We start from the raw sequence: 56,859 nt of genomic DNA on the forward strand, positions 1-56,859 counted from the left end.
GGCCGGGGCCGTCCCCGTGGACGGGGCCGTGGCCCCCGACCCGGTGGCGCCCGCCTCCGGCGGGGGCGCGGCGTCCTCCGGCGGGGGCGCGGCGTCCTCCGGCGGGGTCACCGGGTCGACCCCGATGAGCGGGGTCGAGCGCCGCCGCGCCCGCTCGCCCCCGGCGCGCTCGACACCGGCCGCGAGGGCGTCCCGGCGGGCCATCAGTGCCCACCCCCGACCGTAAGCGCCCGCCGGACGGCCCGCCCGGCCCCACCGGTGGCACCGCCGACGAGGTCGGCGAGCGCGCCCGCTCCCGGGAGTGCGGGACCGACCGAGGCGACGAACGCCTCGAGCGCCTCGCGGGTCGTGTACGCCGGCTCGAAGCGAAGGTCACGGCGCATCCGGGTGGTGTCCATGCCCCGGCCGAAGGCGAGGAAGGACATCAGGTCCGGTGAGACGTCGGCGAGCCGCAGCCGGCGGGTGAGGCCGCCGACGGCTCCCGCGCTGCCGAGCGGCAGGGGCAGCACGGGGCGCCCGAGCAGGGCGGCCGCCTGCAGGACCGTGACCACGCCGTCACCCGCGACGTTGACGACGCCGGTCACCGAGCCCGTGCTCGCCAGGACGAGGGCGTCGATGGCGTCCTCCTCGTGGACCAGCTGCATGCGGGCGTCGTAGCCGAAGGGGACCGGGATGACCGGCAGCGAGAGGTGGTCGGTGAGCGAGGTGCGGATGCGCGGGCCGACGACGTTGGCGAAGCGCAGCAGGAGGATCTCGGTGTCCGGCCGGCGACGGGCGAACCCGCGCACGTAGCCCTCGACCTCGAGGGAGTCCTTCCCGAAGCCGCCGCGTGGGTGGGCGCGGGGCCCCATGTCCTCGGTGAACATCGCCGGGTCACCGGACGAGGACCCGTAGACGGCTCCGGAGGACTTCACGACGAGCCGGCGCACGGTGCTCGAGCGCTGGCAGGCGGCGAGCAGCTGCATCGTCCCGATGACGTTGATCTCCTTCTGCGGGGTGCGCCCCCCGACGAAGGTCGGCGTCGCGATGACGTTCATGTGCACGACGGTCTCGACGCCCGCCGACTCGATGACCCGCCCGATCATCGGGTTGCGGATGTCGGCGCGCACGAACTCGACGCCGCCGATGTCGTGCGGCGGGGGGATGACGTCGACGCCCACGACCCGCTCGACCCCCGGCTCGGCCGCGATCCGCCGCGCCAGCAGCCCCCCGAGGTAGCGGGAGACCCCGGTCACGAGCACGACCCTCGCCATGAGCGGGTCCTCCCTCCGGTCGGTGTCCTCTGCGGCCGACACTACCGAGGGTGCGCGCCCGCCGGGGGGGCGCCGCCCCCGGGCACGACAAAGGCCCCCGGCGACGGCCGGGGACCTTCGGCGGCTCAGTGACCCGTGGTCACTTCTTGTTGCGACGCTGGTGACGCGTCTTGCGCAGCAGCTTGCGGTGCTTCTTCTTGGCCATCCGCTTGCGCCGCTTCTTGATGACAGAACCCATGGGATGTTCCTCGCAGTGGTACGGGGGGTGCAGCGGCCCACCCTACCGGCGGGCCCGGGCGGGCCCCAAACCGCCCGCGGTGGGGGTCAGGCGGTGTCGACGAACGAGCTGCGCAGGTAGGTGTGCACCTCGTCCTCGGGGACCCGGAACGAGCGACCGACGCGGATCGCCGGGAGCTCCCCGGCGTGGACCATGCGGTAGACCGTCATCTTCGACACGCGCATGATCGTGGCGACCTCGGCGACGGTGAGGAACCGCACCTCGCCGAGCTGGCGCTCCGTGGACATCGTGACCTCGATCTTCTGCTCCCCGCAGTGCCGGAACACCCGGCGTGGCACCCTGCGGCGTGCTGTCGCAACCATAGGGGCAGTTGTGGCCACTGTGAAGGGGATTGGACGGAATTGGTCCGTCTGTCCAGCCGACACGCCGCCGGGGCGCCACCTCGTGCGGGTGGGGCTCGTCAGCCGCGGGTCAGTCGAACCACGGGTCGAGCCCGTGGAAGGGGAAGACGGCCTGCCGGGTGGCGAAGACGGCCCGGTCCAGGGGGCTCTCGGGGTTGTGCCCCATGCTCCACGGCTGCACCCAGATCGGCAGCCGGTCCGGCGGCAGGTCGCCCATCCGCCGCGGCGCCTGCCGCCCGAGAAGGCGCTCGACGTGCTCGCGCCACTCCTGCGGCACCTCGGTGGCCACCTCGAGCGGGTGGTGCGCCGCGATCGCCGTCAGGTGCGTCCACGAGCGCGGGACCACGTCGACGAGCTCGTAGCCGCCACCGCCGAGGGCCACCCAGCGTCCCCCGGTCACCTCGTGCGCCAGGGTGTGCAGCTCGTCGTGGGCACGGCGCTGGGCGTCGACGGTGATCGCGAGGTGGGCGAGCGGGTCCTCCAGATGGGTGTCGCAGCCGTGCTGCGTCACGAGCACCTCGGGCGCGAAGGCCCGCACGAGGTGGGGGACGACGGCGTCGATGGCGCGCAGCCAGGCCGCGTCGCTCGTCCCCGGCGGCAGGGCGACGTTGGCGACGCTCCCTCGGGCGTCCGGCCCGCCGACGTCGCCGGGCCACCCGGTGCCCGGGAAGAGGTGCCGGCCGTTCTCGTGGACCGAGACCGTGAGGACGCGCGGGTCGTTCCAGAAGGCCCGCTCCACGCCGTCGCCGTGGTGGACGTCGATGTCGACGTAGGCGACCCGCGAGACCCCGTGGTCGAGCAGCCACTGGATCCCGACGGCGATGTCGTTGTAGATGCAGAAGCCGCTGGCGTGCGTGCGCATCGCGTGGTGCAGCCCGCCGCAGTAGTTCACCCCGTGCTCGGCCTCGCCCTCCCAGACCCGGCGGCACAGGTCGACGGTGCCCTGGACGATCCGGGCCGAGGCCTCGTGCATGCCGTGGAAGGCGGGGTCGTCCTCGGTGCCGAGGCCGCGGTGGGTGTCGGCCCGGGAGGGGTCGGCCGAGGCCGCCTTGACCGCCTCGACGTACTCCGCGTCGTGCGCGGTCTCCAGCAGGGCGTCGTCGGCGATGCCTGGCGCGAGGACGTCGACGTGGTCGAGGACACCGAGGGAGCGGGCCAGCCGGGTCGTGAGGTCCAGCCGCACGGGCGCCATCGGATGCTCGGGCCCGAAGTCGTAGGCGGTGAAGCCGTCATCCCAGATGACGCTCGTCCGTGGGGCCATGCCGCCACGCTACTCGCCGGCCGGTCCGTGGCAGGCTGGACCCGCACCGCCGCCGACCGGGAGGAGACCCAGGGCGATGACGCGGACCACGCACGACGACGAGGTGCTCGTCATCGGCCTCGGACGGTTCGGGGCCGCGGCCGCCCTCGAGCTGCGGCGGCTCGGGCACCGGGTGACCGCGATCGAGCGCGACGGCTTCCTCGCGGAGAAGTTCCTCGGGCGGATCTCCCAGGTCGTCCACGGCGACGCCAGCGACGTCACGGTCATCCGCGACGCCAAGGCGCAGCGCTTCCGGATCGCCGTCGTGGCGATCGGCTCCTCGGTCGAGGCGTCGGTGCTCGCGGCGGCCAACCTCGTCGACGCGGGCGTCCCGGCGATCTGGGCCAAGGCGCTCTCGCCCGAGCACGCGCGCATCCTCGACCGGATCGGCGTGCACCACATCGTGCGTCCCGAGGCCGACACCGGGCGCCGGGTGGCCCACCTCGTCGGCGGCCGGATGCAGGACTACATCGAGTTCGACGACGGGTTCGCCATCGTCAAGATGCGCCCCCCGACCGAGACCATCGGCTTCACCCTCGAGCAGAGCCAGGTGCGCAGCAAGTACGGCGTGACCGTCGTCGGGGTGAAGTCCCCCGGGGAGGACTTCACCTACGCGGTCCCCTCGACGAAGGTCTCGGCGCACGACACCCTCATCGTCAGCGGCCCGACGACGCTCATCGAGCGGCTCGCGGCCCGGCCGTAGCCCGGGCCGGCGGCCGGCGCTCAGAAGTCGGGCATGCCCCCGCGGTCGCCGGAGAGCGGAAGGGTCATCGCGATCTCCTCCTCGCCGTCGTCCTCGGAGACCACCCGCATCGGGCGGCGGGTCCCGGTGGGGCGGAACCCGAAGCTGCTCGCGAAGGCCACCGCGCGGCCGTTGTCGGTGCCCACCCAGTAGTAGAGCTGGGTGCGGCCCTGTTCGGTGGCCACCCGGGCGCCGGCCCGCACGAGGGCGGCTGCCACGCCCGTCCCGCGGGCCTCGGGCCGCACGAAGAGGCCGAAGAGCTGGGCGTGACCCTCGTGGTCCTCGCCGACCTCGCCGACGCTCGCGATGCCGAGGGCCTCGCCGTCGCGCTCGGCGAGCAGGCGGGTGGAGCGCTCCATCCGGGCCCGCCAGAACGCCTCCGGCTCGCTCTCCTCGTCCGCGAGCTTGGCGACGAACGCCTCGGGCGACTCGCGCAGCGCCGTGAGCCGCATCGAGCGGTACTGCTCCCAGTCCTCGGCGCCGAGGGCGCGCACGGAGATGTCGCTCATGGCACGTCACTCTCCCACGAGACCCCGCCGCGCAGGCAAGGGGGGCCGCCCTGCTCGTGGCCCTCCTCGCCGGCGGCTCGGCGTCATCCCAGGTCGAGGGCCATCCGCAGCTCGACGCACGAGGGGTCCCAGGGCATCGCGCCCGTCTGACCGGTGGGCACGAAGCCGGCCCGGGCGTAGAAGCGGCGGGCGCGGAGGTTCTCGCGCGCGACATCCAGGGTCAGCCGACGGACTCCCTCGCCCCGGGCGTGTTCGACGAGCGCGGCCACGAGCGCCTCGGCCACCCCGCTGCCCCGCTCGCCACCGCTCACCCACATCCCGATGAGGTGGGCCTCGCCCGCGGGCTGGTCGTCGGCGCGCCACAGCCCGACGGTGCCGACGGGGCGCTCGCCGTCGCGGGCGAGCCACAGCGCCGGGCCGCCGGCGACCATGGCCCGCCACTCCTCGTCGCTGCGCCGGGCACTCTGCGCGTACGTGGTCCAGAAGGCGCGGGGGGTGTCGATGAGGGCGGCCTGCCGGACCGCGCGGTAGTCCGCCCAGGTCGCGTCGGTGACGCGCTCGACCCGCAGCGGGGGCGCCAGGCCGGGCCGGGGCTCGTCGGGGGTGCCCGCGAGCGGCCTGTGGGTCGGGCTCGTGGAGGTGTCCTCGGGTCGGTGTTCGGGCGGGCCCTCGGCCGCGTCAGCCACCGGCGAGCTCGCGGCTGCGGGTGGCCGCGGCCTCCATCGCGCTGATGAACGCCGCCCGCACCTTGTGGTCGTCCAGCTCGCGCAGGGCGGCCGCGGTGGTCCCCCCGGGCGAGGTGACCTGCTCGCGCAGGACCGTCGGATGCTGGCCGGTCTCCCGGATCATCGTCGCCGCGCCGACGAGCGTCTGGACGACGAGCTCGCTCGCGGTCGCCCGGGGCATCCCGAGGACGACACCGGCCTCGATCATCGCCTCGACGACGTAGAAGATGTACGCCGGGCCGCTGCCGGAGATCGCCGTGACGGCGTCCTGCAGCCCCTCGGGCACCTCGAGGACCTTGCCGACCGCGGCGAGCAGGCCCTGGGCCTCGGCGACGTGCTCGGGCGGGCAGTGGGTGCCGGCGCTGACCGCGGCCATCCCCTGGTCGACGAGGGCCGGCGTGTTCGGCATGACGCGCACGACCGAGCGCCCCTCGGGCAGACGGGACTCCACGAAGGCGGTCGTGATGCCTGCGGCGAGGGTGACGACGAGGTCGTCCGGCTCGACGTAGGGGGCGATCTCCGTCAGGAGGGCGCCCATGTCCTGGGGCTTGACGACGAGGACGAGCGTCTGGGCGGCGGTCGCGGCGGCGACGTTGTCGGTGACCCGTACGCCGTAGCGCTCGGTGAGCTCGGCGGCGCGTTCGGGCCTGCGCTCGGTGATGAGCAGCGAGTCCGTCGGGCGGCCGGCACGCAGCAGCCCCGACAGGAGGGTCTCGCCCATGACACCGGCACCGAAGATCGCGACCGTACCCATGGGCCCGACCCTAGCCGTCAGCCGCTGCCGGCGAGCGAGCGCAGGAAGAAGCGGACGTTGGCCGGGCGCTCGGCCAGGCGGCGGACGAGGTAGCCGTACCAATCCGCGCCGAACGGGACGTAGACGCGCATCTGGTGGCCCCGGTCGGCGATCCGCTTCTGCTCGCCGGCGCGGACCCCGAGGAGCATCTGGAACTCGTAGGAGTCCGGTGAGCGCTGGTGGTGGGACGCGAGCGCCTGGGCGATCTCGACGAGGCGTGGGTCGTGCGTCGCGACCATGGGGTAGCCCTCGCCGGCCATGAGGACCTTGAGGCAGCGCACGTAGGACAGGTCGACGTCGCCGCCCTGGAAGGCGACGCTCGAGGGCTCGTTGTAGGCGCCCTTGCACAGCCGCACCCGGCTGCCCGCGCCCGCGAGGTCGCGGCAGTCGGCCTCGGTCCGGTGCAGGTAGGCCTGCAGGACCGCCCCGACCCACGGGAAGTCGGCGCGCAGCTCGCGGACCGCCTCGAGGGTGCGGTCGGTGCGGGTGTGGTCCTCCATGTCGATGGTGACCGTCGTGCCCGCCCGGTCGGCCGCCTCGCAGATGGCACGGACGTTCTCGAGGGCGATCGCGTCGCCGTCGCCCGGGATCGACTGCCCGACGGCGCTCAGCTTGACGCTCACCTCGGCGGCGCCGAAGCGGGCGAGGTCGGCCTCGGTGAGCGCGTCGACGAGGGCGAGGTAGGTGTCGCGGGCCGCTTCGGCCTGGGCGCGGTCGGTGACGTCCTCCCCGAGGTGGTCGATGGTCGCGAGCCGGTTGGTCGCGCGCAGCTCACCGGTGACGCCGACGGCGTCCGGGACGGCCTCGCCGGCGACGTAGCGGTCGACGACCGCCCGGCTCACCGGGGCCCGGACGACGGCGGAGCGCACGGTCTCGGACTCGGACAGCTGGAGCAGGGCTCCACGGAGCAGGTCGGAGGCGTCCACGCCGATCAGGCTAACGGCACCTCCCCCCGTGCCCGGAGCGACCAATAGGTCACCGTGCCTGAAGTGACCAATAGGTCAGATCGACGACAGCGTCAGGCACGGACGAGCCCGGCCACCGTGCCTGAAGTGACCAATAGGTCAGATCGACGACAGCGTCAGGCACGGACGAGCCCGGCCACCGTGCCTCAAGTGACCAATAGGTCAGATCGACGACAGCGTCAGGCACGAACGAACCCGGCCACCGTGCCTGAAGTGACCTATTGGTCAGATCGACGACGAGGCGGGGTTCGGGGGTCGGGGCGGGGTGCGGGGACGGGCGGGGTTCGGGTTCGGGGGCCGGGGTTCGGGGGTCAGGGGTCGGGGGTCAGGGGGTGCGGCGACGGAGGGTGAGGCTGCCGAGCACGAGGGCGAGCGCCACCCAGACGAGCATGACCCCGAGGCTCGGCAGCACGTCACCGAGCGGGTCGGCCTGGGTCGCGACGTCGGTCATCGCGTCGACGGCGTAGGACAGCGGCAGCACGTCCGAGACCGCCTCGAGCACGCCGGGCATCCGGTCGCGCGGGAGAAGCAGGCCGCACAGGAGGAACTGGGGGAGGACGAACGCCGGCATGAACTGCACCGCCTGGAACTCGGTGCGCGCGAACCCGCTCGCGAGCAGCCCGAGCGCGGTCCCGAGGACGGCGTCGACGACGGCGATGACGACGAGCAGCCACACCGGCCCCTCGATGTCCAGCCCGCACACCCAGACGGCGAAGGCGCTCGCGACGAGCGCCTGCAGGACGGCCATCACCCCGAACGCCAGCGCGTAGCCGAGCATGAGGTCGCCCTTGCCGAGGGGGGTCGTGAGGAGCCGCTCGAGGGTCCCGGTCGTGCGCTCGCGCAGCGTGGCGATGCTCGTGACGATGAACATCACGACCAGCGGGAAGACCCCGAGGAGGGCGGGGCCGACCTCGTCGAAGACCTCACCCGGTGCCTGCGAGTAGACCCACGCGAGCAGGCCGAGCAGGACGCACGGCACGACGAGCATGAGCGCGACGGTGCGGTGGTCGCCGCGCAGCTGGCGCAGGATGCGGCCCGCGGTCGCGAGCGTGGTCCGGGGCCTCACGCCTCGGCCCCCGCGCCCCGCCGGCCGCGGCCGGAGCCCCCGTCGTCCTCGGCGGCGTCGATGAGGGCGAGGAAAGCCGGCTCGGCGTCCTCGGTGCCCGTGCGCGCGAGCAGCTCGGCGAGGGTCGAGTCGCTGAGCAGGGCCCCGGCACGCAGCAGGAGCAGCCGGTCGCAGCGCACCGCCTCGTCCATGACGTGGCTGGAGACGACGAGGGTGCGCCCCTCGGCCGCCAGCCCGCGGAAGATCTCCCACAGCTCGCGGCGCAGCACCGGGTCCAGCCCCACGGTCGGTTCGTCGAGGACGAGGACCTCCGGGTCGCCGACGAGGGTGCACGCCAGGCTCGTCCGGGACAGCTGCCCGCCGGAGAGGTTCGCGACCCGGGCACCGGCGTGGTCGCTCAGGTGGACCGCCTCGATCGCCCGCTCCACCGCCGTCGCGTCCGCGCCGAGGACGGCGGCGAAGTAGCGGACGTTGTCGCGCACGGTGAGGTCGGCGTAGACGCTCGGCGCCTGGGTGAGGTAGCCGACCCGTCGCCGCAGGGACGCCGAGCCCGCCGGCGCCCCGAGGACGCTCACCGTGCCGCCGGCGACGACCTGGACGCCGACGAGGGCGCGCATCAGCGTGGACTTCCCGCCGCCGCTCGGGCCGAGCAGCCCGACGACCTGGCCCCGCGGCACGGTCATCGACAGCCCCGGCAGGACCTCGCGGCCACCGCGCAGCACGCGCAGGTCCTCGACGACGATGGCCGCGTCCGTCATGGGCACCACTGTCCCACCGACACGCCCCCCACGTCCGCCGCCAGGGGGAGAGGCCAGCCCACGCGGCGTGCCGCGGCACCCGGGCGCCCGGCTCAGGCGGGGCGCGGGGCGAGGTTGAGGCGGGCGAAGGCCAGCGCCTCGGCGAGGTCGAGCTCGCGGCGCTGCTCGTCGACCCGCCGGGTCCCGACCTCGACGACGACCTGGCCGGTGTACCCGGCCGTCGCGAGCTCCTCGAGGACGTCGGCGCACGGCTGCGTCCCCCTGCCCGGGACGAGGTGCTCGTCCCGGGGGGCCCCGGTGCCGTCGGCGAGGTGCAGGTGGGCCAGCCGTGGCCCGAGCCGACGCACCATCTCCAGGGCGTCCGACCCGGCGGTGGCGGTGTGCGAGAGGTCGAGCGTCACGTGGTCGTACGGCTGCGGTACGGGGTCCCAGTGCGGCAGGTAGGCCTCCACCTCGCGGGAGCGGGCGGCGGCCCGCCAGGGGTACATGTTCTCGACCGCGAGCCGGATGCCGGAGTCGTGCTCGCGCAGGGCCACGCCGTCGGCGAAGCCCCGGGCGTACTCCCGCTGCCACCGGAAGGGCGGGTGGAGCACGACGGTGTCGGCGCCCACCGCCTGGGCGAGCTCGACGGCCCGGTCGACCTTCCCCCACGGCTCGGTCCCCCACACCCGCTGGGTCACGAGCAGCGTCGGGGCGTGCACCGAGCGGACCGGCACGCCGTGGTGCTCGGCGAGCCGGCGCAGGGCACCGGCCTCCCGGGTCAGGGGGTCGGTCCACACCATGACCTCGACGCCGTCGTACCCCAGCCGGGCGGCCGTGGAGAAGGCCGCCGCGCAGCCCTCGGGGTACACCGAGGCGGTCGAGAGGGTGACCTGCGCCGGCACGATCAGCCCATCCGGTCCAGGTGACGCAGCAGGATGCCCTCGCGCAGAGCCCACGGGCAGATCTGGAGGCGGTCGAGCCCGAGCAGGTCCATCGTGGCGTCGGCGACGACCGCACCGGCGAGCAGCTGCCGGGAGCGCGAGGCGGAGACGCCCGGCAGGTCGGCACGCTCGGCGGCGGTCATCGTGGCCAGCTCGGGCAGCCGCTCCCCGAGGCGCTCACGCGGCAGGTACCGCTCGGCGTACATCCCCTCCGAGCTCGGCGCGGCCCCGCAGACCCGGGCGAGCGAGCGCATCGTCTTCGACGTCCCGACGGCCAGGTCGGGGGCGCCCGCGCGGGTGAGCGGCCGCAGCTGTGCCGCGATCGTCGCCCGCACCCGGCGGCGGGCCTCCCGGACGTCCGCTGGGGACGGCGGGTCGCCGGGGAGCAGGTCGCGGGTGACCCGACCGGCCCCGAGAGGCACCGAGATGGCGACGTCGGGGTCCTCGTCCATCCCGAGGGCCAGCTCGAGCGACCCGCCGCCGATGTCGGCGACGAGCAGCGTGCCCGCGGACCAGCCGAACCAGCGACGCACGGCGAGGAAGGTGAGCCGGGCCTCCTCCTCGCCGGTGAGCACGTCGAGGCGGACGCCCGTGCGTTCGGCGACGTGGTCGAGGACCTCTGCGCCGTTGGGCGCCTCCCGGATCGCGCTCGTGACGAAGCCCCGCAGGTCCTGGACCCCCTGGTCCTCGGCGACCGTCACGCACTGCGCGACGAAGTCGGTGAGGCGTGCGCGCCCCTCGTCGGCGATCCGACCGTCGTCGGTCACGTGCTCGGACAGCCGCAGCTCGATCTTGTGCTTGCTCGCCGGGATGGGCTGGGCCCCGGGATGGGCGTCGACGACGAGCAGATGGACGGTGTTCGACCCTACGTCGACGACCCCGAGGCGCATGGGCCCAAACTAGCCGGTGCGGCGTGGGCCGGGACCGCTGCGCCCTGGCCCGTGCATAGGGTGGGGCGGTGCCCGAAGCGCCGCTCGACATCCCCCGGACCTGGGCCGAGTTCGCCGACCCGGCGGACCCGGGCCAGCGCTTCCGGGTCGACCTGACCTGGCTCACCTCCAGCTGGACGTGCATCTTCGGTGCCGGCTGCCACGGCATCTACGCCGACCGACCGGACGACGGGTGCTGCACCCTCGGCGCGCACTTCACCGACGAGGACGACCTCGAGCGGGTCCAGGCGGTCGTCGCCGAGCTCGGCGAGGACGAGTGGCAGCACCACCCCGGCACGGGCCGCTCCGGCGGGAAGGACCCCGCCCGCCGGTCGGCCTGGACCGAGCTCGAGGACGGCGAGCGCAAGACCCGCGTCGTCGACGGTGCGTGCATCTTCCTCAACCGCCCCGGCTTCCCCGCCGGCGCCGGGTGCGCCCTCCACCAGCACGCCGTCCTCACCGGACGGCCGCCGCACGAGGCCAAGCCGGACGTCTGCTGGCAGCTGCCCCTGCGCCGCGCCTACCGCACCGTCGAGGAGCCCGACGGCAGCTCCTACCTCGAGGTGACGATCGGCGAGTACACCCGGCGCGGGTGGGGCCCGGGGGGCCACGACCTCGACTGGTACTGCTCCTCGGACCCGGAGGCGCACGTGGGACGCGAGCCGGTGTACCGCGGCAGCCGCGCCGAGCTCGTCGCCCTCATGGGCGAGCCCGCCTACGAGGAGCTCGTCGTGCGCTGCGAGGCCCACCTGGCGATGGTGCGCCACGCCCGCTCGGCCGGCGCCCGTCAGCTGATCCCGCTGCTCGTGCACCCCGCCACCGTCGAGGCCGGCAGCATCGGGGGACGGCGGGCGAAGGTCAAGCGCCGCCGGGGCACCACGGCCCTGCCCGACGAGGGCGCCGGCCCCGGGCGCCCCACCTGAGGGCGGCCGGTCCACCCGTGATCCGCAGCCCGAACATCTGGGACACCCCGGAGGTCTACGAGCTCGAGAACCTCGCCTCCGACCGGGAGGGCGTCATCGACGACACCCTCGAGCGGCTCGCCCCGCTGCGCGGGGCCGTCCTGCTCGACGTCGGCTGCGGCAGTGGCTTCCACCTGCCGCGCTTCGCCGCCCGCGGGGCCGGGGTGCTCGGGGTCGAGCCCCACCTGCCGCTCGTGCACCGGGCCGCCGCGCGGCTGCGCGCGGGGTCCTCCCCGGCCCGGGTCGTCGCCGGCGAGGCCGAGTCCCTGCCGGTCGCGACCGGCTCGGTCGACGTGGTGCACGCCCGCTGGGCCTACTTCTTCGGGCCGGGGTGCGAGCCCGGGCTGGCCGAGGTGGCCCGGGTGCTGCGCCCGGGTGGCGTGGCCTGCCTCGTCGACAACGACGCGACGCGCTCGACGTTCGGGACGTGGTTCTCCCGGGCCTACCCGGCCTACGACCCCGTTGCGGTGCAGCGGTTCTGGGACCGGCAGGGGTTCACCACCGAAGCCCTGACGATCCGCTGGGGCTTCGAGCGCCGGGCCGACCTCGAGGCCGTCGTGCGGATCGAGCTCCCGCCGGCGGCGGCGGATGCCGTGCTGGCCGAGCACGCGGGGCTCGAGGTCGACTACGCGGTCTCCCTCCGCTGGCGCCGCTACTGACGTCGGCTCACGCACGGTCAGAACGGGGGCGCGGCCGGTCCAGGTGGTTGGGCCGACGCCTCGGTGAGGTCGAGGGTGGTCCACCGGTGGGGTCGGTGGATGTGGACGCGGCACTTCTTCGGCAACCGGTCGCGGCCGCCGAGGGTGTGCTCCATCGCGAACTCGAGGACGGAGTGGGGTGCGTCGGGGTAGACGAGGCACGGGTTGGCGGGCGGGTCGGTGGTGTCGGTTCCGGTGTCGGGCAGGGTGAGTGGTCGGTGGTCGACGGGGTGGGTGGTGCGCTGCCGTCCGGTGGGGTCGGTCCAGGTCATCGTCCCGTCCGGGTCCAGTCGGGCGGTCCAGCCGGGTCGCTGTTTGGTGCGGTGGTGCCGGCGGCAGAGGCAGGCGAGGTTGGTGGCGGTGGTGGAGCCGCTGGGCCAGGGGGTGACGTGGTCGAGATCGCAGAAGCGGGCGGCGACGTGGCAGCCGGGGAAGCGGCAGTGCCCGTCCCGGGCCTTGACGAGGCGGGTGAGGCGGGCGCCGGGCCGGTAGCCGTCGGTGGTGTCCTCGTCGCGGATCTCGCCGGTGAGGGCGCCGGTGGCCGGGTCGAGGACGACGCGCCCGTACCGGTCGGTGCGGGTGGTCGTGTCCGCGATGGCCTGCTGGAGCCAGCCCCGGGAGACGAGGACCGGCTCGCCGGGCACGGCGCCGTGAACGGAGACGAGGTCACCACCTGCCGGCGCGGTCTGCGGACGGGACGGTGCGTGCGCCAGACGCCCCGGATCCGGAGCGCTCGCCGTGCCGACCATGTGCACCTGGAGGTCGATGGTCGCGTTGCTCGTCACGAGGTCGGTCAGGGCCTTGGCGCGGGCGCGGTCGATGCGTTCGCAGGTGCCGTCGGTGACGTACTGCTGGGCGAGGGCGTCGACGGCCGCCCAGGCGGCGCAGGCCTCTTCGCTGGGGAAGGTGCCGTGCCAGGTGTCGACGCCGGGTTCGTCGACCCACCGCTGCAGCGACGACCGTGACCGTGCGCGGACGGCGCGCCGGCGGAGCAGGTCGGGGCTGATGGAGGCCAGCACCCCCCGGACGCGCTTGCGCAGCCGCGTGGCGTCCTCGCGGTCGAACCACTGGTCGAGGGCGTCGACGACGGTGGCGGCGACCTCGGCCGGGACCTCCTCGAGCTCGTACGCGACGACCCCGGCGCGGTACCCATCGAGCCGGCCGTCGCTCGTCGCGGCGTGGAGCCCACCGAGGCCGGTGCTGGTGTCGGTGCCCTCGGGCCCGTCGGCCGCCCTCCGGACTGCTTCCCGCACGCGTCGTTCGGCGTGCACGGCGGTGACGGTGAGGACGCCGGACACGATCGGCGGTGCGTCGAGCGACACGTGCCCGAGGGCGCGATGGGCCTCCACCAGCTCCCCGGTCTCGAGGACCTCGGGCTCGATCGCCGCGAGCCGCACGATGGCCTCGTCCTGCGCCGCCGCGACGAGGTTCGCCAGCACCTGCAGCTCACCGAGGGCGGCCGACCACTCCTCGACCGAGCCCACGCATTCCGCCGGCGAGAGGACCTGCTCGACCACCCGGCGAGCCGCTCGCGCGGCGTCGGCGACGTCCGTCGGACCGGTCGTGGTGGTCATCGGCTCCCCCTCCCCTCGTTGAGACGATCCTACTCCGGACCACCGACTCGAACAAGGGTTTGAAAAGACCAATTCCTCTGGATCACAACGCTTTTGCTGGCCCAGCAGGGACGTCAGAGGCGGGTGTGGCTCACGGGGTCAGCCTGCTCGGGCCCTCGTGCGAGACCGCCGTCCGCACCCGCTCGAGGTGGTCGGCATCCATCTCCGGCAGGCCGTCCAGCGGGAACCAGGCGACGTCCGACGACTCGTCGTCGGCCACGTGCGCCTCCCCGCCGACGTACCGGCAGCGGAAGGTGTGGTCGACGTACTGCGAGCGGTCGCCGTTCGGGTACTCGACGACGCCGGTGACGTCCACCCAGGCGAGCAGCTCCACGGCGCACCGGACCCCGGTCTCCTCGAGGCACTCGCGCATGGCCGTCCTCGCCGGGTGCTCACCCGGGTCGCAGATGCCGGTGACCGGCGTCCACCGCCCGTCGTCGGACCGGCGCACGAGGAGGACGCGCTCCCCGTCGAGGACCACCGCGGTCACGCCCGGCAGCCAGAGCAGCTCGTGCCCGACGGACGCGCGCAGCCGGAGGATGAACTCGGGGGTCGCCACCCGGCCACCCTAGGGGCGCACCCGACCGGGGCCGCGCCCCGGGTGGGCCGGCGTCAGCCCTCGTACCGTGGCCGCTGGATCGTGCGGATCTCCCCGAGGCGGCCCCACTCGTCGGCGCCGAGACGTGCGAGGGGGTCCAGGGCCCTGATGTCCAGGTGAGGGCGGCGGAGCATGTCCTGCGCCGCGACGACCCGCTCGGACACCGCGACGTGCAGGACGAGGGCGACGACGACGAAGCAGTTGCCGGTCGGGCGGACCTCGTGCAGCCGGCACTCGAAGGCGACCGGCGACCCCGCGACCCGGAAGGGGGTCACGGTGCGGGACGGCTCGCGCTCGACGCCCTCGGCGTCGAACTCGCCGAGCTGCGGGGGGTAGTCCGTGCTCGTCGCGTTGACGACCTCGAACAGCGGCTCCGGCGCGAGGTTGACGACGAGCTCGCCGGTGGCCTCGATGTTGCGCAGCGTGTCCTTGCGGCCGACGGAGGTGAACGCCAGCATCGCGGGGTCGGTGCTCGCGACGGTGAAGAAGGAGTGCGGTGCGAGGTTGTCGACCCCGGTGGTCGAGCGCGTGCTCACCCAGGCGATCGGCCGGGGCACGACCGCCGCCGTCATGAGCCGGTACGCGGCGCCGGGGGCCATCCGGGCCTCCTCGGGTCCGTGGCCGACGGGCAGCTCGTGCCTCATGCCGGCTCCACGTCCAGGGCGATGTCGACGATCGGCGAGGAGTGCGTCAGCGCGCCGACCGAGAGGAAGTCCACACCCGTCTGCGCGTACTCGCGGGCCACCTCGAGGGTCAGCCCGCCGGTGGCCTCGAGCTCGACCCGCTCCCCGGTGCCCCGGACCGCGTCGACGGTCTCCCGCAGCAGCGCCGGAGACATGTTGTCGCACAGCAGGAACCGCGCCCCGACGCCGACGGCCTCGAGCGCCTCGGCGACGGTCGTGACCTCCACCTGGATCTCGACGTCGGGGTAGGCGCGGCGCACGGCGGCCCACGCCCCGGTGAGCCCGCCGGCGGCGAGCTTGTGGTTGTCCTTGACCATCGCCACGTCGTAGAGGCCCATCCGCTTGTTCGTCCCGCCCCCACAGCGCACCGCGTACTTCTCCAGGGCCCGCAGCCCGGGGGTCGTCTTGCGGGTGTCGAGGACGAGGGCACCGGTGCCGGCGAGCGCGTCGGCCCAGCGGCGGGTGTGCGTCGCCACCCCCGAGGTGCGGCAGAGGACGTTGAGGACGGTGCGCTCGGCCACGAGCATCGTCCGGGTCGGACCACGAAGGGTCGCCAGGTGCGCCCCGCGCTCGACCACCGCTCCCTCGGGCCGGTGCGGCTCGACGTCCACCCACCCGGTGCCCAGCCGGCGCGCGACGGCGTCGAGGACGAGGGCGACCACCCGCATCCCGGCGAGGACGCCCGGCCCGCGGGCGACGAGGTGGGCGACGGACTCCTGGCCCGGCGCGATGGTGGCCAGGGTCGTGACGTCCCGGCCGCCGGAGCCGGCGCTGCCGAGGTCCTCGTCGAGGGCCCGTTCGACGACGAGGAGGGCCTCCTCCTCGGGGAACCCGTGGTCGCTCATGCCGCGCCACCGACCGCTGTGTCGCCGTGCGTGCTCACCGGACGCTCGGTGACGACGAGCACACCGTCCTCGCCCCGGGTGACGCGCTGGTGGGTCAGCCACCGGTCGTCGTCGCGCTGCGGATGGTCGGCGCGCAGGTGCCCGCCCCGGGTCTCCTCGCGGCGGTGCGCGAGCAGGGCCAGCGCCTGGCCGAGGTGCAGCAGGTTCGTCGTCTCCCAGGTCCGCGGCCCGGGCTCGGCCGCGCCCGTCGGCAGCGCGGCCAGCTCCGCCAGCTCAGCGGCGGCCTCGCGGGTGCTCTCGGCGGTGCGCACCGGCCCGCACCCGCGGGTCATCGCGCGCTGGAGCCGGACCCGGTGGGAGGAGTCGAGCAGGTCGGCCGGCCGGCCGCCGGGCTCGACCGGCACGCGGCCGGCGGGCAGCTCGCCGGCCGCCAGGCGTGCCCCGAGGTCGTCGGCGATCCGGTGGGCGAAGACGAGCCCCTCGAGGAGGGAGTTCGAGGCCAGCCGGTTGGCCCCGTGGACGCCGGTGCAGGAGACCTCGCCGCACGCGGACAGCCCCGTGAGCGAGGTGCGCCCGAGCAGGTCGGTCTCGACACCGCCGGAGGCGTAGTGCTGGGCCGGTGCGACCGGGAGCAGCTCGGTCGCCGGGTCCACGCCGAGCTCCCGGCACCGTGCGACGATCGACGGGAAGCGCCGCTCGAGGAACGGCGCGCCGAGGTGCCGGGCGTCGAGCCAGACGTGCTCGAGGCCGCGCTCGGCCATCACCTGGAGGATGCCGCGGGCCACGACGTCGCGCGGCGCGAGGTCGGCGAGCTCGTGGCGGCCGGCCATGACCCGCTCGCCGCGGTCGTCGACGAGCACCGCACCCTCGCCGCGCAGGGCCTCCGAGACGAGCGGCTGCTGCCCGGTGGACCCCTCGCCGAGGTAGAGCACCGTCGGGTGGAACTGGACGAACTCGAGGTCGGCCAGCCGGGCGCCGGCCCGCAGCGCGGCGGCCATCCCGTCGCCGGTCGCGACCGGAGGGTTGGTCGTCGAGGTGTAGATCTGGCCGAGACCCCCGGTCGCGAGGACGACCGCCCGGGCCCGCACGGCACCGACACCGTCGACCTGCCCCTCGCCGATGACGTGCAGCGTCACCCCGCACACCGAGCCGTCGGCCGCGCCGAGCAGGTCGACGACGAGCGCGTGCTCGACGACCTCGATGCCGGGGTCGTCGAGCACCGTGCGCAGGGCCGCGATGAGCGCCCGGGAGATCTCGGCCCCGGTCGCGTCACCGCCGGCGTGGGCGATCCGGTCGCGGTGGTGGCCCCCCTCGCGGGTGAGCCGCAGGTCCCCCCCGGCGTCGACGTCGAAGTTCGCACCGAGCCCGACGAGCTCGCGCACCCGGTCGGGCCCCTCGGTGACGAGCGCGCGCACGGCGTCGACGTCGCAGAGCCCGACGCCGGCGACCAGGGTGTCCTCGAGATGCTCCTGCGGGGTGTCCTCGGGGTCCATGGCCGCGGCGATGCCGCCCTGGGCCCACTCGGTCGAGCCGGCCGAGAGGACCGTCTTGGTCACGAGCAGCACGCGCTCGACCCGCTCGCGCAGCCGGAGCGCGCACGTGAGCCCGGCGATGCCGGAGCCGACGACGACGACGTCGGCCTCCGCGGTCCACCCCGGTGCCGGGGCCGCGAGCCGACGGGGGACCCGCGGCGGCACGGTCACCGCGCGCCTCCGCCCGGGGCGTGGGGGACGTCGGAGAACACCTCGAGGGCCCCTCCCCCGGGGCCGACGACGAGCGGGGTGTTGTCGATCAGCCGGGTCGTGCCGATCCGCGCGGCCACCGCGAGCAGGGCCTGGCCGCGGTACCACTCCGGGACGTCGGCGAGGGTGTCCGGATGGACGAGGACGAGGTAGTCGACGAGGGCGAGCGGCTCCTCGACGAGCACCTCGCGGGCCGCCCGGCGCACCGCCGAGGGGCCGAAGACGGCGGCCTCGGCACCGGCACGCAGGGCCCGGCTCAGACAGAGGGCGACCTCGCGGTCGGTCTCCGTGAGGTAGGTGTTGCGGCTGCTCATCGCCAGGCCGTCCTCCTCGCGCACCGTGGGCACCGAGACGACCTCGACGGGGAAGTCGAGGTCGCGGACCATCCGGCGGATGAGGAGGAGCTGCTGGGCGTCCTTCTGCCCGAAGTAGGCGCTGCGCGCCGCGGTGAGGTGGAGCAGCTTGCCGACGACCGTGAGCACGCCGTCGAAGTGGCCCGGCCGGGAGGCCCCCTCGAGGACCTCGCCCAGAGGCCCCGCCGAGACCCGCACCCCGGGGTCGCCGTCGGGGTAGACGACGTCCGGGGTCGGCGCGAAGACCACGTCGACCCCGGCGGCCGTGCAGATCGCCATGTCGTCCTCGAACGTGCGCGGGTAGCGCGAGAGGTCCTCCTTGGGCCCGAACTGCAGGGGGTTGAGGAAGATCGTCACGACCACGTGCGCGTGCCGCTGCCGGGCGGCCCGGATGAGCCGGGCATGCCCCTCGTGGAGGGCGCCCATCGTCATGACGACGGCGACGTCACGGCTGGCGAGCCCCTCCCGGGCGGCCTCGAGCTCGGCGCGGGTGTGGGCGACGACGGGCGCCGCGGTGGTGGTGGTCACTCAACGCTCCTGGTCGGCGAGGATGTCCAGCAGCGCCGCCGCGTCGTCCGGGCGCAGCCGGCCGTCGTCGAGCGCGCGCAGCGCGGTCGCCCGGGCGAGCGCCACGTAGGTCCTCCGGATCTCGGGGGCGAGCCGGTCCAGCTCGCGCAGGTGGTCCCTCACGGTACCGGCGTCGCCGCGCGCGACCGGGCCGGTGAGGGCGGCGTCACCCATCCGCAGGGCGTTGTCGAGGGCGGCGTGCATGAGCGGGCCGAGCAGCGCACGTGGCTCGGCGACTCCGGCGCGCGCGAGCACCTGCAGCGCCTCGGCGGTCAGCGTGACGAGGTGGTTGGCGCCGTGGGCGAGGCCGCAGTGGTAGGCGACCCGGTCGACCTCGGCCACCCAGACCGGGCTGCCCCCCATCTCGAGGACGAGCGCCTCGGCGACGGGGCGCAACGGCTCGTCGGCGGTGACCCCGAAGGCGCACTCGGCCAGCCGGTCCAGGTCCATCGGCGTCCCGGTGAAGGTCATCGCCGGGTGCAGGGCGAGCGGGAGGGCGTGGTGGGCCCGCACCGGGTCCAGGACCGCGGTGCCGTGCCGGCCGCTCGTGTGCAGGACGATCTGCCCCGCCTGCCAGGCGCCGGTGGAGGACAGCCCGGCGACGAGGCCGGGGAGGGCGTCGTCGGGGACGGCGAGGAGGACGAGCTCGGCGCCCGCGACGACGGTGGGGACGTCCGCGACGGGGACGCCGGGCAGCAGTGCCGCCGCGCGCTCCCGGCTGGCCTCGGAGACGGCAGAGGCGCCGGTGACCCGGTGCCCGGCGCGACCGAGGGCGGCGCCGAGCACGGCGCCGACCCGGCCGGCACCGACGACTCCGACGGTGAGGCGCGCGGGGTGCTCGAGGCCGTCCACGACGCTGCACGCTACCCGGCCCTCCGTCCGCGGCGCGCCGGCGGCCACGCCGGCCGGCGGCCGCGGACGTCCGCCGATGGCAAGCAGCCTTGACATATGTCAAGCGTGCTTGCCATGGTGACGTCATGGACACGCCACGGCAGCTCACCTGGTTCAACCGGATCCTCCTCGCCGTCGTCGTCGCCGGCGGCCTGTGGTGCACCGCCACCGGCGTGTGGTGGTTCGCGGCCGGGCTTCTCGGCACGGCCGCCGCCCTCGGGGTCGTCCTGTGGCGGGCGGTACGCGGCCGCGGCTCGGACACCAGGCGCCTCGATGCCGCCCAGCCCTTCGACGAGCGCGAGCACGCCGCCTCGACGTGGTCCTTCGCCGTCGTCGGCCGCACGGCGATCGTCGCGCTCGTGGCCGCCGTCGTCGTCCAGGCGGCCACCCGCGACGGCCGGGTGGATGCCACGCTCGCCAGCGCCCTCGTGCTCGTCTGTCTCGTGTGGGCCACGGCGATCCGGCTGGCGCTGCGTCGGGCCTGACCCCGTGGACAACGACATCCGCCGGCTGCGTACGGAGCGGGGCCTCTCCCAGGCCGCCCTCGGGCAGGCCCTCGGCGTCTCGCGGCAGACGGTCAACTCCCTCGAGGCCGGGCGCTACGACCCCTCCCTCCCCCTCGCGATCCTCCTGGCGCGCTACTTCGACACCACGGTCGAGTCCCTCTTCCACCTCCCCGGGGGCCGGACGGGCCGTCATGGCTGAACCCGTCCCGTGGCCGGTGGCCTGGCAGGAGGCGCTCTACGGCCCGCGCGGCGCCTACCGCACGCCCACCGGCCCCGCGGCCCACTTCACGACGGCCACCCACGGGCCGACCGGGCCGCTGCTCGCGCGGGCACTCGCGCGGCTCGCCGACCGCGAGGGCCGCTCGCACGTCGTCGACGTGGGCGCCGGTCGCGGCGAGCTGCTCGCCGCGGTGCACGCCGTCCGGCCCGGGCTCGCCCTCACCGGGGTCGACGTCGTCGCCCGCCCGGCCGGCCTGCCCGCGGCGGCCCACTGGCTCACCTCCCCCGGCGGCGCCGACCTGCCCCCGGGCCTCGACGGCCTCCAGGACGCCCTCGTCGTCGCCCACGAGTGGCTCGACGTCGTGCCGTGCACGGTCGCCGAGGTGGACGCGCACGGCCGGCTGCGCGGCGTCCTCGTCGACCCCGCGACGGGCCGGGAGTCCCTCGGCGACCCGCTCGGCCCCGACGAGCTCGCGTGGTGTGCCGAGCACTGGCCCGCCACCGCCCCCGGCGCGCGGGTCGAGGTCGGGTTGGCGCGCGACCGGGCCTGGGCCGGGCTGCTCGGGCGGGTCACCCGCGGCACCGTGCTCGCGGTCGACTACGGGCACACCCGCGCGACCCGCCCGGCCGAGGGGAGCCTCGCCGGCTACCGCCGCGGCGAGCAGGTACCACCCGTGCCGGACGGCACCTGCGACGTCACCGCCCACGTGGCCGTCGACTCCCTCGAGCAGGACGAGCGGCACGGCCAGCGCACGGTCCTGCTCGACCTGCTCGGCGACGTCCGCGCCCCCTCCGTGGAGCGCGCCCACACCGACCCCGCGGGCTACCTCGCGGGCCTCGCCCGCTCCTCCGCGCTGCACGCGCTGGTGGCACCCGGCGGGTTCGGGGACTTCTCCTGGGTCATCGCCCGGCGCCCGGCGCGGCGTGGCGGCGGCCCGCCGGCACCCGGTGGGGGTGCGGCAGACTGACCGGGTGACCCCCGACGACGGCGCTGCACCGCGCCCCCTCGACGTCGCCGTCGGGGCGGGCGGCCTCGCCACGGCCGACATGGTGCTCAACATCGGCCCGCAGCACCCGGCGACCCACGGCGTGCTGCGGCTGCGCGTCGTGCTCGACGGCGAACGGGTCCGCACCGCCGAGCCGGTCGTCGGCTACATGCACCGAGGGGCCGAGAAGCTCTTCGAGGTCCGTGACTACCGCCAGGTCACGGTCCTGGCCAACCGGCACGACTGGCTCTCGGCCTTCTCCAGCGAGCTCGGCGTCGTCCTCGGGGTCGAGGCGATGCTCGGGATGGAGGTGCCCGAGCGCGCGGTCTGGCTGCGGACGCTGCTCGCCGAGCTCAACCGGGTGCTCTCGCACCTGATGTTCCTCGGCTCCTACCCCCTCGAGCTCGGGGCGATCACCCCGGTCTTCTACGCCTTCCGCGAGCGCGAGGAGCTCCAGGCCGTCATGGAGGAGGCCTCCGGCGGCCGGATGCACTACATGTTCAACCGGGTGGGCGGTCTCAAGGAGGACGTCCCGGCGGGCTGGCTCGGACGGGTCGCGGACGCGTCCGCCGCCGTCCGGCGACGGCTGCCGGACCTGGAGTCGCTCCTCGTCGGCAACGAGATCCTCCTCGCCCGTACCCGAGGCGTCGGGGTGCTCGACGCCTCGAGCGTGCTCGCCTACGGGGTCTCCGGGCCGATCGCCCGGGCCAGCGGGGTCGACCTCGACCTGCGCCGCGACGACCCCTACCTCGCCTACGGCGAGCTCTTCGCCCCCGGCGGGCCCGGCCGGGTGGTCACCCGCACGCAGGGCGACTGCCTGGCCCGCCTCGAGGTCCTCCTCGAGCAGGTGCACGTCAGCCTCGACCTCGTCGACGCGTGCCTGGACCGGCTGCGCTCGCTGCCCCCGGGGCCGGTCAACCAGCGCCTGCCCAAGGTGCTCAAGGTCCCCGAGGGCGAGCGCTACACCGCGACCGAGAACCCGCTCGGGCTCAACGGGTACTACCTCGTCTCCCGGGGCGAGAAGACGCCGTGGCGGCTCAAGCTGCGCTCGGCGTCGTTCGGCAACGTCCAGGTGCTCTCGCAGGTGCTGCCCGGCTGCCTCGTCGCCGACCTCGTCGCGGTCCTCGGCTCGATGTTCTTCGTCGTCGGGGACGTCGACAAGTAGCCGGCGCGGCCGGCACCCCGCTCAACGCAGGGCGGGGTCCTCCCCCGGCGGGGGGTCCTCGTCGTCGTGGTCGATCCGGCACCAGGCCTGGGCGACCATGCCGCACACCGCGAGCAGGACCGAGGCGAGCAGGAGCAGCCCGAAGGGGACCAGCCGCTGCTGGTTGGCCACGAGGGAGAGGTCGCGCACCAGCGAGAGGAGCTGCCCGAGGTACCACCCGGCGGCGGCCGCGCCGGTGAGCGCGGCGGCCTGGGCCAGGACGACGGTGCGCGCGGCCCGGAGGGCGTCCACCGACGTGCGCAGCCCGCTGCGCAGGTGCCGGCGCACCGGGCGGGCGAGCCACAGGACGAGACCGCCCATGACGACGAGGAGGACCCCGGCGGCCCACGGCGGGCGCTGCAGCAGCGAGCCGTCGCGGGTGACGAGCACCGCCGCGAGGAAGCCCACGACCGTCGTGACCGCCGAGACCACGACCAGCGTCTGGATGCGAACGCCGTTGCGGCTCAACTCTGCTCCTCCTCCACTGGTGGGGTGGTGATGTCCGTGGTGTCGACCGCGCGGACGAGCTCCGCGACGGGCACGACCCGCTCCCCGACGCGCAGCACGGCACCCGGGTCGGCGTCGAGCCACGGCACGAGCACGAAGCCGCGCTCGTGGGCGCGCGGGTGCGGCAGGGCCAGGTGCTCGCGGTCGGAGACCACGTCGCTGCCCGTGGCCGGGTCGCCGTACTGGACGAGGTCGAGGTCGAGGGTGCGCGCCCCCCACCGCACCTCGCGGGTGCGGTCGAAGGCGGCCTCGAGCGCGTGCAGCTCGCGCAGCAGGGAGGCCGGCGAGAGCGCCGTGCGGGCGAGCACGACGGCGTTGACGTAGCGCGGCTGCTCCGGCCCGCCCACCGGGTCGGTCTCGACCAGCGCCGAGGGGCGCACGTCGTGCAGGGCCGGGTGGTGGGCGAGGGCCTCGAGGGCCGAGCGCACCGTGTCGCGGGGCGGGCTCTGCCCCCAGGGGAGGTTCGCGCCGACGGCGAGCACGACCGGCAGCGGCGCCCGCCGCCGCACGACGCGCACGGCGACGTCGTCGAACGGCACGCCGACGGGGGCCTGCGGCTTGTGCACCGTCACCGTCACCTCGTCGACCGCGCTGTGGGCGAGGACGTCCTGCGCGATCACCTCGGCGAGCCGCTCGACGAGGTCGAACGGCTCGCCCTCGATCCGCGCGAGGACGGCGGCACCGAGCCGGCCGTAGTCGACGCTGTCGACGAGCGCGTCGGTGCGGCCCGCGGCCGCGAGGTCGAGCGCGGCCTCGACGTCGACGACGAACTCCTGGCCTTCGCGCCGCTCGTGCTCGAACACGCCGTGGTGGCCGCGCCCCCGGACACCGCGGAGCACGACGCGGTCACGAGCGGTTCCGGCCGGGCTCATCGGGGCCCACCGGCGAGCGTCTCGGCGACGTCGAGGGCGTCGAGCGTCGCGACGACGTCGTGGACCCGGACCCCCCACGCCCCGTGCGTGGCGGCGTGGACGGTGGTGACGGCGGTCGCCACGTCCCGCTCGAGGGGGGCGCGCTCGGCCCCCGCGGCCCGCCCGACCGCGCCGAGGAAGCCCTTGCGCGAGGTCCCGACGAGGACGGGGTGGCCGAGCGCGGTCAGCTCCTCGAGGCGCCGCAGCAGCTCCCAGCTGTGCTCGGGGGTCTTGGCGAACCCGAAGCCCGGGTCGAGGACGAGGTGCTCGGGTCGCACCCCGGCGCCGAGGAGCTGCTCGACCCGCTCGCCGAGCTCGCGCAGGACGTCGGCGACGACGTCGTCGTAGCGGGCCCGCGACTGCATCCGCGCGCTGTGCCCGCGCCAGTGCATCGCGACGTACGCCACCCCTCGCTCGGCGACGAGCGGGACCATCTCGGGGTCGGCCAGCCCCCCGGAGACGTCGTTGACGAGGCTGGCGCCGGCGTCCAGGGCAGCGGCGGCGACCGCCGCGCGCATCGTGTCGACCGAGACGGGGGCCACCGCGCAGAGCGCCTCGACCACCGGCAGCACGCGGCGCAGCTCCTCCTCCTGCGTGGGCCGCTGCGCGCCGGGCCGGGTCGACTCGCCGCCGACGTCGAGCACGTCGGCGCCCTGCTGGCGCAGCACGCGGCCGTGGGCCACGGCGTCCTCGGGCTGGAACCACTGGCCGCCGTCGCTGAAGGAGTCCGGGGTGACGTTGACGACCCCCATGACGACCGGGCGGCCCGCGCGACCCGTGGGCAGAGGCACCGGCGGGCTCACCGCCGACCACCGAGCAGGAGGGACATCGCCTCCGCCCGGGTGGCCGCGTCGCGCAGCTGGCCGCGCACCGCGGAGGTGATCGTGCGGGACCCGGGCTTCTGCACACCCCGCATCGACATGCACAGGTGCTCGGCCTCGATGACGACGATGACGCCCTGCACCCGCAGGTGGGTGACCAGGGCGTCGGCGATCTGCGTCGTGATCTGCTCCTGGACCTGCGGCCGGCGGGCGTAGACCTCGACGAGCCGGCCGAGCTTGGACAGCCCGGTCACCCGGCCGTCCTCGGCGGGGATGTACCCGATGTGGGCGACCCCGTGGAAGGGCAGCAGGTGGTGCTCGCACGTCGAGTACATCGGGATGTCCCGGACGACGACGAGCTCCTCGTGCTCGATGGGGAAGGTGGCCGAGAGCACCTCGGCGGGGTCCTGGTACAGCCCGGCGTAGAGCTCGTGGGCCGCCTTGGCGACCCGCGCCGGGGTGTCGCGCAGGCCCTCGCGGTCGGGGTCCTCGCCGATGGCGAGGAGGAACTCGCGCACGGCCGCCTCGGCCCGGGGGAGGTCGACGTCGGGTCGGGCCTCAGGGCTCGACACGACCACCCTCCGGCACCTCGACCGTCTCGCTCGGTGGGTGCTCCTCGGCCGCCTCGGGACGGGCGCCCTCGGCGGCCCGGGCGTCGATCCGCGCCTCGGTGCGCGGGTCGCCCGGCGTGACGACGGCGCCGTCGGGGGCCCCGGCGCCGTTGCGTCCGGCGAGGGCGGCCTCCTCGGCCGGGGTGAGCACCGGCGGGATGTCCGAGAGCGTGCGGTGCTCGCTCGAGAGCCACGTCGGGCGCTCGGGGCGCTTGACGATGTCCTCGAAGATCTGCGCGAGCTCCGCGGCGCCGAGGGTCTCCTTGTCGAGCAGCTCCAGGACGAGGCCGTCGAGGATCGTGCGGTTGTCGTTGACGACGTGCCAGGCCTCGTCGTGGGCCGCGTCGATCAGCTTGCGGACCTCCTCGTCGACGACCGCGGCGACCTGCTCGGAGTAGTCGCGCTGGTGACCCATGTCGCGGCCGAGGAACGGCTCGCCCTGGCTCTGGCCGAGCTTGATCGCCCCGACGCGCTCGCTCATGCCGTACTCGGTGACCATCTTGCGGGCCATCGCGGTCGCCTTCTCGATGTCGTTGGCCGCACCCGTCGTCGGGTCGTGGAAGATGATCTCCTCCGCGACCCGCCCGCCGAGGGCGTAGGCGAGCTGGTCGAGGATCTCGTTGCGGGTCGTCGAGTACTTGTCGTCGACGGGCATGACCATCGTGTAGCCGAGGGCCCGGCCGCGCGGCAGGATCGTCACCTTGGTCACCGGGTCGAGATGGTTCATCCCGGCGGCGACGAGGGCGTGCCCGCCCTCGTGGTAGGCGGTGATCTTGCGCTCCTTGGCCGACATGATCCGGGTGCGCTTCTGCGGGCCGGCGATGACCCGGTCGATCGCCTCGTCGAGCACGTCGTCGTCGATGAGCTTCTTGCTGCTGCGCGCGGTGAGCAGCGCGGCCTCGTTGAGGACGTTGGCCAGGTCGGCGCCGGTCATCCCGGGCGTGCGCCGCGCGACGGCGAGCAGGTCGACCCCGGCGGCCATCGGCTTGCCCTGGGCGTGCACCTGGAGGATCTTGTGCCGGCCGATCATGTCGGGGTTCTCGACGGCGATCTGCCGGTCGAAGCGGCCCGGCCGCAGCAGGGCGGGGTCGAGGATGTCGGGCCGGTTGGTCGCGGCGATGAGGATGACGTTGGTCTTGACGTCGAAGCCGTCCATCTCGACGAGCAGCTGGTTGAGCGTCTGCTCGCGCTCGTCGTGCCCACCGCCGAGCCCGGCGCCGCGGTGGCGGCCGACGGCGTCGATCTCGTCGACGAAGACGATCGCCGGCGCGTTGGCCTTGGCCTGCTCGAAGAGGTCGCGCACACGGCTGGCGCCGACACCGACGAACATCTCGACGAAGTCCGAGCCGGAGATCGAGTAGAACGGCACGCCGGCCTCACCCGCGACGGCGCGGGCGAGGAGGGTCTTGCCGGTACCGGGCTGGCCGTAGAGGAGGACGCCCTTGGGGATCTTCGCCCCGACGGCGAGGAACTTCGCCGGCTCGCGGAGGAACTCGACGATCTCGTGGAGCTCCTCGACGGCCTCGTCGGCCCCGGCGACGTCGGCGAACGTCACCTTCGGGGTGTCCTTGGACGCGAGCTTGGCGCGCGACTTGCCGAACTGCATGACCCGCGAGCCACCGCCCTGGGCCTGGGTCATGAGGAACCAGAAGAGCCCGACGAGCAGCAGGACGGGGAAGAAGCTGATGAAGATCGTCCAGAACGGGCTGTCGCCCTTGACCTGGTCGTCGTAGCCGTCGGGCAGGTTGGTCCGCAGCTCGTCGACGAGCTGCTCGGCCCGGGCGTCGACGTACTCCGCGCGCACCTTGGTGGCCCCGGAGATGTTCTTGTCCGCGTCCGAGAAGGTCTGCCCGTCCTTGAGGTCGAGGGTGATGACGTTGTCGGTCGTCATGACCGCCGAGGCGACCTTCTTCTCGGTGATGAGGTTCTCGGCCTGGGCGGTCGTGACCGTCGTGTAGCCGCCGTCGCCCCCGAGCGAGAAGACGAGCAGCAGCATCGCCAGGGCGGCGAGCACCCAGAACACCGGGGCGCGGAGAATGCGTTTGAAGTCCATCTGGTCGCGGGGCGCGTGGCCCCACCCTCCTGGGTCGTCGTCGCTCGCCCGGCCGACCTACCGCGGCCCGGGACTGGTACACGCTAGCAACGAGCCCGTCAACGCTCGTGTTCCGGCGGGCCCGCCGGACCCTGGCGGCGGCCGCGCCGAGGTCAGCTGTAGACGTGGGGCGCGAGGGTCCCGACGACGCGCAGCCCGCGGTATGCCTCGGCGTAGTCGAGGCCGTAGCCGACGACGAACTCGTTGGGGATGTCGAAGCCGACCCACTGGACGTCGACCTCGACCTTGGCGGCGTCCGGCTTGCGCAGCAGGGTGCAGATCTCGACCGAGGCCGGGCTGCGGGACTCCAGGTTGGCCCGGATCCACGACAGCGTCAGCCCCGAGTCGATGATGTCCTCGACGATGAGGACGTGCCGCCCGGTGATGTCGGTGTCGAGGTCCTTGAGGATGCGGACCACGCCGCTGCTCTTGGTGCCCGAGCCGTAGGAGGAGACCGCCATCCAGTCCACCGGGACGCTCATCGGCAGGGCGCGCATGAGGTCGGCCATGACCATGACCGCCCCCTTGAGCACCCCGACGAGGAGCAGGTCCTGGCCCGCGTAGCGCTCGGCGATGAAGCCGGCGAGCTCCTCGAGCTTGGCGTGGATCTCCTCCTCGGTGATGAGGACTCGTTCGAGGTCTGCTCCCATGTGGGCGGCGTCCACTGCGGCTCCTGGGTGGGGCGGTCGGGTGGTCGGTGCTATTCAACCGGAGGGGTGGGGGTGATGGACACCCGGTCGGCGGACCGAGTGACCCGCAGCCCGCCCGGCGCGTGCACCGGGCCCTGCCCGTGCCAGTGCGTGAGGAGCCGTTCGCACGCCTCGACGTGGCGGGCGGAGACCTGGCCCGCGGGGGCACCGCGCCCGGTGAGCAGCCGGCGCCAGACGCGGGTGCGGACCGCGCGCGGCAGGTCCGCGAGCGCCCGGGCCGGCCACGGACCCTCGCCGAGCCCGGCGCTCGCCGCGGCGGCCAGCGTGTCGAGGTGGTCGGCGTCCTCCCGCAGCAGGTCGGCGCTGCGGGCCAGCGCCGCCGACAGGCCGGGGCCGAGGCCGGCCTCGAGCTCGGCGAGCGCGCGCCGTGCCCGCACCCGAGCGTGGGCGGGGTCGGCGTTCATCGGGTCCTCCCACCAGGTGAGCCCCTCCGCCCGGCACGCCGCCCGGGTCTGCTCCCGGGAGAGCCCGAGCAACGGCCGCCGGTAGCGGCCGCGGGCGGGCGGCATCCCGGCGAGGCTGCGCGCCCCGCTCCCCCGGGCGAGCCCGAGGAGCACCTGCTCGGCCTGGTCGTCGAGGGTGTGCCCGAGGAGGACCAGGCGCGCGCCCAACCGGCCGGCGACCTGCTCGAGGGCGGCGTACCGCGCGCTCCGGGCAGCGTCCTCGACGCCGGTCCCCGTCGCGTCCACTGCGACGGCGACCACCTCGACGGGGTCCAGCCCCAGCCCGGTCATCCGCTCGGCGACGGCGCGCGCGACGCCGTCCGAGCCCGGCTGCAGCCCGTGGTCGACGACGACCGCCCCGGTGCGCACCCCGGCCGGCTCGCGTTCGACCCGCGCGGCGTCCGCGAGCGCCGTCGAGTCCGCTCCCCCGCTGCACGCGACGAGGACGAGGTCGCCGGGGTCGCACTCGGCGAGGGTGGCGCGGACCGCTGCGCGAGCGGCGGCGACCGCCGGGTGGGGGCGTCCCCACGGCCGGTCCATCGCTCAGCCGTGCACGCGGCGGACCCAGGCCCGGGGGTCCTCGATCTCCTGCGGCAGCGGCAGGGTCTCCGGGGAGGTCCACACCGCGTTGAAGCCGTCGACGCCGACCTCGTCCTGGACCGCCCGGACGAACACGGCGCCGTCGCGGTACTGCGCCATCTTCGCCTCGAGCCCGAGCAGCCGGCGCAGCAGCCGGTCCGGGGCTCCCGCGCCGCGCCGGCGCGCGGTGAACTTGCGCCGGATCTCGGCGACGCTCGGGATCCGGGCCGGGCCGACGTCGTCCATGACGACGTCCGCGTGGCCCTCGAGGAGCGACATCACGGCGGTGACCCGGGCCATCTGCTCACGCTGCTCGGGTGTCGCGAAGAGCTCGGCGATGCCGGTACCGCCCTCGGAGAACAGCTCCGGCAGGCGCTCGGTGACCCGCGAGGCGATCTCCTGGATGCGCTGCTGGTCGGGTGCGAGGTCGACCGCCAGGCGCCGGGCCTGGTCGACGAGGTGCTCGCGCAGCCAGGGGGTGGCGGTGAACTGCACGCGGTGGGTCTCCTCGTGCATGCAGACCCAGGAGCGGAAGTCCGCGGGGTCGACGGCCAGGTCGCGGGCGACCGCCATGATGTTGGGCGCGACGAGGAGCAGGGCGGGGGTGCCCTGGGGGGCGATGTCGTACTGGCCGAGGACCTTGCTCGCCATGAAGGCGAGCAGGGCGCCGGCCTCGGCGCCGGTCACCTTGCCGCCGATGGCCTGGCCGGTCGGGCTCGGGGACGCCCCGCGACGGTCGAGGATGGCCTCGACCGCGGGGTCGAGCAGCGCGGCCATCGAGTCGACGTTGACGCCGATCCACGTCGCCCGGTCGACGACGACGGCCTCCGGCGCACCGGGCGGCGTCTCGAGCCGGGCGGTCTCGGCCACCGGGGCCCGGGCGGCCCGGGCCGCCTCGCGGATGGCCTCCACCTCCGCCCGCGCCTGCGCCGGCGACACCACCGGCCCGGCCGGCACCAGGGTGCGGCCGGTCGACTTCGCGAACTCCCAGTCGACGAATCCCACGGGCTCAGCCTCTCATCACGCTGCGGACCTGGCGGCCCCGCAGCCGCACCGGGTGAGCGCGGCCACGATCCGGTCCAACGCCTCACGGGCCCGGATGATCCCCGGGCCGTCCTGCGGGTAGCCGTCGGCGAGCACGACGAAGGTGAGCAGCCGCCCGTCGGCGTCCACGGTGGTGCCGGCGAGCCCGGAGCCGGTGCGCAGCGTGCCCGTCTTGGCCCGCGGCACGCCGGCGACGTCGCCGGTGGCCTCGTCGGTGAACCGGTCGGCGAGCGTGCCGTCCAGCCCGGAGACGGGCAGCGCGGCGACCAGCCGCCGCAGTGGCGCCACCTCGTCGGTCACGGCCAGCGCGAGCACGGCCGCGAGCGTGCGCGGCGCGGCCCGCTGGCCGGGGCTGAGGCCGCAGGCGTCGGTGAGGACGAGGCCGGCGGTGGGCACGGCGTGTGCCTCGAGGCGGTCGCGGATGAACGCGGCGTTGGCGCGCTCCGGGGCGGTCGGTTCGCCGGCGGTGGCCGCGGCCTGGCGCACGAGGTTCTCGATGAGGGTGTTGTCGCTGACGTCGAGGGTGTGGTCGAGCACCTCGGCGTACGTCGCCGACTCCACGGCGCCCAGGGTCCGCGCCCGCGTCGGCGCCGGCTCGGACCACGTGGACTCCGGCTGCAGCCGCACCCGGACGCCGCGCTCCTCGAGGCGGGCGGCGAACGCCGAGGCGACCTCCTGCTCGGGATGGGCGGGCACGGCCGTGCGGCCCTCGTCGCCGAGCTGGGTGCCGAGCCCGGTCATGAGGACCGGGCGCGCGTAGAACTGTCCGACGTCGGCCGCGTTCCACGTGCTGGGGTAGCGGGGGCCGGGCGCCCACGACAGGTCCAGGCGGAGGGTCACCGAGGTCCGCCCGCTCGCGCGCAGCCGGTCCGCGACCTGCTCGGCGAGGTCGCCCAGCCCGGCGTGGCCGATGACGGCGTCGGGGTCGCCGCCCCTCGGGGAGAGCAGGGTGTCGCCGCGCGCGAGGAGGACCAGGTCCCGCGAGCCACGGCGGGCGACGACGCTGGTCGCCATCCGGTCATCGAGGTCGAGGGTGTCGGCGACCGCCAGCGCCGAGAGCAGCTTGACCGTCGAGGCCGGGACGCGGGGGGTGTCGCCACCGCGGGCCCAGATCTCCGTGCCGGTCTCCCCGTCGCCGACGACGACGCCGATGTCGGCGGCCTCGGGGTCGCTCGTCGCCGCCGCCACGGCGGCCGCGACGGCCCGGGCCCGGGGGCGGGACGCCTCGGCCGCGCCGGGCCCGAGCAGGTCGCCGGTGCTCTCCGGCGTGGGCAGCAGGTCGGGCAGCTCGGCCCCGCCGTCCTCGGCCCCCGAGGCGGCGCCGGCGGCCGCTCCCGGCTCGGGCTCCAGGGTGAGGACGCCGGGCGCGAGGTCGAGCACGTCGGCCGTCGCGTACCCGCCGACCCCGAGCAGTGCCAGCGCGGTGGCGCCGGCGACCATGACACGTCTCACCCCGTCTCCCTTCGCCACCGCGGCCCGGATGCGTCAGACTGTCGCTCGAGCCTAGTCACGCAGCAAAGGGAGCCGTTACACCGTGGAGTTCGACGTCACCATCGAGATCCCCAAGGGTCATCGCAACAAGTACGAGGTCGACCACGAGACCGGTCGGATCCGCCTCGACCGGATGCTCTTCACCTCGATGGCCTACCCGTCCGACTACGGGTACATCGAGGACTCCCTCGGCGAGGACGGCGACCCGCTCGACGCCCTCGTCCTGCTCGACGAGCCGACCTTCCCCGGCTGCCTCGTGCGCGCCCGCCCGATCGGGATGTTCCACATGCGCGACGAGGCCGGCGGCGACGACAAGATCCTCTGCATCCCCGCGGGCGACCCGCGCAAGGCGCACATCACCGAGCTGTCCGACGTCACCGAGTTCGACCGCCTCGAGATCCAGCACTTCTTCGAGACCTACAAGGACCTCGAGCCGGGCAAGTCGGTCGAGGGCGCGCACTGGGCCAGCCGCGAGGAGGCCGAGAAGTGCATCGGCGAGGCCCTCGACCGGGCCACCGCGGCCGGGCTATCCACCGCGCGCTGGGGGATGCCGCCCCACCCCGACGCCCCGGCCCAGGACCTGCTCGATGCGGTGACCTCGGCGCACACGCCCGAGGAGATCGAGGCCGCCGCCCAGAAGGCGCGCGCCGAGCTCGCGACGAAGGACCAGCCGCTCAGCGACGACTGACCCCGCCCTCCCACGGGCCCGCTCGGGCCCTGTCGGACTGCGATGGCAGAGTCCTCGCACGTGTCCTCCCCGACGCACCTGCCCCGGTCCCCCGCCGTCGCGGTGGCCGTGGGCGCGGGTCTGGTCGTGCTCAGCACCGCAGCGGTCCAGGGGGCGGCCGCGCTGGCCAGCACCCTGTTCGAGCGGGCCGAGCCGGTGGCCGTGGCCGGTCTGCGCCAGGCCTTCGGCGCCGCGGCGCTGCTCGCGCTCGTCCGGCCGCGCTTGCGTCACCGCACCCGGCGCGAGTGGCTCGCCGTCGGGCTGCTGGCCGCGTCGATCGCGCTGATGAACGCCGTCTACTACCAGGCGGTCTCGATGCTGCCGCTCGGCGTCGCCGCCACCCTGCTCTACCTCGGGCCGTTCGCCCTGGCCGCCCGCCGCACCCCCCGCGGGCCGCAGCTGCTGCTCCCGCTCCTCACCCTCCTCGGGGTGGCGCTCGTGACCGGGACCTTCTCCGCCTCGGCGACCCAGGGCGTCGGCGCGGCGGGGGTCGCCGTCGGGCTCGCCGCGGCCGCAGCCCTCGCGGCGTACACCCTGTGCTCGCACCATCTCGGGCGCGGGTCCGGGATGGACGCGCTGGCCCTCTCGGTCGCCGGCTCCGCCGTGCTGTTGGCACCGGCGTCGCTGCCGGCGGCCTCGTCCCTGCATGGCTCCGACGTCGTCGTGCTGCTGCTCGCCGGATCGGTCGCGGTGGCCGTGACCTTCGGCGGGGACTTCCTCGCGCTGCGGCTCGCCGGCGTCCGGGTCGTGTCCGTCCTGTTCGCCCTCGACCCCGTCATGGGGGCCTCCTCGGTGCCGTGCTGCTCGGGCAGACGCTCTCGGCTCCCGCGGCGGTCGGCATCGCCCTCGTCGTCACCTCGGGGGCGGCGGTCACCTGGGCCACGCTCGGCGAGCGCCGGGCGGCCGACGCACCCGCTGCCGACCCTCCCGCGCGCCCGCGCTGACGGTCTCGGGACCCGCCGGGCTCAGTTCGGCCGGAGCGCCTGGACGACCCTGGAGGGCGAGGGGCGCCCGAGGAGCGTCGTCACCGCCAGCCCGGCCCGCATCGCCGCGTCGAGATCGACCCCCGTCTCGACGCCGAGCCCGGTGAGCATCCACAGGAGGTCCTCGGTGGCGAGGTTGCCCGTCGCGGAGCCGGCGTAGGGGCAGCCGCCGATGCCACCGACGGAGGCGTCGAAGGTCTCCACCCCCGCGAGCAGCCCGGCGTACACGTTCGCCAGCGCCTGCCCGTAGGTGTCGTGCAGGTGCAGGGCCAGGCGTTCGCGGGGGACGCCCGCGGCGACGACGGCGTCGACGACGGCGCCGACGTGCCCGGGAGTGCCGACCCCGATCGTGTCGCCGAGGCTGACCTCGTAGCACCCCGCGTCGAGGAGCGCCCGGGCGACCTCGGCCACCTGCCCCGGCGCGACCGGGCCCTCCCACGGGTCGCCGAAGACCATCGAGACGTACCCACGGACCGGCCGCCCCTCGAGCGCCCCCCGCTCGGTCACCTTCTGCGCCGCCTCGACCGCCTCCCAGCGCTCCATGTTGAGGTTGCGCCGGGCGAAGGTCTCGGTCGCGCTGACGAAGACCGCCAACGCGCCCGCACCGGCCTCGAGCGCCCGGTCCAGGCCACGGTCGTTCGGCACGAGCACGGGGTGCCGGGCGAGGTCCAGGCCGGCCTCGGCGAGCCCGGCCACCACCTCCGGCGCGTCGGCCAGCTGCGGGATCCAGCGTGGCGAGACGAAGCTGGTCGCCTCGACCATGGGCAGCCCGGCGGCGAGCAGCTCGCGGATCATCCGGACCTTGGCCGCGGTCGGCACCGGCACGGCCTCGGCCTGGAGCCCGTCGCGGGCGCCGACCTCGTAGACCGTCACCCGCTCCGGCAGGCCGGGGACCCGGTGACGGCTCGGCAGGCCGACCTCGGGCGGCAAGGGTGGGGTCACGACCGTCCCCGCAGCTGCGCGAGGACCTCCTCGGCGGTCTCGGCGCGCACCGACCTCGCCTCGACCATCCGGGCCACGACGGCGTCGACCTCGGCACCGACCGCGCCGGCCGTCACGGCCACGTTGCGCGCGTGCAGGGACATGTGGCCGCGCTGGATGCCCTCGGTCGCGAGGGCTCGGACCGCCGCGGCGTTCTGTGCGAGCCCGACGGCCATGATGATCTGCGCGAGCTCGCTCGCGGTGTGCACTCCGAGCAGCTCGACGTTGGCCTGCGCCACGGGGTGGACCTTGGTCGCCCCGCCGACGAGCCCGACGGGCATCGGCAGCTCGAGGGTGCCGACGAGGTTGCCGTCGGTGTCCTTCTCGAAGCGCGACATCGACGTGTACCGGCCCTCGGGGCCGACCGCGTGGGAGTGGGCGCCGGCCTCGACCGCGCGGGTGTCGTTGCCCGTCGCGAGGACCACCGCGGTGATGCCGTTCATGATGCCCTTGTTGTGCGTCGCGGCCCGGTAGGGGTCGGCCACGGCCAGCTCCGCCGCGTCGACCATGTTCTCGACCACGTCCGGCCCGCCGAGCATCGCCGCGTCGAAGGTCGCGGCCACGCGGGTCAGCCGCAGGTCGGCCTTGTTGGTGAGGATGCGCAGGAGCGTGCGGCCCCGGGCGATCTCGGCGACGCGGGGCGCGATCGCCTCGGCCATGGTGTTGACGGCGTTGGCGCCCATGGCGTCCCGGACGTCGACGACGAGGTGCAGGACGACGTAGGTCTGCCGGCTGCTCGGCACCAGGCGCACCGCGATGTCCCGGACCCCGCCGCCGAAGCGCACCAGCGCGGGGTCCTGCTCGTTGGCGAGCGCGACCAGCTCCTCGGCGGCCGAGAGCAGCCGCACCCGGGCGCCCGCCGGGTCGGCGACGTCGAGGACCTGGACCTGTGCCTGCATCAGCGGGGCGGTCGCGGAGGCCACGAAGCCGCCGTGGTCACGCGTCATCCGGGCCAGGTTGGACGCCGCGGCGACGACCGACGGCTCCTCGGTGGCCATCGGGACGAGGACCTCGCGGCCGTTGACGACGAAGTTCGTCGCGATGCCGACGGGCAGCCCGAGGACCCCGACGACGTTCTCGACCATGTGGTCGGCCTGCTCGAGGGTGAGGCCGTGCTCCGGGGAGAGCGCCTCGAACACCCCCGCCCGGACGCCCATCGCGTCCGCGACCCGCGCGCGGCGCTCGTCGATGGACAGATCCTTCAACCCTGACAGGCGACTGGTCACGTCTTCCTTCTTCCGGGAGCTCGGGACGAGGGGGCGGGGCCGCACGGCGGGGTGCCCGGGCCGGGCTCGACGCTACTGGCGGCGACCGGAGCGCCCAATGTGCTCGGGGCACGCCGCCCCGCGTCCTCGGTGTGCTGTCCGCACTGGTCCCGGCGGGCCGCGCGAGCGCCAGTCACTGCGACGCGCTCTCCGCCGGCACAGTGGCCGCCGGACGCGTGGCGCCGAGCACCCGGCGCGCGTCCCGCCCCGGGTCGACGAGCACGACCGCGGCCAGACCGCCGACGACGAGCAGCGCCCCGGCCACCGCGAAGCTGCGCACGTAGCCGTCCAGCGGCGTGGCGGACGCGTCGACGAGCCGGCCCGTGACGTACGGCGCGATGACCCCGGCGGTGGCGTACAGCGCACCGTAGAGGCCGAGTACGCCACCCCGCCGCGAGGGCGGGGCCAGCTCGGCGCACGTCGCCTGCGCGACGGCGAAGACGACCGCACCGAGGCCGAACCCGAGCGACATCATGGCGATCTTCACCGGCCCGTGCCCGACGTGGAGGAACAGGAACATCGCGAGCCCACCGACCGCGACGGCCCCACCTCCGAGGACGCCGCGGACCACCCGGCCCGACACGCCCCGCGAGCCCAGTGTCCGGGCGAGCGGGCCGTAGGCGAGCAGCGCCAGGCCGTTGACCATCCACGGGAGGGTGACCAGGCCGGACATCTCGGTGGCGCTGTACCCGCTGGTCTCGAGGTACGGGGGCACCCACGCGACGAGCAGGGCGACGGCGTAGTAGGCCGCGAACCCGGACAGCACGCTCCCGATCCAGGTGCCCGTCAGCAGGATCCGCCAGTACGGCGGGTCCTGCGCGGCTCCCGCCCCGTGGGCCAGGTCGGCCGGCGCCGCCTCGGCGTCGGCACCGGGGCGCACCTGCTCGGCCTCGTCCACCGTCCCCTCCCGGCCGAGCACCAGCCACACCGCTGCCCAGACGAGCCCGGCCACCGCGAGGGTGACGAACGCGGTCCGCCAGCCGTAGGTCTCGATGACCCGGGTCTCCACCGGCGCCGCGATGATCACGCCGAGCGGGACCCCGAGCGATACGAGCGAGCTGGCGATGCTGCGCTCGTGCTGCGGGAACCACTTGTGTGCCGCGTGGTTGGCCACCGGGAAGGCCGGGCCCTCGGCGCCGCCGAGGACGATGCGGCTGACGAGCAGGCCGGCGTAGCCGACCCCGAGGGCCACCGGCAGCATCGTGGCCGACCAGACCACCGCCATGACGAGCAGCACCCATCGGGTGGGAAAGCGGTCGATGATGAAGCCGACGACGAGCGCCGAGGCGCTGAAGAGGAAGAAGAAGGCGCTGCTGATCTCTCCGTACTGGGAGGCGCTGAGCCCCAGGTCGCTCATGAGCGGCTTGGCGCTCAGCCCGAGGACGGCCTTGTCGCCGAAGTTGATCACCATGAACAGCAGCAGGAGCAGGACGGTGAGCCACGCCCGTGCCCCGGGGCGCCTGGCGGGCTGGTGAGCGATGTCGACAGTGGCCATCGGTGGTCCTCTCCGGGTTGTCGGCCGGCTCAGCGGTGAGCCGGGTGGGGCGTGACGACGCTGAAGTCGCCCGCGAAGACGTCGAGCTGGTCGAACGCCGAGCGCACCCCCGAGGGGTCACCCTCGATGTGCGCGAGACCCTGCTCCACGGCCTCCTCGAGGGTCGACATCCCGAGCACGAGGCGGACGAGCGCCGGGTGGTCGAGCACGAGCGTGGAGTCCTCGGGCCGGGTGCTCCGCCGGTGGTGGAGCACCCCCCGGTCGACCTCGACGACGTAGGACTCCTCACGGTCGCGCAGCCGCAGGCCCCAGCGCGACGGCGCGGCCGCGGCACGGGGGCCGTCGAGCCGGATGGCGAGGAAGTCCAGCAGCATCGACGCGGTCATGCCCGGCGCCATCTCCGCGTTGGAGCGCACGAACGTCGAGACCGGCTGCACCTCGCCACGCAGCTCGGCCGCCGCGAGCAGGTAGAAGTTGCGCCACGGGCCGCTCTCGGCCCGGTAGCCCAGCTGCTCGAAGACGTCGGCCTGCAGGGCCCGCAGCTGCCCGTGGTCGGGCTCGGCGGCCAGGCCGTGCGCCAGCAGCTCGGCGGCCCACCGCAGCTCGTCGGCCTCGACGGCCGCACGGGCGTGCCCGAGCACCGCCTCGGTACCTCCGAGGAGGGCGACGTACCGGCTGCCGGACTCCGCCGGCGGCAGGGGGTCCAGGTGGGCCGGGTTGGCGTCGAACCAGCCGATGTAGCGCTGGTAGACCGCCTTGGCGTTGTGCCGCAGGGAGCCGTAGTTGCCGCGGTTGGCCCAGTAGCGGTCCAGCTGCGGCGGCAGCTCGATGAGCTCGGCGATCTCGGCCGGGGTGTGCCCGTGGTTGGCCAGCCTCAGGGTCTGGTCGTGCAGGTAGCGGTAGAGGTCGCGGTGCATCCCGATGTGCTCCACGACCCGCTCACGGCCCCACACCGGCCAGTGGTGGCTGATGAACATCACGTCGGTGCGGTCGGCGAACAGCTCGATGGCCTCGTCGAGGTAGGTGCTCCACGCGAGGGCGTCGCGGACCTCGGCGCCACGCAGTGTGTAGAGGTTGTGCATGTGGTGCGAGACGGTCTCGGCCATGCACAGCGCACGCAGGTCGGGCAGGTGGACGTTGACCTCGGCGGGGGCCTCCGCACCCGGGGTGAACTGGAAGACCAGCCGCACGCCGTCGACGACGACCTCGGTGCCCGTCTCGCCGACGAGCCGGGTCGGCTCGACGAGCGAGATGCTCCCGGCGGGCAGGGTGAAGCCCAGCCCGGCGGTCACCTGCCCGCGGGGGCCCACGGACAGCGGCTTGCCGAACATCAGCTGCGAGCGACGGCTCACCGCCACCCCGGCGTGGATGTGCTCGCTCACCGCGTGCTCGGTGAACCCCACCGGCGCGATGACCGGCATCCCCTCCGGCGCCCGACCGTCCGGGAGGACACCGGCCGCACCGCCGAAGTGGTCGATGTGACCGTGGGTGTAGACCAGGCCGGTCACCGGGCGGTCGCCGAGCTCGCGGCGCACGAGGTCCATCGCCGCCGCCGCGGTCTCCACGCAGGTCAGCGGGTCGATGACGACGTAGCCGGTCTCGCCCTCGATGACCGACATGTTCGAGATGTCGAAGCCGCGCACCTGGTAGAGCCCGTCGGTGACCCGGAAGAGCCCGTGCCGGCGGCTCAGCCGGGCCATCCGCCACAGGCTGGGGTGGACGGTGTCCGGTGCCGGGCCGTCGACGAACTCGTACGGCTCGAGGTCCCACACGACCGACCCACGCTCGTCGCGGATCGTCAGCGGCTCGAGGGAGGCGACGAAGCCGCGCTCGGCGTCGGCGAGGTCGCGCTCGTCCTCCCAGGGCAGGGCGTCGGTCGCGGCGGCGTGCGCCGCGCGGGTCGAGGGGGATGCGGCTCGGTGGCCCGGGGCGTTCCTCACAGTCACGAGGGCGACGCTAGGGTGGCCTGGCCCCGCTGCCCAATGTGCCCTGGCGACACAGAGGGCGGCATTGTGTAGAGCACCGCCACACCGACTCAGCGAGGAGACCGCGTGGTTGCGACCGCCGGACCGCAGGCCCGCGACACCGACGAGGACGGCCCGGAGCAGACCGGAGCCCGGGCGGTCTCCATCGTGCTGGAGGCCGCCCTCGGGGAGCGCGCGGTCGACCCGCGCGGGCTCGACGACGCCCTGGCGACCCTCGGGCTCACCGGCGACCCGGCCGTCCGCACGACCGAGCAGCTCTACCGGCTGCGCCGCGACCAGCGGCGGCTGCGCCGGCGCGAGCGGGAGCTGACGGCCCTGTTCTCCAGCGCCCGCGAGCTGGCCGAGGAACGTGACGCCGACGCGGTGCTGGCCCGCCTCGTCGAGCGCGCCCACGACATGATGGACTCCGACGTCACCTACCTCTCCCAGTTCGACGCCGCCGACCGGACGCTGCACGTGCGCAAGACCGTGGGCTCGGTCAGCCCGCAGTTCCAGCACCTCGTGGTCCCTCCCGGGCGCGGCCTGGCCGGTTTGGTCGTCGAGACCCGGGCGGCGCAGTGGGTCACCCGGTACGAGGACGACGGCCTCGAGTGGCACGAGGACACGCTCTCCGAGGCGGTCGCCGCCGAGGGGCTCGTCTCGCTCCTCGGCGTCCCGCTGCTCTCCGAGCAGGACGTGCTCGGTGTGCTGTTCGTCGGGATCCGCGACGAGCACGCCTTCGCCCCCGAGGAGATCGCGCTGCTGTCGGCGCTGGCCAACCACGCCTCCGTCGTCCTGCAGACCGCCCAGCGGCTGGCGCACCTGCAGCGCTCCCAACAGGAGGCGGGAGCGGCGCTGGACCAGCTGCGCCAGCACCTCACCGAGCGGGACCGGGCGGCGGCGGTCCACCAGCAGCTGCTGCGCTCGGTGCTCGAGGACAGCGACTTCTCCCCCATCGCCGAGAAGCTCGCCGAGGCGCTGCACCGCGGGGTCGCGGTCGTCGACGAGGCGGGGGAGGTCCTCGTGACCGCCGGCCCGCCCATCCCCCACGCGGCCCTGGCACCGGCCTCGGCCGCGGCCGAGGCCGTCCGGACCAGCCACGCCTCCGGGCGGTGCGTGCTCCTCGAGGACGGCGGGGGCATCGAGGCGGTCGCCGCCCTGACGGCCGGCTCGCACCACTTCGGTGCGGTGCTGCTCGGCGCCGGTGGCTTCCCCCTCAGCTCGGTCGACGTCCGCACGATCGAGCGCGGCGCCCAGGTCGGGGCGCTGCTCGCGATGCAGCGCCAGGCCGTCACCGACGCCGAGCATCGACGGGCGGGCGAGTGCCTCGCAGACCTGCTCGACGGCTCACCGGAGCGCCGGCGCGAGGGGGTGCGGCGGGCCAAGCAGCTGCGGGTCACGGTCCGTGAGCTCGACACCCTCCTGCTCGTCGCCGTGCCCGCGCAGCTGCGGGCGCAGGCCACCCGCCTGCTGCGCACCCTGCTCGAGGGTCGGGCGCTCGTCGGCGAGTACGGCGGGTACGCCGCGGCGGCCGTGGCTCCCCGGGCGGGCGGGGCGTCGATGGAGCAGCTGCACGACCGCCTCCGCGACGCCCTCGGCGGCCCCGTCCTGTCGGTCGGCGCCGCGGCCGACGACGACCTTCCCGGCGCCGCCGTGAGTGCGCTGCGCACCGCCCGGCTGCTCCAGGCGCTCGGGGTCGAGGACCTCGCCGCGCGGGCCGAGGACTACCACCCCTACGCCGCCGTCTTCGAGCCGGACCCGCTCGCCCTGCGCACGTTCCTCACCACGATGGTCGGTCCGGTCCGCCGGTACGACGAGGCGCACGGCACCGACCTGCTGGCGACCCTGCGGGCGTTCGTGCGCAACCAGGCGAGCCCGACCCGCACCGCCCGGGAGCTGAGCTTCCACACGAACACGATCCTGCAGCGGCTCGAGCGGCTCACCCGCGTCCTCGGAGAGGACTGGCGCAGCGACGAGCCGTTCTTCCGGCTGTCGCTGGCCGTCCGCCTCGACGAGCTCCTCGACCGGCTCGGCGGGCGCTCCGCCGACCGGACGCCCTAGCCGGCCGGCTGGGTGCTCAGCCGTGCCCGGGCCAGCGTGCGGTGCGCCTCGTCGAGGGCACGCAGCTCGGCCCCGTCCCCCTCGACGCGCCCGGCGAGCGTGACCGGCCGGTCGACGAACGCCGGGGCCAGCGAGCGCACCGAGAACCGCGTCACGGGCCGCCCGGCGAGGGCGCGGGCACCCAGGTCGAGCAGCAGCATGCGCAGCAGCGGCCCGTGGACGAGCAGGTCGGACAGCCCCTCGACGTTCTGCGCCCATGGCCGGTCGTAGTGGACCCGGTGGGTGTTGAAGGTCAGCGCCGAGTACCGGAACAGCGCCCGGCTGTCGAGCACCACCTGCTCCGACCAGGTCCACGTCTCCGGCTCGCCCGGCGGCGCCGGCTCGCGCGCCTGCGACGGGTCCTCGGCAGGCAGGAACACGTCGTGCCAGGTGCTCCTCACAGCCACCTCGCCGCCGACCAGGTACTCCCGCTCGACGTCGGCGAAGACCAGCTCCCCGGCCCGGCCCTGCTTGCGCGTCACGGCGCCGAGGGCGGTGCGCTGCTCGACCTCGTCGCCGTAGCGCAGGGGGCGCAGGAAGCGCGTGTCCTCCCCGGCGTACATGCGCCGCGGCAGCCCGACGTCGGGCACGACGTCCTCACCCCCGGGCGAGCCGTCGGGGCGCAGGTCGGCGTACGCGGCGTCGAAGGGGAAGTAGACGCCCTCCCAGCCCGGGGGCAGCGGCTCCCCGAGCACCGGCGGCGGGCCGGAGGGAGCGAACGTCGAGCGGTAGGCGGCGGCCGGCTCGAGCCGCAGCCGCTCGCGCCGGACCCGCTCCCCGCCCATTCTCAGAGCACCTTCGCCGCACGCAGCGCCGCGATCCGCGCCGCGTCGTAGCCCGCGAAGCGGCGCAGGACCTCCTCGGTGTGCTCCCCCACCCGGTTGGCCGGACGGTCGGGAACCGCGGGGGTGGCCCCGAGCTTGATCGGCGAGCCGAACATCCGCAGCGCACCCAGTGGGCCGTAGTCGGCCTCGACGACCATCTCCCGCTCGGCGGTGCCCGGGTCCTCGACGACCTCCCCGATGGTGCGCACCGCGGTCAGCGGGATGACGTCGCCGGCGAGGTCCTCGAGCTCCTGGCGGGTGCGCCCGGCGAACCAGCCGGTGACGAGCGGCTTGACCCGCCGGTCGTAGGTCTCCTTCTCGAAGCGCTTGCGCATGGTGTCGATCTCGGGGTCGGTGGCGGCCTCGGGGGTGCCGAAGAGCTCACAGCTGGCAGCCCACAGCTTGTCGGTGTACGCACCGAAGAACACCTGGCCGTCGGCGCACGGGAAGAGCTCGTACGGACGCACCCACGCGTGCTCGTTGCCGGCGGGGGTGGCGACCTTCCCGTCGACCGTGTAGTCGACGACGGCGCTCTCGGTCATCGCGACGATGCTGTCGACCTGCGCGACGTCGACCAGCTGGCCGGTGCCCGTGCGCTCGGCGTGCCGCAGCGCCGCCAGCGTGCCGATGACGGCGAACATCGTCGCGGACAGGTCACCGATGGTCACGCCCACCCGCACCGGCGGGGCGTCCGGGTAGCCGTTCATCGACCACAGCCCCCCGGCCGCCTGGGCGGTGCTGTCGAACGCGGGCCGGCGACGCCGGCTGCCGGTCTGGCCGTAGCCGGAGACGGCGGTGTAGACCAGGCGGGGGTTGACCTCGGCCAGCACCTCGTACCCGAGGCCGAGCTTGTCCATGGTGCCGGGCCGGAAGTTCTCGATGAGCACGTCGGCGTGGGCCACGAGGTCCTTGAGGGCCTGCTTGCCCTCCTCGCGCGAGAGGTCGAGGCAGACCCCGAGCTTGCCGCGGTTGTACTGGCCGTAGTAGCCGCTGAACTCCTCCTCGTCCGAGCGCAGGTACGGCGGGAAGCCGCGCGAGACGTCGGGGCTGGCCGGGTTCTCGACCTTGACCACCGTCGCGCCGAGGTCGGCGAGGGTCTGCGCGGCGTACGGGCCCGCGAGGACGTGCGACAGGTCGACGACGACGACGCCCTCCAGTGCTCCCTGGCCACCCTCGTGGGTCTCGGACTGCTCCCGCTGCATGCCTCACCTCGTCGTTCTCGCCGGGTCCGCGGCCGGCACGCCGTCCGGCCGGCCGGCCCCGCGTGCGCCACCGTGGCACCGTATCCGGGCGCCCGCCGCCGGTCGATGGGCCCGCGCCCCAGCGCGCACCCGCGGTCGTGGGCTCTCACCCCTGCGCCGGCCCCGGCCCGGCCAGCGACCGCAGGACGTCGGCGAGCTGCTCGACGCCCCAGGACAGCTCGTCGGGCTCGATGACCAGCGGCGGCGAGAGGCGCACGGTCGAGCCGTGGGTGTCCTTGGCGAGGACACCCCGCCGGGCGAGGGCCTCGCAGACCTCACGCCCGGTCGCGAGGGAGGGGTCGACGTCCACCCCCGCCCACAGCCCGATGACCCGGACCTCCTCGAGCCCGTGCCCGAGCAGCGGTGCCAGCTCCTCACGCAGCTGGGCCCCGAGCCGGCGTGCCCGCTCCTGGTACTCGCCCGTGCGCAGGAGCCCGACGACGGCCGTCCCGACCCGGCACGCCAGCGGGTTGCCCCCGAAGGTGGACCCGTGCTGGCCGGGGCGCAGGACGCCGAGGACCTCCCGGTCCCCGACGACCGCCGAGGCGGGCACGATGCCGCCGCCGAGGGCCTTGCCGAGGATGTAGACGTCGGGCGTGACCCCGACGTGGTCGCAGGCGAACGTGGCGCCGGTGCGGCCGAGGCCGGACTGGATCTCGTCGGCGAGGAGGAGCACGTCGTGCTCGTCGCAGACCCGGCGGACGGCGGGCAGGTACCCCGCGTCGGGGATGACCACGCCGGCCTCGCCCTGGACCGGCTCGAGCAGCACCGCGGCCGTGTCCGCCGTGACCGCCGCCTCGAGCGCGGCGGCGTCGCCGTAGGGCACGGTGACGAACCCCGGGGCGAACGGGCCGAACCCGCCGCGGGCGTCGGGGTCGTCGGAGAAGCCGACGATCGTGGTCGTGCGACCGTGGAAGTTCCCCGAGGCCACGATGACCTCTGCCCGCCCCTGCGGGACTCCCTTGACCTCGTAGGCCCACTTCCGGGCGACCTTGAGGGCCGTCTCGACCGCTTCCGCGCCGGTGTTCATCGGCACCATGAGGTCCTTGCCGGCGAGCTCGGTCACGGCGGCCGCGTACCGCTCCAGCCCGGTGTGGTCGAAGGCCCGGCTGACGAGCGTCATCGCCTCCAGCTGCTCGCGGGCGGCCGCGAGCAGCGCCGGGTGCCCGTGCCCGAAGTTCATCGCGGAGTAGGCGCTGAGCATGTCGAGGAAGCGGCAGCCGGCGTCGTCGGTCACCCAGACCCCCTCGGCCGTCGCGGCCCGCACCGGCAGCGGGGCGTAGGTGGTGGCCAGCCGGCTCCCCCGGCCGGGGGTGACGGCGCGGTCGTCGTGGTGCACTCGGTCCTCCTGTCGATGGTGGGTTTCGACCGTATGGACCATCACGTTCACAATCAATCGCTCATTCAGGCCGGTTGACCCCTAAGATTCTTCCGAACCTGCCCTCGCGCGACCGAACCTGCCCTCGCGCGACCGAACCTGCCACGGAGCGACCATGGACGACCTCGACCGCGCCATCCTGCGGTGCCTCCTCGCCGACGGCCGGGCCACGTTCCACGAGATCGGCCGCCGGGTGCGGCTGTCACCTCCGGCGGTCAAGCGGCGGGTGGACCGGATGCTCGCCCGTGGCGAGATCAGCCACTTCACCGCCGTCATCGACCCGGGGTCCCTCGGCTGGGAGGTCGAGGCGTACGTCGAGATCTACTACGACGGCAACGTGCTCAAGGACGAGCTCGCGACGAGTCTCGCCGGCATCCCGCAGGTCGTCGGGGTGTGGAACGTCTCCGGCGACGCGGACGCCCTCGTGCACGTCATGGCCGGGTCCATCGCGGAGCTCGAGGACACCATCGAGCAGATCCGTCGCACCGACCGGCTCCAGCGCACCCGCAGCGCGATCGTCCTCTCGCGCCTCTTCGAGCGCTCCCTGGGCTGAGCCACCGGGCGGGCGCGTGCCGCCTGCGGGCTCAGCCCATCGAGGGGTAGCGGTGGTCGGTCGCGGGGACGAAGGTCTCCTTGATCGCCCGTGGGCTGGACCAGCGCTGGAGGTTGGCCACGGCGCCGGCCTTGTCGTTGGTCCCCGAGGCCCGCCCGCCGCCGAAGGGCTGCTGCCCGACGACCGCGCCGGTCGGCTTGTCGTTGACGTAGAAGTTGCCCGCGGCGAAGCGCAGCGTGCGCGAGGCCCACTCGATGGCCCCGCGGTCGCGGGCGATGACCGACCCGGTGAGGGCGTACGGCGCCGCCGACTCGGCCTGGCGCGCGACCTTCTCGAAGTCACCGTCCTCGTAGACGTACACGACGAGAACCGGCCCGAAGTACTCGGTGGAGAACATCTCGTCGGTGGGGTCCTCGGCGAGCACGATGGTGGGCCGGACGAAGTACCCGACGGAGTCGTCGTAGCCACCACCCGCGATGACCTCCAGCCCGAGGGTGGCCTGCGCGCGGTCGATGCACGCCCGGTGCCGGGCGAACGCCCGCGCGTCGATCACCGCGCCGAGGAAGGTCGAGAAGTCGGCCGGGTCCCCCATGGTCAGCTCCTCGGTCTCGGCCACGAGCCGCTCCCGGGTCGCCTCCCACACCGAGCGGGCCACGTAGGCCCGCGAGGCCGCGGAGCACTTCTGGCCGGAGTACTCGAACGCGCCGCGGATCAGGGCCGTCCGCAGGACGTCCGGGTCGGCCGAGGGGTGGGCGAGGACGAAGTCCTTCCCGCCGGTCTCCCCGACGACCCGCGGGTAGGAGCGGTAGCCGGCGATGTTGGCCCCCACCTGTCCCCACAGCCGCTGGAAGGTAGCGGTGGAGCCGGTGAAGTGGATGCCGGCGAGGTCGGGGCTGGCGAGCGCGACCTCGGAGACCTCGAGACCGGTACCGGGGAGCATGTTGACCACGCCCGGCGGCATGCCGGCCTCCACGAGCAGCTCCATCGTCAGCGAGGCGCTCAGCTGCTGGGTCGGCGACGGCTTCCACAGCACCGTGTTGCCCATGAGCGCCGGGGCGGTGGGGAGGTTGCCCGCGATCGCCGTGAAGTTGAACGGGGTCACGGCGTACACGAACCCCTCGAGCGGCCGGTGGTCGAGGCGGTTCCACACCCCTGGGCTGTTCGCGACCGGCTGCTCGGCGAGGATGCGGCTGGCGTAGTGGACGTTGAACCGCCAGAAGTCGACGAGCTCGCACGCGGCGTCGACCTCGGCCTGGACGGCGGTCTTGCCCTGGCCGAGCACCGTCGCGGCGTTGAGCCGTTGGCGCCACGGCCCCGCGAGCAGGTCGGCCGCCCGGAGCAGCACCGCCGCCCGCTCGTCGAAGGGCAGCTCGCGCCATTCGGGCGCCGCGGCCGCCGCCGCGTCGACCGCCGCCTGGGCGTCGGCCCGGGTCGAGCCGCGCAGGACGCCCAGCACGCGCTGGTGGTCGTGCGGTGCCACGACCCGGATCTCCTCGCCTCCACCGGGCCGCCACTCGCCGCCGACGTAGGCCGGCAGCGGTGTGGTCGTGGCCCCGAGGGCCGCGACCTGCGCGGCCAGGCGCACTGGTGGCGCGGACGCACTCACCGGGCCCTGGTTGTCGGTGGCGACAAGACCGGCGGACCGGCTCGGCCGCCCGAGGCCCCGGGCGGCTCGGTAGGCTGTCGCGGTGGACATCGGCGAGGTCGTGGCGCGCTCCACGACCCACCTCGCCCCGGTCGCTCCCCAGCGGCCCACGACGCTGCGCGAGCTCCTCGACAGCCTCGGGCCGCACGCACTGCGCCTCGTCACCGCCACCCAGGACCAGCTGAGCCGCGGCGTCGGCGAGACGGCCCTCTACGGCCCCGGTGAGCCCGTCCAGGCCACCCCGGGCGGCGTGGTGCTGCTCACGGGCGGACGCTCCCACCCCGCGGAGGTCCTCGAGGGCATCGGGCAGGCCGGCGCGGCGGGTGCGTGTGCGGTGGTCGTGAAGTCGTGGAGCCGCGACCTCGGGACGCTCGCGAGCGCCGCGCGCTCGGCGGGCGTGGCGCTGCTGTGCACCCCCGACGAGATGGCCTGGCGCCACCTCGACGCCTTCGTCGCGGCGGCCACGCTCTCGCAGCCACCGGCACCCGAGGACGCCGGGTCCGGTGACCTGTTCGGTCTGGCGAACGCGATCGCCGCCTCCGTCGGGGGCCCCGTGACGATCGAGGAGGTCGACGGGCGGATCCTCGCCTACTCCAACCTCCCCGACCAGGAGATCGACGAGATCCGGCGGCGGGCGATCCTCGGCCGCCGGACCCCCGAGCGCCCGAGCAACGCCGCCGAGTACCAGGCGGTCGTCAGCTCGCCGGGCGCGGTCCTCTTCGAGAGCTCGCACCCCGAGTACGCCGACCGGCTCGCGGTCGCGGTGCGCGCCGGGCACCGGGTCCTCGGGGTGATCTTCGCGCTCGCCGACCGGCCACGCCTCGTCCCGGACGCCGACCGCGCCCTCGTCGACGCCGCCCGCACGGTGGCCCTGCACCTGCTGCGCCTGCGGGGCTCGCGCAGCCCGGAGCGCGAGCGACGCAGCGAGGCACTGCGCGGGCTGCTCGGCTCCTCCCTCGACCCGGCCAGTGCCGCCGCCTCGCTGGCGCTGCCCGAGCGGGCCCGGTTCGCCCTCGCCGTGGTCCGGCCGACCTCCTCGGCGCACACCCGCGCCGCGGACGCCGCCCGGGCCGCCGACCTGGTCTCCCTGCACGGCGAGTACTGGCACCCCGAGTCGGCGACCGTCCTCGACGGCGGCGACGTCGTCCTGCTCCTACCGGTGCTCGAGCCGGGGACCGAGCCCGAGGGCGGGGAGCGCACCCGCGCGCGGCTGCGCCGGCTCGGGCTCGACCTCGTCGCCGCCGCCCGTCGCTCGGCAGCCGTGGACCTCGTCGTGGGCTTCGGCCCGATGGTCCCGGACCTCGCGGCCGTCCCCGGCGGCCGGCTGCTCGCCGGGCGGGTGGCGGCGGTGCTGTGCGACCCCCTCGGGCCGGACACCCAGCGCGTCGCGACGCTGCACGACGTCCGCAGCGAGGTCGTCCTCGCCGCGCTGCGCTCCGGGTCCCCGGTGGACGACGACGCGCTGCTGCTCCCGCAGGTGCGTGCCGTCCTCGAGCACGACCGCACGCAGGGCACGGACTACGCCCGCACGGTGCTCGCCTACCTCGGCTCGCTCGGCAACGTCACGGCGACCGCCGAGGCCCTCGGCGTCCACGACAACACGACCCGCTACCGGGTGCGCCGCGTGGCCGAACGGTTCGGGGTCTCCGTCGATGCCGGCGACGAGACCCTCGTGACCTGGCTCCAGCTGCGGACCGCCCTCGGGGCGGCACCCCGCTGAGCCTTGTGCCCGCCGACAAGGCTCGGGGCCGGGGTCGGGTCCGCACGACAGTGGCGCCGGCCGCTCCCGGCCCTAGCGTGCGGGCCAGACCTGCCCGCCCGAGCGTAGAGAAGGACCGCCGCCATGCCCTCGACCCTCTTCACCACCGTCCGCTGCGGCCTCGGCGGCCCGCTCGCGGACGTGCTCGTCACCGACGGTCGGGTCGCCGCGGTCGGCGCCGCGGGGACGGTGAGCGCCCCGGACGCGCAGCGGGTCACGGCACGGGACGCCACCCTGCTGCCGGGGTTCGTCGACGGGCACGTGCACGTCGAGCAGTGGGCGCGCCACCTGCACAGCGTCGACCTCGGTGCCGCCACCGGACCGCTCGAGGCGGCCGCGGCCCTGCGCTCGGCGCTCGGCACCGCGCCCGGCCGCGAGCGGGTCCACTGGGGCCACGGCATCGTCCCGGCCCTGTGGAGCACGGCTCCGCACAAGCGCCACCTCGACGACGCCGTCGGTGACCTGCCCGTGGCGGTGAGCAGCATCGACCTGCACACGACCTGGCTGAACAGCGCGGCCCTGGCCCTCGTCGGCCTGGGCGAGCACCCGACGGGTGTGCTGCGGGAGACGGAGTCGATCCAGACCAAGGCCCGGCTCGCGGCGATGACGCCCGAGGCGGAGCTCGACGGCTGGATCCGCGAGGCCGTCGGCGGGCTGCCGGCGCTGGGCGTCACCGGCCTGACCGACCTCGCCTACGCCGACACCATCGCCGACTGGCAGCGTCGCTCCGCGGCGGGGGCGCCCCCGGTCCGGGTACGGGCCGGCATCTGGGAGCCGTGGCTCGAGGCCGCGGTCGCCGGGGGGCACCGCAGCGGTGCCGTCGTCGCGGGGACCGACGGGCGTGTCCGGGTGGGGCCGTTCAAGATCGTCAGCGACGGCTCGCTGAACACCCGCACCGCCTGGTGCGTCGACCCCTACCCCCACCCGTCGGACGACGCCGGCCGCTACGGGCTGTGTCTCGTCGACCCCGACGACCTCGTCGACCTCATGTCCAGGGCCTGGGCCGCCGGCCTCGAGCCGGCGGTGCACGCGATCGGCGACCGCGCCAACCGGGCCGTGCTCGACGCCTTCGAGCAGGTCGGCTGCCCCGGCCGGGTCGAGCACGCGCAGCTGGTCCGCCGCGAGGACATGGCCCGCTTCGCCCGCCTCGACGTGGTCGCCTCGGTGCAGCCGCAGCACGCCGTGACCGACCGCGACGTCGCCGACCTGCACTGGGCCGGACGCACCGACCGGGCGTTCGCCTTCCGCTCGCTGCTCGACGCCGGGGCCCGCCTTGAGCTCGGGTCCGACGCGCCGGTGAGCCCGCTGGACCCGCGGATGGCCATCGCCGACGCGGTCTACCGGACCGATGACGAGCGGCCCGCCTGGCATCCGGAGCAGACCGTGCCCCTGGAGGTCGCCGTCGCCGCGGCGAGCGCCGGGGTCGACGGGGTCGAGACCGGCATGGTCGCCGACCTCGTGCTCGTCGAGGGCGATCCCCACGAGCTCGACCGGGAGGGTCTGCGCACCCTGGGGGTGCTCGCGACGATGGTCGAGGGCACCTTCACCTACCGGGAGGTCTGAGCCCCCGGGTCGGGTGCGCACAGCAGCTCCGACACGCCCGCCGCGAGGGCGCGGGTCTCCGCCTCGACGGCGCGCACCCGTGGGCTGACGACCTCGGTCGGGCCGACGACGCACGCGGCGGCCGCTACCGCACCCGCGGCGTCCCGGACGGGGGCCGAGACCGAGATGACGCCGAGCTCGTCGATCGACCTCATCGACAGGACGCCGTCGCGCGCGGCCCGGCGGAAGCGCCGCATGAACATGTCCACCTGGGCGGGCGTGTGCCTGGCCGGGAGGATGTCGACCAGCCGGCGCTCGTCGATGTCCTGGACGAGCGTGGGGCCCCCGTCGGACCCGATGATCGGGGCGAGCCGCCCGAGCCACGGCGTCATCCCGAGGCCCTCGCCCATGTCCCGCAGCTCCTCGACGAGGGTGAGGCTGCGCAGCCCGTCGAGGACCGTGATGAACGCACAGGCGCCCGCCCGGTCCGCGGTGCGGGCCACGAGGGGCCGGCCGAGCTGCAGCATGGTCGGCACGGCGACCGCACGGTGCCAGCCGTGCACGCCCCACCCCAGCCAGACGTCCCCGCGGTCCCGGCCGGTCCGGACCAGGTCCGCGCGCCGACAGGACTCCAGCAGGCGGCGGGTGCGGTCGGGGCGCAGGCCGCTCGCCCGCGCGATGCCCGTGACGGTGTCGCGGCCCCCGGCGAGGTGCCACAGGACCCGCCAGGCCGCCTCGAGCCCGGCCGGCGCCCGGGAGGGGTCACCCGGCGGGGACCCCGGGCGGTCGGGCCCGTCGGGCGAGCTGGCGAGCTCGGCCGCGAGGACCTGGCGGGCCTCCTTGAGCAGCCGGCGGGCCCGGGCGACCCCCGGGGTGGAGCGGCTGACCGGGACCCGCACCCCGAGCACGGCCACGCACTCCCCGGCGGGGCTGCGCACGGGGACGGCCACCTCGACACCCATGCCGACCGTCGACTCCACCGCCTGGCCGCTGCCGGCACCGGGGTCCTCCTCGTCGCGGTCCCACGCGGCTCGCACGACGGCGCGGCGCGCGTCGGTGACGAGCTCGCCGACCCGCGCGGGCGACTGCAGCGTCCAGACGGACTCGACCGCGGCGACGACGCGCACCCCGCCCGCGACGGGAGCGCCGAGGAAGGCCGTCTCGCCGGTCCGATGGGCGAGCAGCGTCAGCGCGTAGCGCACGGCCGGCACGAACCGCGCCGCGGCCCGACCCGAGAGGCGCACGGCCTGCGGCCCGATCCGGTAGCTCCCGTAGGCCGGGGCGTGCTCGAGCAGCCCGAGGTCGGTCAGCTCCGAGCACAGCCGTGACGTGGTGCTCAGCGCGGTGCCGAGGCCGCGGGCGAGGTCGCCGACCGCGAGCGGGAGGGTCGGGTCGGGCCGGTCGGCCACCGCGCGCAGCACCCGCATGCCCGCGACGACGTGCGTGGTCACCGCCGCGCTCCCGCCGCCGCGGGTGCCCGCCGGTCGCCGGGTCCGCCGTGCTCAGTGCGCGAGACGCCTCCAGGCCAGCTGGGCGAGCAGCGCCGCGTGCTCGCCGAGACCGGAGTCGTCGAAGACGGCGTGCTCGGAGTGCATCGGACCGCTCTGCCCGTCCTCGGGCCGCACCCCGAGGAACACCAGGGTCCCGGGCACCTTCTCCAGCACGTAGGCGAAGTCCTCCGACGCCATCCCGGGGAAGGGCAGGCGGACCACCTGCTCCCCGTAGAGCTCGTCGAGCACGGCGAGCACCCACTCGGTCTCGGCGGGGTCGTTGACCGTCACCGGGTAGGACTCGACGTACTCGACCTCGACGGTGCACCCGTGTGCCTCGCCGACGGCGACGAGCTGGGCCGGCAGCTCACGGCGCACGAGGTCGAGAGTCTGCGGTGAGAGGGCCCGGATGTTCGCCTCGAGGCTCACGGCAGCGGCCAGCACGTTCCCGGCGGCGGAGTCCGAGGCGACCCGCGTCACGGACACGACCGCCGGGTCGGCCACGGGCACCCGACGGGCCACGAAGGACTGCACGGCGAGGACGACGTGCGCGGCCGCCGGCACCGGGTCGACCCCGTGGTGCGGGTAGGCGGCGTGCCCGCCGGTCCCGACGACACGCAGGCGCAGGGCGCTGACGCTCGCCATCATCGGCCCGGGGCGGGTCACCGCCTGGCCGCGGGGCGTCACGCAGTCCACGTGCACGGCGTACGCGGCGACGGGACGCTCGCCGGCGGCGTCGAGCACTCCCTCCTGCAGCATCAGCCGCCCTCCGGCCCAGCCCTCCTCACCGGGCTGGAACATGAACACGACCGTGCCCGGGAGCTCCTCCCGCCGGGCGGCGAGCAGCCGGGCGGCCCCGACGAGGCCGGCCATGTGGAGGTCGTGGCCGCACGCGTGCATCGCACCGTCGCTCGCGGCGAACTCCAGCCCGGTCCTCTCCTGGACCGGCAGGGCGTCCATGTCCGAGCGCAGGAGCACCACCGGGCCCGGCCGCCCGCCCCGCAGCACGGCCGTGACCGAGGTCAGGGCGCGCCCGGTGGTGACCTCCAGGCCGAGGCCGTCGAGCGCGGCGAGCAGCGCCGCCTGGGTACGCGGGAGGTCGAGCCCGACCTCGGCACAGGCGTGCAGCCGCCGGCGCAGTGCGACCAGGTCGGCACGCAGCGCCTCGTCGGCGACGAGCGCCGTCACCGGGCCTCGGCCCGCTCCCCGAGCCGGGCGAGGGGGCCGGCGGCCTTGACCGACACCTTGACCGTGGGGCGGTCGCTGTAGCTCACCGGCGTCTCCAGGACGTCGACGACCACGACCTCCAGGGGGTCCGCACCCGCCTGGATCGCCTTGGCGAGGGCGGCCTCGGAGACCTGGGCGATGGTCGCCTCGCGGTCCTCGAGCGGGGCGAGCTGGTCGGCCCGCCCACCGGCGAGCGAGATGGCCGCTCCCACGGCGTTGGCGACGTCGCCGTGGTCCGGGCGCACAACCGGCCCGGCACCCGGCAGGTCGTCGGGCACGAGGAAGCCCCCACCGCCGACGACGACGAGCGGGAGGTCGGCGCGCCCGAGGGAGAGCCGCTCGACGGCCTCCTCGAGGAGGGTGTGCGCGCGCTCGAGCCCGGCGCGCAGCGCCGTCTCCGTCGCGGGGCGCTGCCGAGGCAGCGTGCGGCCGGCGACCGAGGCGCCCGCGAGCGCCGCCGCGTCGGTGAGCGTCGGCGTGGCGCCGCCGAAGAGGAGCGCCTCCGCCGAGATGCGGTAGCCCACCGAGCCCGGCCCGACGGCCCCGGACCCCGGGTCGACCGTCGTCCCGCCGCCGACCCCCAGGCTGAGGACGTCGGGCATCCGGAAGTTCGTCCGCACCCCGCCGATCTCCCGGGGCAGGGTGGACTCCCGGGGGAAGCCGTTGACCACGACGCCGAGGTCGGAGGTGGTGCCGCCGACGTCGATGACGATCGCGTTGTCGGCGCCCGAGAGGTAGGCCGCGCCGCGGATCGAGTTCGCCGGCCCCGACCCGATGGTGAGCACCGGGTACTGCGCGGCGTAGTCGAGGGACATCAGCGTGCCGTCGTTCTGGGCGAAGAACGTCGTCGCGTCCAGGCCCTCCTCGGCGACGACCGTGACGAGGGCCTCGGTGACCGAGCGCGCCACGCTGTAGAGGGCCGCGTTGAGGACCGTGGCGTTCTCGCGCTCGAGCAGGCCGGTCGGCCCGATGTCGTGGCTGAGGAAGACCCGGGCGTCCGGGCCCAGGTGCTCGCGCACCAGGTCGGCGACCTCGAGCTCCTGCTCCGGGGTCGAGGGGCTGAAGATGCCCGTCACGGCGACCGCGTCGACGTCCTGCAGGCCGTCGAGGAAGCGCAGGATGCCGTCGCGGTCCAGCGGGGTGATCGGGGTGCCGTCGACCATGTGCCCGCCACCGAGCATGGCCGACCCCGCGAGCACCAGGTCGGCGAGGTCGCGGGGCCACCCGAGCAGCGGGGGGTACTCCGTGGCCGCCGGCGCGCCGAGCCGGATGGTCGCCACCCGGTCCAGGTTCCGGCGCGCGACGATGGCGTTCGTCGCGTGCGTGGTGCCGAGCATCACCCGCGAGACCCGTGAACGGTCCTCCTCGAGGACCGCGAGCACGTTGGCGATCCCGGCGCGGATGCCGCCGGTGACGTCCTCGGTCGTCGCCTGCTTGGTGTGAGCGAGCACCGTGCCGGCCGCGTCGATGACGACGGCGTCGGTGTTGGTGCCGCCGACGTCGACGCCGATGGACAGGTCGCGCGGCGCGGTCATCGGTCGGCTCCTCCGAAGGGGGTGTACGGCAGGTCGTAGCCGAAGGCCCGGGGCCCGGCGAGCTCCAGGCCCCGGGGGGTGCGCCAGATGGGGTCGCAGGCCCAGGCGAGCACCGAGACCCGCTGGCCGTAGCGCAGCATCTCGGTGGTGATCGCGTGCCCGGTCTCGGCGTCGATGATCGTCACGTTGTCCGGGACGCTGACGAGCACCTCGCCGTCCTCGAGGACGACGAGGTTCTCGTTCTGGATCTCCACCCGCTGCAGCCGGCCCCGGTCGGCCCCGGTGCCGGCGATGGTCACCGAGCCCCGGGAGAAGCCCCCGACGGTGCGCCGGTCGAGGTCGGTGATCTTGCCGGTGAGCAGGATGGACCCGCCGAGCTCGTCGGCGACGGCGGCGACCGGGTCGGACGAGGAGAGCAGGGCGTGCCCGACCCGGATGGCGGCGCCCACGGTGCCCTCGACGACCGCGCCGCGGGCGGTCTCGGCCGTCATCGGGTAGTGCACACCGAGGCAGATCGAGCCGCTGGCGACGGTCAGGGCCCGGGCGTGCCGCTCGAGCCAGTGCAGGTCGACCGTCTTGATGACCGAGACGTTGCCGACGACGTCGCTGAGGACGGAGAACTCGCACGGCACCCCGGCGACGTTCATCGCCACCATCGCGGCATCGGGGAAGGCCCGCCCCATCCCGTCGGCGTCGAGGAGCTTCAGCCCGAGGCGCGAGGCCCAACCGACCGGTCCCACGCCGTTGCTGCCGCCGATCTCGGCGGCCATGAGGGTCGTGATCGGTCGGCCCGCGGCGGCCTCGGCCTCCCGGACGAGCAGCTCGATCTGGCCGCTCGAGGAGAGCATCTCGATCCCGACGGTGGGTGCGCCGATCCCCGACATGAGGATCACGAGGTCCTCGGGGCCGAGGTCGTCGACGGACACCAGCGGCACCGGCCCGTTCGCGCGCAGGGCCTCCTCGGCGACGATCTGCGAGGTGTAGACCGCGCCACCGCCTCCGGTACCGAAGATGGCGGTGCCCGCGGCGAGGGCCGCGACGTCGGGGGCCGCGACCGTGTCCTGGGCAGGCGCGGTGGTGGTGGGCGAGGGCATGGCTCTCACCATATGGCGGGCCCCCACCGGCACCTATGGTCCGAGGGTCCAGAGAATCTGGTCATACTGTGCCGGTGGCACAACTGACGATCACGGACATCGTCGCCCAGGGCGACCGGCTCGGCCTGCAGCACTGCGCCGGCCCGGTCGACGAGCGCGCCGTGGCCCGGGTCGACGTCGCCTCGCTCGAGCTGGTGGGGACGGTGCCCGCCGGGACCCTCGTCCTCGTCCCGGGCGAGGAGCACCCGCCTCCCTACCGGCTCGACGTGGCCCTGCGCCAGGCCAGTGCGCGCGGCGTCGCCGGTCTCGTGTTCACGACCGCGCTGACCCTGCCCGACACGGCCGCCGCCCTGGCACGGCGCGGCGGCGTCCCGGTCCTCGCCGCGCCCGGCGCCCGCGCCGCCGACCTCGCCCTCGTCGTCGACCGGCTGCTCGCGGGCGGGGCGTCCGAGGCGATGATGCGCGCGAGCGACGCCGTCGCGCGGGCCACCGCGGTGGCCGCCGAGGCCGACAGCACGCCGGAGAGCATCCTCGCCGCCGCCAGCCGCACCCTGGGCTGCGAGATCGAGCTCGTCGAGGACCCCGCGGTCACCTGGACGGCACCGGACGCCGTGTGCGTCGGCGAGGTCCCCATCGGCCGGCTCACCGGCGCCGGGAGCGACCCGGCGGCCACGGTCGCGCTCCCGGTCGTCGCGTCGCTGATGTCGCGGGCCGCCCAGCGCCGGATGAGCGACCGGTTCGCGCCGACGCAGTCGCGCGCCGACCTCATCGTCGAGCTCGTCCTCGCGGAGTCCTCGCGGGTCGAGGGGTTCGTTGGCCAGGCCGCCATGCTCGGCCTGCCGCTGCAGCTCTCGCACGTCGCCGCCTGGCTCACCCCCACCGGGGTGGCCAACCCGGTCGCCCGCGCCCCACGCAGCGCCCAGCCCGCGCTGGAGCTGTTCGCCCTCCGGCTCGTCGAGAGCCGCCCGGAGATGTGGCACGTCGCGTTCGTCCAGGACGACCTCATCCTCGTGAGCACCGAGGAGCACGGTGCGGGCGACCACCAGCGGCGGCTGCGCGAGGTGGCCGTCCGCATCCAGGAGTACGCACGCACCCTGACCGGGCACGGGTGGGAGTACACCCTGGGCCTCGGGACGCCCCAGACCGGCGCCACCGGGTTGCGTTCCTCGGCCGCCGAGGCGCGGATCGCCGCGGAGTCGGCCATCGCCGCCGGCCGGGTCGGCGGCGTCGAGCTCACCGACGTGACCGGGCTGCGGCGGGTGCTGCTCGACGTCTACGCCTCTCCGACGAGCCGCAGCCTCCTCGCGGACATCCTGGCGCCGCTGGACGCCCTGGGCCCGGAGCGTGCGCAGGTCTCGGTGCAGACGCTGCTCGCCTA

The 56,859-nt window shown here is 75.0% G+C and carries 53 protein-coding genes and 1 pseudogene (1 of these 54 only partly in view); 13 read left to right on the forward strand and 41 right to left on the reverse strand.

The genetic code is table 11. The features are described from left to right. The 5 genes and pseudogenes from G8D98_RS10070 to G8D98_RS10090 form a co-directional block, all read right to left on the reverse strand. Positions 1–204: pseudogene (locus tag G8D98_RS10070) on the reverse strand (hypothetical protein); the annotation flags it as partial. Next, positions 204–1,253, reverse strand: a complete 1,050-nt coding sequence (locus G8D98_RS10075; RefSeq protein ID WP_166102501.1) for an NAD-dependent epimerase/dehydratase family protein — start codon at positions 1,251–1,253, stop codon at positions 204–206. The pseudogene G8D98_RS10070 and the gene G8D98_RS10075, both read right to left, overlap by 1 nt. A 139-nt stretch (positions 1,254–1,392) precedes the next feature. Continuing rightward, positions 1,393–1,491 carry a 30S ribosomal protein bS22 gene (locus G8D98_RS10080; RefSeq protein ID WP_003792170.1) on the reverse strand — a complete coding sequence of 33 codons (99 nt, stop codon included), beginning with the start codon at positions 1,489–1,491 and terminating at the stop codon, positions 1,393–1,395. 86 nt (positions 1,492–1,577) lie between these two features. Next, complete coding sequence (locus tag G8D98_RS10085; RefSeq protein WP_166102834.1) at positions 1,578–1,778, reverse strand: helix-turn-helix domain-containing protein; 201 nt, start codon at positions 1,776–1,778, stop codon at positions 1,578–1,580. A 184-nt stretch (positions 1,779–1,962) separates the two neighbouring features. Further along, the gene (locus G8D98_RS10090; protein ID WP_166102504.1) at positions 1,963–3,153 is read right to left on the reverse strand and encodes an acetoin utilization protein AcuC; all 1,191 of its coding nucleotides are present in this window, start codon (positions 3,151–3,153) and stop codon (positions 1,963–1,965) included. Positions 3,154–3,229: 76 nt separating this feature from the next. On the opposite strand from G8D98_RS10090, the gene G8D98_RS10095 reads away from it, so the two are divergent. Beyond that, entirely contained in the window at positions 3,230–3,895 is a 666-nt protein-coding gene (locus G8D98_RS10095; RefSeq protein WP_166102506.1) for a potassium channel family protein, read from the forward strand. Positions 3,896–3,915: 20 nt separating this feature from the next. Here G8D98_RS10095 and G8D98_RS10100 read toward each other — a convergent pair whose 3' ends face one another. The 8 genes from G8D98_RS10100 to G8D98_RS10135 form a co-directional block, all read right to left on the reverse strand. Further along, positions 3,916–4,443, reverse strand: coding sequence for a GNAT family N-acetyltransferase (locus tag G8D98_RS10100; protein WP_166102509.1), 528 nt, complete (start codon positions 4,441–4,443; stop codon positions 3,916–3,918). 83 nt (positions 4,444–4,526) lie between these two features. Further along, positions 4,527–5,129, reverse strand: a complete 603-nt coding sequence (locus tag G8D98_RS10105) for a GNAT family N-acetyltransferase (RefSeq protein ID WP_166102511.1) — start codon at positions 5,127–5,129, stop codon at positions 4,527–4,529. Further along, positions 5,122–5,922, reverse strand: a complete 801-nt coding sequence (proC, locus tag G8D98_RS10110) for a pyrroline-5-carboxylate reductase (RefSeq protein WP_166102513.1) — start codon at positions 5,920–5,922, stop codon at positions 5,122–5,124. The genes G8D98_RS10105 and proC overlap by 8 nt, the downstream gene beginning before the upstream one ends. Positions 5,923–5,939: 17 nt before the next feature. Next, positions 5,940–6,887 carry a proline dehydrogenase family protein gene (locus G8D98_RS10115; protein ID WP_166102516.1) on the reverse strand — a complete coding sequence of 316 codons (948 nt, stop codon included), beginning with the start codon at positions 6,885–6,887 and terminating at the stop codon, positions 5,940–5,942. Positions 6,888–7,251: 364 nt separating this feature from the next. Further along, on the reverse strand, positions 7,252–7,992 hold the full coding sequence (locus G8D98_RS10120) for an ABC transporter permease (protein ID WP_166102519.1): 741 nt from the start codon (positions 7,990–7,992) through the stop codon (positions 7,252–7,254). Beyond that, positions 7,989–8,750, reverse strand: a complete 762-nt coding sequence (locus tag G8D98_RS10125; RefSeq protein ID WP_166102522.1) for an ABC transporter ATP-binding protein — start codon at positions 8,748–8,750, stop codon at positions 7,989–7,991. Before G8D98_RS10125 ends, G8D98_RS10120 begins: the two co-directional genes overlap by 4 nt. A gap of 92 nt (positions 8,751–8,842) precedes the next feature. Continuing rightward, on the reverse strand, positions 8,843–9,634 hold the full coding sequence (locus tag G8D98_RS10130) for a sugar phosphate isomerase/epimerase family protein (RefSeq protein WP_166102524.1): 792 nt from the start codon (positions 9,632–9,634) through the stop codon (positions 8,843–8,845). 2 nt (positions 9,635–9,636) lie between these two features. Further along, complete coding sequence (locus G8D98_RS10135) at positions 9,637–10,563, reverse strand: Ppx/GppA family phosphatase (protein ID WP_166102527.1); 927 nt, start codon at positions 10,561–10,563, stop codon at positions 9,637–9,639. 68 nt (positions 10,564–10,631) lie between these two features. Between G8D98_RS10135 and G8D98_RS10140 the strand changes: the two genes are divergently transcribed. Both G8D98_RS10140 and G8D98_RS10145 read left to right on the forward strand, forming a co-directional pair. Continuing rightward, positions 10,632–11,525, forward strand: a complete 894-nt coding sequence (locus G8D98_RS10140; protein WP_229661940.1) for a DUF3109 family protein — start codon at positions 10,632–10,634, stop codon at positions 11,523–11,525. 17 nt (positions 11,526–11,542) lie between these two features. Beyond that, complete coding sequence (locus tag G8D98_RS10145; RefSeq protein WP_229661939.1) at positions 11,543–12,223, forward strand: class I SAM-dependent methyltransferase; 681 nt, start codon at positions 11,543–11,545, stop codon at positions 12,221–12,223. Between the two features lie 17 nt (positions 12,224–12,240). Here G8D98_RS10145 and G8D98_RS10150 read toward each other — a convergent pair whose 3' ends face one another. The 7 genes from G8D98_RS10150 to G8D98_RS10180 form a co-directional block, all read right to left on the reverse strand. Next, positions 12,241–13,836 (reverse strand): HNH endonuclease signature motif containing protein, encoded by a 1,596-nt coding sequence (locus tag G8D98_RS10150; RefSeq protein ID WP_166102529.1) that lies wholly within the window; start codon positions 13,834–13,836, stop codon positions 12,241–12,243. A 130-nt stretch (positions 13,837–13,966) separates the two neighbouring features. Further along, positions 13,967–14,434 (reverse strand): NUDIX hydrolase, encoded by a 468-nt coding sequence (locus G8D98_RS10155; RefSeq protein ID WP_166102532.1) that lies wholly within the window; start codon positions 14,432–14,434, stop codon positions 13,967–13,969. Positions 14,435–14,487: 53 nt separating this feature from the next. Next, complete coding sequence (locus G8D98_RS10160; protein WP_166102535.1) at positions 14,488–15,117, reverse strand: flavin reductase family protein; 630 nt, start codon at positions 15,115–15,117, stop codon at positions 14,488–14,490. Further along, positions 15,114–16,001 (reverse strand): carboxylating nicotinate-nucleotide diphosphorylase, encoded by an 888-nt coding sequence (nadC, locus tag G8D98_RS10165; RefSeq protein WP_166102538.1) that lies wholly within the window; start codon positions 15,999–16,001, stop codon positions 15,114–15,116. Before nadC ends, G8D98_RS10160 begins: the two co-directional genes overlap by 4 nt. Then, complete coding sequence (locus G8D98_RS10170; RefSeq protein WP_188744920.1) at positions 15,998–17,704, reverse strand: L-aspartate oxidase; 1,707 nt, start codon at positions 17,702–17,704, stop codon at positions 15,998–16,000. Before G8D98_RS10170 ends, nadC begins: the two co-directional genes overlap by 4 nt. Then, the gene (panC, locus tag G8D98_RS10175) at positions 17,701–18,624 is read right to left on the reverse strand and encodes a pantoate--beta-alanine ligase (protein ID WP_166102540.1); all 924 of its coding nucleotides are present in this window, start codon (positions 18,622–18,624) and stop codon (positions 17,701–17,703) included. Before panC ends, G8D98_RS10170 begins: the two co-directional genes overlap by 4 nt. Next, positions 18,625–19,515, reverse strand: coding sequence for a Rossmann-like and DUF2520 domain-containing protein (locus G8D98_RS10180; RefSeq protein ID WP_229661938.1), 891 nt, complete (start codon positions 19,513–19,515; stop codon positions 18,625–18,627). It abuts the gene before it with no gap. Between the two features lie 125 nt (positions 19,516–19,640). Here G8D98_RS10180 and G8D98_RS10185 point away from each other — a divergent pair, with 125 nt between their 5' ends. From G8D98_RS10185 to G8D98_RS10200, 4 genes are all read left to right on the forward strand, one after another. Continuing rightward, a complete protein-coding gene (locus tag G8D98_RS10185; RefSeq protein ID WP_166102546.1) occupies positions 19,641–20,039 on the forward strand; it encodes a hypothetical protein in 399 nt (132 codons plus the stop codon). A gap of 4 nt (positions 20,040–20,043) precedes the next feature. After that, the gene (locus G8D98_RS10190; RefSeq protein ID WP_166102549.1) at positions 20,044–20,259 is read left to right on the forward strand and encodes a helix-turn-helix transcriptional regulator; all 216 of its coding nucleotides are present in this window, start codon (positions 20,044–20,046) and stop codon (positions 20,257–20,259) included. Continuing rightward, positions 20,252–21,247, forward strand: coding sequence for an SAM-dependent methyltransferase (locus G8D98_RS10195; protein ID WP_166102552.1), 996 nt, complete (start codon positions 20,252–20,254; stop codon positions 21,245–21,247). Before G8D98_RS10190 ends, G8D98_RS10195 begins: the two co-directional genes overlap by 8 nt. Positions 21,248–21,326: 79 nt before the next feature. Then, on the forward strand, positions 21,327–22,430 hold the full coding sequence (locus G8D98_RS10200; protein WP_166102842.1) for an NADH-quinone oxidoreductase subunit D: 1,104 nt from the start codon (positions 21,327–21,329) through the stop codon (positions 22,428–22,430). A 21-nt stretch (positions 22,431–22,451) separates the two neighbouring features. On the opposite strand, the gene G8D98_RS10205 is transcribed toward G8D98_RS10200, so the two are convergent. From G8D98_RS10205 to G8D98_RS10245, 9 genes are all read right to left on the reverse strand, one after another. Continuing rightward, a complete protein-coding gene (locus G8D98_RS10205) occupies positions 22,452–22,937 on the reverse strand; it encodes a DUF3180 domain-containing protein (RefSeq protein WP_166102555.1) in 486 nt (161 codons plus the stop codon). After that, a complete protein-coding gene (gene folK, locus G8D98_RS10210) occupies positions 22,934–23,848 on the reverse strand; it encodes a 2-amino-4-hydroxy-6-hydroxymethyldihydropteridine diphosphokinase (RefSeq protein WP_166102558.1) in 915 nt (304 codons plus the stop codon). Before folK ends, G8D98_RS10205 begins: the two co-directional genes overlap by 4 nt. Continuing rightward, complete coding sequence (gene folP / locus G8D98_RS10215; protein WP_444980896.1) at positions 23,845–24,678, reverse strand: dihydropteroate synthase; 834 nt, start codon at positions 24,676–24,678, stop codon at positions 23,845–23,847. Before folP ends, folK begins: the two co-directional genes overlap by 4 nt. Positions 24,679–24,686: 8 nt before the next feature. Further along, positions 24,687–25,280 (reverse strand): GTP cyclohydrolase I FolE, encoded by a 594-nt coding sequence (gene folE / locus G8D98_RS10220; RefSeq protein WP_229661937.1) that lies wholly within the window; start codon positions 25,278–25,280, stop codon positions 24,687–24,689. Then, positions 25,267–27,372 (reverse strand): ATP-dependent zinc metalloprotease FtsH, encoded by a 2,106-nt coding sequence (ftsH, locus tag G8D98_RS10225; protein ID WP_166102563.1) that lies wholly within the window; start codon positions 27,370–27,372, stop codon positions 25,267–25,269. The genes folE and ftsH overlap by 14 nt, the downstream gene beginning before the upstream one ends. Before the next feature lie 152 nt (positions 27,373–27,524). Next, positions 27,525–28,076: a hypoxanthine phosphoribosyltransferase gene (gene hpt, locus G8D98_RS10230; protein ID WP_187566552.1), complete on the reverse strand. Its 552-nt coding sequence runs from the start codon at positions 28,074–28,076 to the stop codon at positions 27,525–27,527. Positions 28,077–28,111: 35 nt separating this feature from the next. After that, positions 28,112–29,104: a tRNA lysidine(34) synthetase TilS gene (tilS, locus tag G8D98_RS10235; protein ID WP_166102577.1), complete on the reverse strand. Its 993-nt coding sequence runs from the start codon at positions 29,102–29,104 to the stop codon at positions 28,112–28,114. Positions 29,105–29,107: 3 nt separating this feature from the next. Next, a complete protein-coding gene (locus tag G8D98_RS10240; protein ID WP_166102579.1) occupies positions 29,108–30,148 on the reverse strand; it encodes a zinc-dependent metalloprotease in 1,041 nt (346 codons plus the stop codon). Between the two features lie 15 nt (positions 30,149–30,163). After that, positions 30,164–31,639 carry a D-alanyl-D-alanine carboxypeptidase/D-alanyl-D-alanine-endopeptidase gene (locus G8D98_RS10245; protein WP_166102581.1) on the reverse strand — a complete coding sequence of 492 codons (1,476 nt, stop codon included), beginning with the start codon at positions 31,637–31,639 and terminating at the stop codon, positions 30,164–30,166. Positions 31,640–31,721: 82 nt separating this feature from the next. Between G8D98_RS10245 and G8D98_RS10250 the strand changes: the two genes are divergently transcribed. Next, a complete protein-coding gene (locus tag G8D98_RS10250; RefSeq protein WP_166102584.1) occupies positions 31,722–32,366 on the forward strand; it encodes an inorganic diphosphatase in 645 nt (214 codons plus the stop codon). Positions 32,367–33,370: 1,004 nt separating this feature from the next. Here G8D98_RS10250 and G8D98_RS10255 read toward each other — a convergent pair. The 4 genes from G8D98_RS10255 to G8D98_RS10270 form a co-directional block, all read right to left on the reverse strand. Next, positions 33,371–34,330, reverse strand: a complete 960-nt coding sequence (locus G8D98_RS10255; RefSeq protein WP_229661936.1) for a hydroxymethylglutaryl-CoA lyase — start codon at positions 34,328–34,330, stop codon at positions 33,371–33,373. Next, the gene (locus G8D98_RS10260; protein ID WP_166102585.1) at positions 34,327–35,640 is read right to left on the reverse strand and encodes a hydroxymethylglutaryl-CoA reductase, degradative; all 1,314 of its coding nucleotides are present in this window, start codon (positions 35,638–35,640) and stop codon (positions 34,327–34,329) included. Before G8D98_RS10260 ends, G8D98_RS10255 begins: the two co-directional genes overlap by 4 nt. 127 nt (positions 35,641–35,767) lie before the next feature. Then, positions 35,768–37,129, reverse strand: coding sequence for an MFS transporter (locus tag G8D98_RS10265; protein WP_166102587.1), 1,362 nt, complete (start codon positions 37,127–37,129; stop codon positions 35,768–35,770). A gap of 29 nt (positions 37,130–37,158) precedes the next feature. Next, positions 37,159–39,075: an alkyl/aryl-sulfatase gene (locus G8D98_RS10270; RefSeq protein WP_166102590.1), complete on the reverse strand. Its 1,917-nt coding sequence runs from the start codon at positions 39,073–39,075 to the stop codon at positions 37,159–37,161. A gap of 105 nt (positions 39,076–39,180) precedes the next feature. Between G8D98_RS10270 and G8D98_RS10275 the strand changes: the two genes are divergently transcribed. Next, on the forward strand, positions 39,181–41,154 hold the full coding sequence (locus G8D98_RS10275) for a helix-turn-helix domain-containing protein (RefSeq protein WP_166102592.1): 1,974 nt from the start codon (positions 39,181–39,183) through the stop codon (positions 41,152–41,154). Here G8D98_RS10275 and G8D98_RS10280 read toward each other — a convergent pair. The 3 genes from G8D98_RS10280 to rocD all read right to left on the reverse strand — a co-directional run bounded on the left by G8D98_RS10280 (position 41,151) and on the right by rocD (position 44,597). Beyond that, positions 41,151–41,978, reverse strand: a complete 828-nt coding sequence (locus G8D98_RS10280) for an FAS1-like dehydratase domain-containing protein (RefSeq protein WP_166102595.1) — start codon at positions 41,976–41,978, stop codon at positions 41,151–41,153. The two genes, G8D98_RS10275 and G8D98_RS10280, sit on opposite strands and share 4 nt — an antisense overlap. Positions 41,979–41,980: 2 nt before the next feature. Continuing rightward, positions 41,981–43,219, reverse strand: a complete 1,239-nt coding sequence (locus G8D98_RS10285) for a CaiB/BaiF CoA transferase family protein (protein WP_166102597.1) — start codon at positions 43,217–43,219, stop codon at positions 41,981–41,983. A 145-nt stretch (positions 43,220–43,364) separates the two neighbouring features. Continuing rightward, the gene (gene rocD / locus G8D98_RS10290) at positions 43,365–44,597 is read right to left on the reverse strand and encodes an ornithine--oxo-acid transaminase (protein ID WP_229661934.1); all 1,233 of its coding nucleotides are present in this window, start codon (positions 44,595–44,597) and stop codon (positions 43,365–43,367) included. Between the two features lie 154 nt (positions 44,598–44,751). Here rocD and G8D98_RS10295 point away from each other — a divergent pair, with 154 nt between their 5' ends. Beyond that, positions 44,752–45,189 carry an Lrp/AsnC family transcriptional regulator gene (locus G8D98_RS10295; RefSeq protein ID WP_166102600.1) on the forward strand — a complete coding sequence of 146 codons (438 nt, stop codon included), beginning with the start codon at positions 44,752–44,754 and terminating at the stop codon, positions 45,187–45,189. 31 nt (positions 45,190–45,220) lie between these two features. Here the strand turns inward: G8D98_RS10295 and pruA are convergent, their stop codons facing one another. Further along, positions 45,221–46,885: an L-glutamate gamma-semialdehyde dehydrogenase gene (pruA, locus tag G8D98_RS10300; protein ID WP_166102602.1), complete on the reverse strand. Its 1,665-nt coding sequence runs from the start codon at positions 46,883–46,885 to the stop codon at positions 45,221–45,223. Here pruA and G8D98_RS10305 point away from each other — a divergent pair. Together G8D98_RS10305 and G8D98_RS10310 are read left to right on the forward strand one after the other, a co-directional pair. Continuing rightward, entirely contained in the window at positions 46,878–48,554 is a 1,677-nt protein-coding gene (locus tag G8D98_RS10305) for a PucR family transcriptional regulator (RefSeq protein WP_166102604.1), read from the forward strand. The genes pruA and G8D98_RS10305 overlap by 8 nt on opposite strands. 123 nt (positions 48,555–48,677) lie before the next feature. After that, the gene (locus G8D98_RS10310) at positions 48,678–50,156 is read left to right on the forward strand and encodes an amidohydrolase (protein ID WP_166102606.1); all 1,479 of its coding nucleotides are present in this window, start codon (positions 48,678–48,680) and stop codon (positions 50,154–50,156) included. Here G8D98_RS10310 and G8D98_RS10315 read toward each other — a convergent pair. From G8D98_RS10315 to G8D98_RS10330, 4 genes are read right to left on the reverse strand one after another with little or no spacing between them, the layout of a single operon-like run. Then, positions 50,141–51,586 (reverse strand): helix-turn-helix domain-containing protein, encoded by a 1,446-nt coding sequence (locus tag G8D98_RS10315; protein ID WP_166102609.1) that lies wholly within the window; start codon positions 51,584–51,586, stop codon positions 50,141–50,143. The genes G8D98_RS10310 and G8D98_RS10315 overlap by 16 nt on opposite strands. Before the next feature lie 51 nt (positions 51,587–51,637). Beyond that, positions 51,638–52,813: a M20 metallopeptidase family protein gene (locus G8D98_RS10320; RefSeq protein ID WP_166102612.1), complete on the reverse strand. Its 1,176-nt coding sequence runs from the start codon at positions 52,811–52,813 to the stop codon at positions 51,638–51,640. Further along, on the reverse strand, positions 52,810–54,387 hold the full coding sequence (locus G8D98_RS10325) for a hydantoinase/oxoprolinase N-terminal domain-containing protein (RefSeq protein ID WP_166102614.1): 1,578 nt from the start codon (positions 54,385–54,387) through the stop codon (positions 52,810–52,812). Before G8D98_RS10325 ends, G8D98_RS10320 begins: the two co-directional genes overlap by 4 nt. Further along, positions 54,384–55,481 (reverse strand): DUF917 domain-containing protein, encoded by a 1,098-nt coding sequence (locus tag G8D98_RS10330; protein ID WP_166102617.1) that lies wholly within the window; start codon positions 55,479–55,481, stop codon positions 54,384–54,386. Before G8D98_RS10330 ends, G8D98_RS10325 begins: the two co-directional genes overlap by 4 nt. A gap of 74 nt (positions 55,482–55,555) precedes the next feature. Between G8D98_RS10330 and G8D98_RS10335 the strand changes: the two genes are divergently transcribed. Further along, positions 55,556–56,859, forward strand: partial view of a PucR family transcriptional regulator gene (locus G8D98_RS10335; protein ID WP_205859759.1) — the 5' portion only. It continues 181 nt past the right edge of the window; 1,304 of the gene's 1,485 nt are visible here — the first part of the coding sequence; it begins with the start codon at positions 55,556–55,558; its stop codon lies off the right edge, out of view.

The organism is Phycicoccus endophyticus (assembly GCF_011326735.1).
Lineage (GTDB): Bacteria > Actinomycetota > Actinomycetes > Actinomycetales > Dermatophilaceae > Phycicoccus > Phycicoccus endophyticus.

Coding starts and splice junctions, on each gene's coding strand:
- G8D98_RS10075 (WP_166102501.1), bottom strand. CDS start 1,253: ATGGCGAGGGTCGTGCTCGTGACCGGGGTCTCCCGCTACCTCGGGGGG.
- G8D98_RS10080 (WP_003792170.1), bottom strand. CDS start 1,491: ATGGGTTCTGTCATCAAGAAGCGGCGCAAGCGGATGGCCAAGAAGAAG.
- G8D98_RS10085 (WP_166102834.1), bottom strand. CDS start 1,778: ATGTCCACGGAGCGCCAGCTCGGCGAGGTGCGGTTCCTCACCGTCGCC.
- G8D98_RS10090 (WP_166102504.1), bottom strand. CDS start 3,153: ATGGCCCCACGGACGAGCGTCATCTGGGATGACGGCTTCACCGCCTAC.
- G8D98_RS10095 (WP_166102506.1), top strand. CDS start 3,230: ATGACGCGGACCACGCACGACGACGAGGTGCTCGTCATCGGCCTCGGA.
- G8D98_RS10100 (WP_166102509.1), bottom strand. CDS start 4,443: ATGAGCGACATCTCCGTGCGCGCCCTCGGCGCCGAGGACTGGGAGCAG.
- proC (WP_166102513.1), bottom strand. CDS start 5,922: ATGGGTACGGTCGCGATCTTCGGTGCCGGTGTCATGGGCGAGACCCTC.
- G8D98_RS10125 (WP_166102522.1), bottom strand. CDS start 8,750: ATGACGGACGCGGCCATCGTCGTCGAGGACCTGCGCGTGCTGCGCGGT.
- G8D98_RS10135 (WP_166102527.1), bottom strand. CDS start 10,563: ATGCGCCTCGGGGTCGTCGACGTAGGGTCGAACACCGTCCATCTGCTC.
- G8D98_RS10150 (WP_166102529.1), bottom strand. CDS start 13,836: ATGACCACCACGACCGGTCCGACGGACGTCGCCGACGCCGCGCGAGCG.
- G8D98_RS10160 (WP_166102535.1), bottom strand. CDS start 15,117: ATGAGGCACGAGCTGCCCGTCGGCCACGGACCCGAGGAGGCCCGGATG.
- nadC (WP_166102538.1), bottom strand. CDS start 16,001: ATGAGCGACCACGGGTTCCCCGAGGAGGAGGCCCTCCTCGTCGTCGAA.
- G8D98_RS10185 (WP_166102546.1), top strand. CDS start 19,641: ATGGACACGCCACGGCAGCTCACCTGGTTCAACCGGATCCTCCTCGCC.
- G8D98_RS10195 (WP_166102552.1), top strand. CDS start 20,252: ATGGCTGAACCCGTCCCGTGGCCGGTGGCCTGGCAGGAGGCGCTCTAC.
- G8D98_RS10200 (WP_166102842.1), top strand. CDS start 21,327: ATGGTGCTCAACATCGGCCCGCAGCACCCGGCGACCCACGGCGTGCTG.
- folK (WP_166102558.1), bottom strand. CDS start 23,848: ATGAGCCCGGCCGGAACCGCTCGTGACCGCGTCGTGCTCCGCGGTGTC.
- ftsH (WP_166102563.1), bottom strand. CDS start 27,372: ATGGACTTCAAACGCATTCTCCGCGCCCCGGTGTTCTGGGTGCTCGCC.
- tilS (WP_166102577.1), bottom strand. CDS start 29,104: ATGGACCGGCCGTGGGGACGCCCCCACCCGGCGGTCGCCGCCGCTCGC.
- G8D98_RS10265 (WP_166102587.1), bottom strand. CDS start 37,129: ATGGCCACTGTCGACATCGCTCACCAGCCCGCCAGGCGCCCCGGGGCA.
- G8D98_RS10280 (WP_166102595.1), bottom strand. CDS start 41,978: ATGGGCGGGGAGCGGGTCCGGCGCGAGCGGCTGCGGCTCGAGCCGGCC.
- G8D98_RS10285 (WP_166102597.1), bottom strand. CDS start 43,219: ATGCAGCGGGAGCAGTCCGAGACCCACGAGGGTGGCCAGGGAGCACTG.
- G8D98_RS10295 (WP_166102600.1), top strand. CDS start 44,752: ATGGACGACCTCGACCGCGCCATCCTGCGGTGCCTCCTCGCCGACGGC.
- pruA (WP_166102602.1), bottom strand. CDS start 46,885: ATGTCCACCGCGACAGCCTACCGAGCCGCCCGGGGCCTCGGGCGGCCG.
- G8D98_RS10310 (WP_166102606.1), top strand. CDS start 48,678: ATGCCCTCGACCCTCTTCACCACCGTCCGCTGCGGCCTCGGCGGCCCG.
- G8D98_RS10325 (WP_166102614.1), bottom strand. CDS start 54,387: ATGACCGCGCCGCGCGACCTGTCCATCGGCGTCGACGTCGGCGGCACC.
- G8D98_RS10330 (WP_166102617.1), bottom strand. CDS start 55,481: ATGCCCTCGCCCACCACCACCGCGCCTGCCCAGGACACGGTCGCGGCC.